This is a genomic window from Psychrobacter muriicola 2pS (assembly GCF_904846535.1).
Classification (GTDB): Bacteria; Pseudomonadota; Gammaproteobacteria; order Pseudomonadales; family Moraxellaceae; genus Psychrobacter; species Psychrobacter aquimaris.
The window spans coordinates 173015-230685 of the sequence record NZ_CAJHBC010000002.1; the positions used below are offsets into that span (position 1 = coordinate 173015).

Annotated in this window: 52 protein-coding genes (2 of these 52 running past the window's edge); 36 read left to right on the forward strand and 16 right to left on the reverse strand. The window is 43.0% G+C overall.

Annotated features, from left to right (window positions below):
* A protein-coding gene (glyS, locus tag JMX93_RS03125; protein ID WP_499203820.1) for a glycine--tRNA ligase subunit beta crosses the window boundary here: on the forward strand, window positions 1–169 show its end. 1925 nt of this gene lie to the left of the window's left edge; the window shows 169 of its 2094 coding nt (coding positions 1926–2094); its start codon lies beyond the left edge, outside the window; the stop codon is at window positions 167–169.
* A 254-nt stretch (window positions 170–423) separates the two neighbouring features.
* A complete protein-coding gene (locus tag JMX93_RS03130; protein WP_227685944.1) occupies window positions 424–720 on the forward strand; it encodes a hypothetical protein in 297 nt (98 codons plus the stop codon).
* Window positions 721–802: 82 nt separating this feature from the next.
* Here the strand turns inward: JMX93_RS03130 and JMX93_RS03135 are convergent, their stop codons facing one another.
* Complete coding sequence (locus JMX93_RS03135) at window positions 803–1234, reverse strand: cell division protein ZapA (RefSeq protein ID WP_499203821.1); 432 nt, start codon at window positions 1232–1234, stop codon at window positions 803–805.
* 101 nt (window positions 1235–1335) lie between these two features.
* A complete protein-coding gene (locus JMX93_RS03140; RefSeq protein WP_198332149.1) occupies window positions 1336–1776 on the reverse strand; it encodes a hypothetical protein in 441 nt (146 codons plus the stop codon).
* Window positions 1777–2008: 232 nt separating this feature from the next.
* Between JMX93_RS03140 and JMX93_RS03145 the strand changes: the two genes are divergently transcribed.
* The 7 genes from JMX93_RS03145 to JMX93_RS03175 all read left to right on the forward strand — a co-directional run bounded on the left by JMX93_RS03145 (window position 2009) and on the right by JMX93_RS03175 (window position 8669).
* Complete coding sequence (locus tag JMX93_RS03145) at window positions 2009–2662, forward strand: UPF0149 family protein (protein WP_499203822.1); 654 nt, start codon at window positions 2009–2011, stop codon at window positions 2660–2662.
* 78 nt (window positions 2663–2740) lie between these two features.
* Window positions 2741–3223, forward strand: a complete 483-nt coding sequence (locus JMX93_RS03150; RefSeq protein ID WP_499203823.1) for a nucleoside deaminase — start codon at window positions 2741–2743, stop codon at window positions 3221–3223.
* Between the two features lie 34 nt (window positions 3224–3257).
* Window positions 3258–4511: an acetylornithine deacetylase gene (gene argE, locus JMX93_RS03155; protein WP_499203824.1), complete on the forward strand. Its 1254-nt coding sequence runs from the start codon at window positions 3258–3260 to the stop codon at window positions 4509–4511.
* Between the two features lie 136 nt (window positions 4512–4647).
* Entirely contained in the window at window positions 4648–5376 is a 729-nt protein-coding gene (locus JMX93_RS03160; RefSeq protein WP_499203825.1) for a LysE family translocator, read from the forward strand.
* Between the two features lie 773 nt (window positions 5377–6149).
* A complete protein-coding gene (locus tag JMX93_RS03165; RefSeq protein WP_499203826.1) occupies window positions 6150–7364 on the forward strand; it encodes an RtcB family protein in 1215 nt (404 codons plus the stop codon).
* Window positions 7365–7496: 132 nt separating this feature from the next.
* A complete protein-coding gene (locus tag JMX93_RS03170) occupies window positions 7497–7742 on the forward strand; it encodes a hypothetical protein (protein ID WP_443558107.1) in 246 nt (81 codons plus the stop codon).
* 87 nt (window positions 7743–7829) lie between these two features.
* On the forward strand, window positions 7830–8669 hold the full coding sequence (locus tag JMX93_RS03175) for an SDR family oxidoreductase (protein ID WP_499203827.1): 840 nt from the start codon (window positions 7830–7832) through the stop codon (window positions 8667–8669).
* A gap of 184 nt (window positions 8670–8853) precedes the next feature.
* On the opposite strand, the gene miaB is transcribed toward JMX93_RS03175, so the two are convergent.
* On the reverse strand, window positions 8854–10344 hold the full coding sequence (miaB, locus tag JMX93_RS03180) for a tRNA (N6-isopentenyl adenosine(37)-C2)-methylthiotransferase MiaB (RefSeq protein ID WP_499203828.1): 1491 nt from the start codon (window positions 10342–10344) through the stop codon (window positions 8854–8856).
* Between the two features lie 387 nt (window positions 10345–10731).
* Here miaB and JMX93_RS03185 point away from each other — a divergent pair, with 387 nt between their 5' ends.
* The 4 genes from JMX93_RS03185 (at window position 10732) to JMX93_RS03200 (ending at window position 15931) form a co-directional block, all read left to right on the forward strand.
* A complete protein-coding gene (locus JMX93_RS03185; protein ID WP_499203829.1) occupies window positions 10732–12888 on the forward strand; it encodes a lytic transglycosylase domain-containing protein in 2157 nt (718 codons plus the stop codon).
* A gap of 576 nt (window positions 12889–13464) precedes the next feature.
* Complete coding sequence (locus JMX93_RS03190; protein WP_499203830.1) at window positions 13465–14097, forward strand: ribonuclease T2; 633 nt, start codon at window positions 13465–13467, stop codon at window positions 14095–14097.
* A gap of 385 nt (window positions 14098–14482) precedes the next feature.
* Window positions 14483–15472: a malate dehydrogenase gene (locus JMX93_RS03195; protein WP_173936711.1), complete on the forward strand. Its 990-nt coding sequence runs from the start codon at window positions 14483–14485 to the stop codon at window positions 15470–15472.
* Window positions 15473–15691: 219 nt separating this feature from the next.
* Entirely contained in the window at window positions 15692–15931 is a 240-nt protein-coding gene (locus tag JMX93_RS03200) for a DUF2789 domain-containing protein (protein WP_499203831.1), read from the forward strand.
* A 99-nt stretch (window positions 15932–16030) separates the two neighbouring features.
* On the opposite strand, the gene ribF is transcribed toward JMX93_RS03200, so the two are convergent.
* Window positions 16031–17071, reverse strand: a complete 1041-nt coding sequence (ribF, locus tag JMX93_RS03205; RefSeq protein WP_499203832.1) for a riboflavin biosynthesis protein RibF — start codon at window positions 17069–17071, stop codon at window positions 16031–16033.
* 263 nt (window positions 17072–17334) lie between these two features.
* On the opposite strand from ribF, the gene JMX93_RS03210 reads away from it, so the two are divergent.
* Window positions 17335–17940, forward strand: a complete 606-nt coding sequence (locus JMX93_RS03210) for a GNAT family N-acetyltransferase (RefSeq protein WP_193012493.1) — start codon at window positions 17335–17337, stop codon at window positions 17938–17940.
* A gap of 20 nt (window positions 17941–17960) precedes the next feature.
* Here the strand turns inward: JMX93_RS03210 and JMX93_RS03215 are convergent, their stop codons facing one another.
* The 3 genes from JMX93_RS03215 to ampD form a co-directional block, all read right to left on the reverse strand.
* Window positions 17961–18572: a hypothetical protein gene (locus JMX93_RS03215; protein WP_499203833.1), complete on the reverse strand. Its 612-nt coding sequence runs from the start codon at window positions 18570–18572 to the stop codon at window positions 17961–17963.
* A gap of 109 nt (window positions 18573–18681) precedes the next feature.
* Window positions 18682–20232, reverse strand: coding sequence for a murein biosynthesis integral membrane protein MurJ (gene murJ, locus JMX93_RS03220; RefSeq protein ID WP_496191130.1), 1551 nt, complete (start codon window positions 20230–20232; stop codon window positions 18682–18684).
* Between the two features lie 158 nt (window positions 20233–20390).
* Window positions 20391–20978, reverse strand: coding sequence for a 1,6-anhydro-N-acetylmuramyl-L-alanine amidase AmpD (gene ampD, locus JMX93_RS03225; RefSeq protein ID WP_499203834.1), 588 nt, complete (start codon window positions 20976–20978; stop codon window positions 20391–20393).
* A 246-nt stretch (window positions 20979–21224) separates the two neighbouring features.
* On the opposite strand from ampD, the gene JMX93_RS03230 reads away from it, so the two are divergent.
* The 12 genes from JMX93_RS03230 (at window position 21225) to lpxC (ending at window position 36629) form a co-directional block, all read left to right on the forward strand.
* Window positions 21225–23327: an Lnb N-terminal periplasmic domain-containing protein gene (locus JMX93_RS03230; RefSeq protein WP_499203835.1), complete on the forward strand. Its 2103-nt coding sequence runs from the start codon at window positions 21225–21227 to the stop codon at window positions 23325–23327.
* 83 nt (window positions 23328–23410) lie between these two features.
* On the forward strand, window positions 23411–24262 hold the full coding sequence (locus JMX93_RS03235; RefSeq protein WP_499203836.1) for an SDR family oxidoreductase: 852 nt from the start codon (window positions 23411–23413) through the stop codon (window positions 24260–24262).
* Between the two features lie 50 nt (window positions 24263–24312).
* Entirely contained in the window at window positions 24313–25311 is a 999-nt protein-coding gene (locus JMX93_RS03240) for a hypothetical protein (protein WP_499203837.1), read from the forward strand.
* Between the two features lie 62 nt (window positions 25312–25373).
* Window positions 25374–26084, forward strand: a complete 711-nt coding sequence (gene pyrE / locus JMX93_RS03245; RefSeq protein ID WP_499203838.1) for an orotate phosphoribosyltransferase — start codon at window positions 25374–25376, stop codon at window positions 26082–26084.
* 58 nt (window positions 26085–26142) lie between these two features.
* Window positions 26143–27126 carry a glutathione synthase gene (gene gshB / locus JMX93_RS03250; RefSeq protein ID WP_499203839.1) on the forward strand — a complete coding sequence of 328 codons (984 nt, stop codon included), beginning with the start codon at window positions 26143–26145 and terminating at the stop codon, window positions 27124–27126.
* A gap of 338 nt (window positions 27127–27464) precedes the next feature.
* Window positions 27465–28550 (forward strand): undecaprenyldiphospho-muramoylpentapeptide beta-N-acetylglucosaminyltransferase, encoded by a 1086-nt coding sequence (murG, locus tag JMX93_RS03255; protein ID WP_499203840.1) that lies wholly within the window; start codon window positions 27465–27467, stop codon window positions 28548–28550.
* Window positions 28551–28633: 83 nt separating this feature from the next.
* Entirely contained in the window at window positions 28634–30073 is a 1440-nt protein-coding gene (gene murC / locus JMX93_RS03260; protein ID WP_193012503.1) for a UDP-N-acetylmuramate--L-alanine ligase, read from the forward strand.
* 26 nt (window positions 30074–30099) lie between these two features.
* Window positions 30100–31116 (forward strand): D-alanine--D-alanine ligase, encoded by a 1017-nt coding sequence (locus tag JMX93_RS03265; RefSeq protein WP_499203841.1) that lies wholly within the window; start codon window positions 30100–30102, stop codon window positions 31114–31116.
* 518 nt (window positions 31117–31634) lie between these two features.
* Entirely contained in the window at window positions 31635–32429 is a 795-nt protein-coding gene (locus tag JMX93_RS03270) for a cell division protein FtsQ/DivIB (RefSeq protein WP_499203842.1), read from the forward strand.
* 179 nt (window positions 32430–32608) lie between these two features.
* Window positions 32609–33901, forward strand: coding sequence for a cell division protein FtsA (gene ftsA, locus JMX93_RS03275; protein ID WP_198329470.1), 1293 nt, complete (start codon window positions 32609–32611; stop codon window positions 33899–33901).
* Between the two features lie 235 nt (window positions 33902–34136).
* Complete coding sequence (ftsZ, locus tag JMX93_RS03280; protein ID WP_198332170.1) at window positions 34137–35342, forward strand: cell division protein FtsZ; 1206 nt, start codon at window positions 34137–34139, stop codon at window positions 35340–35342.
* Between the two features lie 369 nt (window positions 35343–35711).
* Window positions 35712–36629 (forward strand): UDP-3-O-acyl-N-acetylglucosamine deacetylase, encoded by a 918-nt coding sequence (gene lpxC, locus JMX93_RS03285; protein WP_055124715.1) that lies wholly within the window; start codon window positions 35712–35714, stop codon window positions 36627–36629.
* 298 nt (window positions 36630–36927) lie between these two features.
* On the opposite strand, the gene JMX93_RS03290 is transcribed toward lpxC, so the two are convergent.
* Window positions 36928–37443, reverse strand: a complete 516-nt coding sequence (locus tag JMX93_RS03290; protein WP_193012507.1) for a hypothetical protein — start codon at window positions 37441–37443, stop codon at window positions 36928–36930.
* A 263-nt stretch (window positions 37444–37706) separates the two neighbouring features.
* Between JMX93_RS03290 and JMX93_RS03295 the strand changes: the two genes are divergently transcribed.
* Both JMX93_RS03295 and JMX93_RS03300 read left to right on the forward strand, forming a co-directional pair.
* Window positions 37707–38435: a CHAP domain-containing protein gene (locus JMX93_RS03295; RefSeq protein WP_193012508.1), complete on the forward strand. Its 729-nt coding sequence runs from the start codon at window positions 37707–37709 to the stop codon at window positions 38433–38435.
* Between the two features lie 84 nt (window positions 38436–38519).
* The gene (locus JMX93_RS03300; protein WP_499203843.1) at window positions 38520–38669 is read left to right on the forward strand and encodes a hypothetical protein; all 150 of its coding nucleotides are present in this window, start codon (window positions 38520–38522) and stop codon (window positions 38667–38669) included.
* On the opposite strand, the gene JMX93_RS03305 is transcribed toward JMX93_RS03300, so the two are convergent.
* Together JMX93_RS03305 and JMX93_RS03310 are read right to left on the reverse strand one after the other, a co-directional pair.
* On the reverse strand, window positions 38659–39384 hold the full coding sequence (locus tag JMX93_RS03305) for a DOMON domain-containing protein (RefSeq protein ID WP_499203844.1): 726 nt from the start codon (window positions 39382–39384) through the stop codon (window positions 38659–38661). The genes JMX93_RS03300 and JMX93_RS03305 overlap by 11 nt on opposite strands.
* Before the next feature lie 219 nt (window positions 39385–39603).
* On the reverse strand, window positions 39604–39915 hold the full coding sequence (locus JMX93_RS03310; protein WP_193012510.1) for a YhbY family RNA-binding protein: 312 nt from the start codon (window positions 39913–39915) through the stop codon (window positions 39604–39606).
* Between the two features lie 342 nt (window positions 39916–40257).
* Here JMX93_RS03310 and JMX93_RS03315 point away from each other — a divergent pair, with 342 nt between their 5' ends.
* The 7 genes from JMX93_RS03315 (at window position 40258) to JMX93_RS03345 (ending at window position 48000) form a co-directional block, all read left to right on the forward strand.
* On the forward strand, window positions 40258–40890 hold the full coding sequence (locus tag JMX93_RS03315) for an RlmE family RNA methyltransferase (RefSeq protein ID WP_499203845.1): 633 nt from the start codon (window positions 40258–40260) through the stop codon (window positions 40888–40890).
* A 401-nt stretch (window positions 40891–41291) separates the two neighbouring features.
* Complete coding sequence (gene ftsH, locus JMX93_RS03320) at window positions 41292–43187, forward strand: ATP-dependent zinc metalloprotease FtsH (RefSeq protein ID WP_287045559.1); 1896 nt, start codon at window positions 41292–41294, stop codon at window positions 43185–43187.
* 169 nt (window positions 43188–43356) lie between these two features.
* Window positions 43357–44250 (forward strand): dihydropteroate synthase, encoded by an 894-nt coding sequence (gene folP, locus JMX93_RS03325; RefSeq protein ID WP_499203846.1) that lies wholly within the window; start codon window positions 43357–43359, stop codon window positions 44248–44250.
* A gap of 130 nt (window positions 44251–44380) precedes the next feature.
* A complete protein-coding gene (locus JMX93_RS03330; protein ID WP_193012512.1) occupies window positions 44381–44662 on the forward strand; it encodes an FAD assembly factor SdhE in 282 nt (93 codons plus the stop codon).
* Window positions 44663–44754: 92 nt separating this feature from the next.
* Window positions 44755–45198: a hypothetical protein gene (locus JMX93_RS03335; protein WP_499203847.1), complete on the forward strand. Its 444-nt coding sequence runs from the start codon at window positions 44755–44757 to the stop codon at window positions 45196–45198.
* 323 nt (window positions 45199–45521) lie between these two features.
* Window positions 45522–46235 carry a YidB family protein gene (locus tag JMX93_RS03340; RefSeq protein WP_499203848.1) on the forward strand — a complete coding sequence of 238 codons (714 nt, stop codon included), beginning with the start codon at window positions 45522–45524 and terminating at the stop codon, window positions 46233–46235.
* Between the two features lie 307 nt (window positions 46236–46542).
* Window positions 46543–48000: an anion permease gene (locus tag JMX93_RS03345; protein WP_201503295.1), complete on the forward strand. Its 1458-nt coding sequence runs from the start codon at window positions 46543–46545 to the stop codon at window positions 47998–48000.
* Window positions 48001–48064: 64 nt separating this feature from the next.
* Here the strand turns inward: JMX93_RS03345 and JMX93_RS03350 are convergent, their stop codons facing one another.
* The 3 genes from JMX93_RS03350 to trmB all read right to left on the reverse strand — a co-directional run bounded on the left by JMX93_RS03350 (window position 48065) and on the right by trmB (window position 52153).
* The gene (locus JMX93_RS03350) at window positions 48065–49156 is read right to left on the reverse strand and encodes a regulatory protein RecX (RefSeq protein WP_499203849.1); all 1092 of its coding nucleotides are present in this window, start codon (window positions 49154–49156) and stop codon (window positions 48065–48067) included.
* A 57-nt stretch (window positions 49157–49213) separates the two neighbouring features.
* Entirely contained in the window at window positions 49214–50272 is a 1059-nt protein-coding gene (gene recA / locus JMX93_RS03355) for a recombinase RecA (protein WP_193012517.1), read from the reverse strand.
* A 1029-nt stretch (window positions 50273–51301) separates the two neighbouring features.
* The gene (trmB, locus tag JMX93_RS03360) at window positions 51302–52153 is read right to left on the reverse strand and encodes a tRNA (guanosine(46)-N7)-methyltransferase TrmB (RefSeq protein WP_499203850.1); all 852 of its coding nucleotides are present in this window, start codon (window positions 52151–52153) and stop codon (window positions 51302–51304) included.
* A gap of 299 nt (window positions 52154–52452) precedes the next feature.
* Here trmB and JMX93_RS03365 point away from each other — a divergent pair, with 299 nt between their 5' ends.
* Window positions 52453–53382 (forward strand): DUF2628 domain-containing protein, encoded by a 930-nt coding sequence (locus JMX93_RS03365; RefSeq protein WP_499203851.1) that lies wholly within the window; start codon window positions 52453–52455, stop codon window positions 53380–53382.
* Window positions 53383–53395: 13 nt separating this feature from the next.
* Here the strand turns inward: JMX93_RS03365 and JMX93_RS03370 are convergent, their stop codons facing one another.
* The 3 genes from JMX93_RS03370 to JMX93_RS03380 form a co-directional block, all read right to left on the reverse strand.
* On the reverse strand, window positions 53396–55282 hold the full coding sequence (locus tag JMX93_RS03370) for a monovalent cation:proton antiporter-2 (CPA2) family protein (RefSeq protein ID WP_193012520.1): 1887 nt from the start codon (window positions 55280–55282) through the stop codon (window positions 53396–53398).
* A 76-nt stretch (window positions 55283–55358) separates the two neighbouring features.
* Window positions 55359–56063, reverse strand: a complete 705-nt coding sequence (locus JMX93_RS03375; RefSeq protein WP_499203852.1) for a hypothetical protein — start codon at window positions 56061–56063, stop codon at window positions 55359–55361.
* A gap of 632 nt (window positions 56064–56695) precedes the next feature.
* Window positions 56696–57671: the 3' portion of a cation diffusion facilitator family transporter gene (locus JMX93_RS03380; protein WP_499203853.1), read on the reverse strand. The gene runs 209 nt beyond the window's last position; only the last 976 of its 1185 coding nucleotides appear in the window; its start codon lies off the right edge, out of view; its stop codon occupies window positions 56696–56698.

Consider the following 57671-nt stretch of genomic DNA (forward strand, 5'->3'; position numbering starts at 1 on the left):
GCAAGTATTGCAAACACTTGCTAGCTTAGATGAGCCGTTGACGCAATTCTTTGATAATGTGATGGTTAACAGTGAAGACGCCGCCCTCAAAAATAACCGCTTAGCGTTACTTAAGCAAGTACGCGCATTGTTCTTAACTGTGGCTGATATCAGTGAGCTGCAGCTATAGTTTCACTAATATAGATCGCTCACTTTATTGTTTTCTGTTTAATATAAAAACTGGCCCGCTATGGCCAGTTTTTTACGCCGTATCATGGCATTTATTGATAAGTTACCATGAGAATTGGATAGTCAATTAACTCGCTCAAGCATATTACTATCGTCAGTATTGTTGGTTAAGTTATACTGTCCAGACGTATTGAATAATCCGCCAAGCGGCTTTTATCATTCATAGCGCTTACTCATATTCAAAGGAGCACTGCCGTGTTTGCTGTTATCATTATCATCATCGTTATTTGGATCGTAATGTGGGGGTTTTATAAATTTATGTACCCGCGTGCGCCCAAAAGCATGATGCCAAAAAAAGGTGATGTGATCACACCGCGTCAGTGCAACTTTTGTGGCAACAGCTTGGCTGAATACCGCGGCGTCCTTGAAACCAAGCCTAACTTAGCTGCAAGTAGTGATAGTGCTATTGGCGAAAACCAAGCATTATTCTTTTGCAATTATGAACATCAAGCAGACTTTCATGCAGGTAAGGTTTATAACCCTGACGTATAAATAATTAGATTATAGCTTAGGCATAAAAAAGCGCTTGGCTCATCAGAGCAAAGCGCTTATTGTTTCGTCGCCTAATACAGACTTATAAAACAGACTGTGCGTCTTTCATAATTTTATTTAATAGAGCTTCAGATTGTTTGTCTTGTTGTAACCGATCTTCATCGCTTCTTTGATTGGTGTGTATTTTTTCATACAAATTTAAGCAGCACAGTACCAAGATGCTTTCTTGACTGAGGCTTGGCGCGTCCCGTTTGAGATCTAGCGCATGGTTATTGATATAAGAGACGGCTGAGAGTAGCTCTTCTTGTTCATGTACTGGGCAATAAATAGGATAGGTGACACCAGCAATTGCGATATCTACTTTTTTGATTTGTGGTTCAGGGATAGTGGTTTTCACAGTAGTACTCGGTGTGTTTGAGCCAGTTGCAGCGACTGGTTGTGGTTTAGAGCCAATACTCTGCTGCTGGCTATTTTGTGGCTGTTTTTCTATAGAGTTTTTGTGGTCATCGGTCATGATAAATCCTACAATGTCTGGTCAGTGAAATGAGTGATATCAGATTTTACGAGTAGCGTTGGGCAGTTAAATAAGTAATATGTCCTTATTGCCATCACTGATCAGCCTTCTACTTGATCGATGTGGGTTAAGCGTTTTAATACGACTTGTGTACGCTCTGCTGCCAATTGATTCTTTTTCTGCAGCTCACTATTTTGCTGTTTAATATCGCTATATTGCTGCTTCAATTCATTATTTTGTTGCTCTAACTGGCTGTTTTGTTGTTGTAATTGGCTGACCTGTTTTTGCAGTTTGTCTTGCTCTTCACCGATCATATGATGCGCTTCTGCGAGACTTTGATAGCGCTTGTCGAGATCGTTCAATTGTTTTTTGGCACCATCGCGTTCGCTATGGCTAGTGTTGAGCTTGGCTCTTATTGCCGCAAGCTCCTGAGGGTCGCTAACAGGGTGTTGTTTGAGGCTGCTAAGTTCAGCACTGACAAGCTGATACTGTTTTTTTATGTCGAGTACCATTTTTTCTAATATTCTAAGTTGATCATACATAGTCAGTTTTTATCCTTAACAAGTAAGCGTGAATGAATTTTGTTCTCTGCGTTTAATAATGCCATAGGTGACCGCATAATATCTATATCAACAAAGTAATTACCTATATTAGGGGTTGTTTGTTTATTTTTATGAGCCATGGTTTGATTGATAATATCAAGCGATGTCTCACACCTATTTTATCCGTCTATTTTTATTTTTTAAGCAATAATCAATTACTAGGACATCTATTATGAATGACAATATCTCTGGCTGGAATACATGGCTGACTGCGTTTGATGACTGGACTGACGTGTCTATCAGTGAAGTGCATGGCCTGATGACAGGGCTGATGACGGCCTGTAACGCACCTGATGAAGCAACATGGGCAAAGGTGTTTGAAGAGCTCAGTTTTGCGCCTTTACCCGATGAGGCATTGACTCTGTTAACAGAAGAAGCGGAAGACACCGTTTTTCAGCTTAAAGACAAAGACGATGCTTATTCTTACACGCCATTAGTGCCAGATGATGAACATGATTTGTACGAGCGCGTGATGGCATTGAAACAGTGGGCAAATGGTTTTATGACGGGTTTTGGTATTACCGACTGTGGTCTGAGTGGCGATGAAAATGAGATGCTGTCTGATTTGGCTAAAATCGGTGGTATTCGATTAGAAGATGACGAAAACTTTGAAGGTGGCGAAGAGTCTTATCTGCATATTTATGAGTTTGCGCGCATGGTGCCAGTGAGCTTTGCTACCCGCAAGCGTAAACCTGTTAAAGATATTGCCCTGATTGCTGGACTGGCTATCGATGCCAAAACCAGAAAAGAGCTACAGGCAGAAGGTAAGTTACCAAAGCCAATGCCGCCAGTCGTCGATGCGATGAATCAAAACCGTCCTTCATAATAAAGACGCCATCGTAAATGCTTTGATATGGGTTAATATTCAACACGTCCTAGAATGAATTGATAAAAGGAGATGGGGATGATCACTGACAATGATATGATATATTTGCGCCGCTGCGTAGAGCTTGCTACTGAAGCGCTAGCGGCGGGCGATGAGCCATTTGGTAGTGTATTGGTTGATGGCGATGGTCAGGTGCTACATGAAGATCGTAATCGTGCCAATACTGTCGATGCAACTTACCATCCTGAAATTGCTGTTGCAAAGTGGGCCGCAGAGAATATGACTACGGACGCGCGTACAAAAGCGGTGGTTTATACCTCAGGTGAGCACTGTGCTATGTGCTCAGCTGCGCATGCGTGGGCAGGTCTGGGTCGTATCATCTACGTTAGCTCATCAAAACAGCTTGGCGAGTGGATGGAGGAGATGGGCGTGACGTCAACATCGCCAATCAACTCATTAAGTATTCAAGAAGTAGCGCCAAACATACCAATAAAAGGTCCGATTGCAGGATTGGATGAAGAGATCAAGGCATTGCAGCGGCGCTCATTTAAAAAACAGTAACCTTTTTTATCATATATCGTGATAAGGATATTTTATGATCCAAGATACTAATGATACAGCTAGTAGTGATAACGTTAGCAATGACAAGCAGTTCAACAATACTGAGCATCCCAAACACAGCCTCGATTGGCTAACGCGCCTTATTGCCTTTGATACGGTCAGTCGACACTCCAATCTAGTTTTGATTAACGATGTAAAAGCGTACTGTGAGCAATTGGGTTTAACGGTAGATCTGACCTTTAACGAGGCTAAAACCAAGGCCAACTTGTTTGTGACGGTACCCGCTGGCGAAGATGCCGACCAAATTAATAACGGTTTGGTACTCTCAGGGCATACAGATGTGGTGCCAGTCGATGGTCAAGACTGGACGTCAGAGCCATTTACGGCGACGATACGTGGCGATAAGCTATATGGACGCGGTGCGTGCGATATGAAAGGTTTTATCGCGTGTGCGCTAACGATGTTGCCACAAGCAGTACAGTTGTCGAACAGCGGTCAGCTGCGTCGCCCATTGCACTTGGCTTTGTCGTTCGATGAAGAGGTAGGTTGTTTGGGTGCGCCATTAATTTTGGCAGACTTGAAAGCGCGTGGTATCACGCCTGATTATTGCATCGTGGGTGAGCCAACTAATATGGCGATGGTGGTCGCGCACAAAGGCATTGCCGTTTATCGTTGCCGCGTCCATGGTAAGTCTGCGCATTCGTCATTGACTGCCCAAGGCGTTAATGCCATCAGCTACGCGAGCAAATTGGTTGGCTATGTCGATACGCTTGCCGAAGAGCTCAGTGCGAGAAACGATAACGATGCATTGTTTACGGTACCTTATTCTACCTTATCAGTAGGTACTATACACGGCGGCACAGCCACCAATATCGTGCCTAACCTGTGCGAGTTCACCTTTGACTACCGCAACCTGCCGCACATGACGCAAGACGATATACTAGCGCCCATTCAAGCGAAAGTCGCTGAGCTAAATGCACAAATGCAAGCACGCGCTCCCGAGACTGGCATTGAGCTGATGCAAGAAGAAATCGTGCCTGCAATGACCGACGATGATAGCGCCGAGTTGCAATCATTGATAGCTGCATTGACAGGCGATGACGAGCGTCATAAAGTGGCTTATGCAACTGAAGGTGGTCAGTTTACCAATGCAGGCATCCCAACCATCATTTGTGGCCCTGGTAGTATTGAACAGGCACACAAAGCCGATGAGTATGTTGAATTGATTGAAATTGAACGTTGTGATGCGTTTTTGCAGAAATTGCTAACCAGCTGCACCATTAAATAGTCTATAAAAATGCCGAACATATGTATATAATGTGAGTAAGTAAAAGAAATACCGTCTTAATGGCGGTATTTCTTTTTTTGGCGATATGGCTATTAGTATAAGAACCATTCATATATAACAAAGTAGGGGTTAGCTGATGTCTTGGCATCTGTTTGCAGTATTTTTCGCAAGTACGTTTTTGATTTCCGCGACCCCAGGTCCCAATATGCTACTGGCGTTCCAATACGGCATGAACTATGGCGTGAAGCGGACATTATGGACGCTGGCAGGTCTAAGCCTTGGACTGTTTGTTTTGTTACTATCAACGCTGCTTGGACTGGATGTGATCAGTCGGCAGTCGCCTTGGCTCCTCACGATCATCAAAGCCGTGGGTGCGGCATACTTGATTTATTTGGGTATCAGCTCATGGCGTGATGCTGGCGATGGCAGCTTGATGAGCGATGCTAAAGAGTTAAGTGCAGAGGTGGAATCTGACTATACTGCCTCTGAGCGCGCACCTACTACACCGCAGCCACGTTCGCTCTCTAGCGCTGCCGTGCAAGTAGGTCCCAGTAATCTTACTTTATTTCGTACCGGTGTTTGGGTCTCTCTATCCAACCCAAAAGCTATTTTGTTTTTCGCGGCTTTTTTTCCCAAGTTTATTAATTTTAGTGCGCCACTATGGCCGCAATATATCTTACTGACCATTGGGCTATTCATGAGCGAGACCATTTGGCAGATCGTATATACGCTAGGTGGTAAAAAGCTAGCAAGCTGGCTTGATGTAGGAAATCGCTTAGCATGGCTCAATCGTGGTTGCGGTGTTATCTTTATCATAATTGCAGCAGCTTTGCTTGCTGAAGTAGTTAATAGTTTTATGGTATAAAAAGCTATTAGTTATTATCTAAAATAATTACTCTATTAAATAAATGGTCTTGATCATTACGTTTTTTAATTAATTTAAAAACTAATAGTTGACAATATTTTTTAAATCGTTATTATTATCTCACTGATTTATAGTCTTGCTATAAATTTCTAATAAATCTGCTACTGTCGCCCTGACATTAGCCACAACCTATGGAGGAATCATCGTGTCCTATATAACTGTTAAGACATTTTTAAAGACTGAATGTATGAAAAGCATGACAACAATGAAGACTTCGAAAAGGTTTGGCTAAATTTATATATAGCTATTGAGTGATGTTCTATCTATTCATATCAATGAATAGCCTCCTATATGTACTCGCTCCATCCTTCTTCTAAATCTACTTTGTTAAAATAGCGATGCGATAGTGCTAAGTAGTTTCGCGCTTGCCGTTATTTGTTTATCCAACATTCTGCTGTATCTTTATTACCAAAAAATTATTCACGCTAATATTTAGCGACTGTCTATCTGTGCGCATAATGTTTACGCCCTCATTTTTGGTATGAAAGATTCTTCTTTAAAACATCCATAATAAATCAGCCATGAATTTTTATTGATTTTTAATTAATAAAAATACGGTTTTTTATTGCTTATTATTTTTTAATTGATAATTTTATTTCTTATTAAACTTTGCGTTTAATTGGGATAGATAAGTAATGTCTAAAAAATTTAATAGGTAAATATAAAAATTATTTGTATGGAATTAAAAATAAAAAAATTGGAAAAAATAAGTAATGAGCATTCAATTAGTATTAAATAAAAATAGTAAATATGGCGTGCCTGTCAAGATTTATACCTCTGATATCGAGCAAGGCGCGATGCAGCAATTACGTAACTTGGCTCAGCTAGAGTTTGTACACTCACATATTGCGGTCATGCCCGATGTGCATGTTGGCAAAGGCGCAACCGTTGGCAGCGTGATTCCGACCAAGTCTGCCCTCATTCCTGCGGCGGTCGGTGTGGATATCGGCTGCGGTATGAACGCCGTGCGCTTATCCCTCACCGCAAGTGATTTGCCTGATAGCTTGAGGTCATTACGTTCAGTAGTAGAGCAACAAGTGCCTGTGGGTTTCAACATGCACAAGCAAATCCAAGCGAAAAACTCAACGCTTGACCCGTTAGGCAAACGCTTAAAGCCAATTACCGATAAGCATCCAGGCTTGCTCAAAATGCTTAAAGGTTTTGAGCGTACGTGGGCGAAGCAGCTGGGCACGCTTGGCGGTGGCAATCATTTCATCGAGCTGTGCCTAGATGAAAACAAAGATGTCTGGGTCATGCTGCATTCTGGCAGCCGCGGCATTGGTAATTGTATCGGTCGCTACTTTATTAATCTGGCCAAAAAAGAGCGCCAATCACGCTTCGGTCATGTGCCCGATCGTGACTTGTCGTATTTTGCCGAAGGGTCTGACAGCTTTGCTGATTATGTTGAGGCAGTCGGCTGGGCGCAGGATTACGCGCTAGAGAATCGCCGCGAGATGATGCGCTTAGTGATTAAATCGCTGCAGTCGCCACAAGCGGGATTGCCACGATTTCAGTTAACCAAAGAAGCCATCAATTGCCATCACAACTACGTCAATGAAGAGGTACATTTTGGCGAGCAGGTTTACGTGACGCGTAAAGGCGCAATCAGTGCCTATGCCGGTGAGCTTGGCATTATCCCCGGTTCCATGGGCGCAAAATCCTTTATCGTCCGTGGTCTTGGCACGGCAGAGTCGTTTTGCTCCTGCTCACATGGGGCAGGGCGACAAATGAGCCGTGGTAAAGCGATGCGCGCGTTCACCATTGATGAGCTAAAAGCGCAAACTGATGGTGTCGAATGTCGTAAAGATAAAGGTGTGATCGATGAGATACCTGGCGCGTATAAAAACATTGATGAAGTGATGGCCAATCAAGCGGATTTGGTCGAAGTGGTGCACACGCTTAAGCAAGTCATGTGCATTAAAGGCTAATACCAAGCCTGCAAATCATCTTAGCGTCGTCAAACTCGCTTAATGTACTGGATGTACAATTTGCATTCGTTTTTCTTGCTAATATGGTTTTCGGCATTGGTATCTAAGAAGAATTACAGAATAGGTAACAATATGAGCTTAAAAGAAACCTTAAAAAAGGCCAAGAAAATTGAACAAGCATTAGAGCGCCAAAATGATTCTGACAATAGTTTGAGTCAACAAACACTAGGCGTAGTGAAGCCTCGTAATTACTTGGCGCTTGATCCACTATTAAGAAAGGGCGGTATTCATGAAAAAGAGGATATCGATATCGTCCGCAAAAAACGCCGCCGTGAAACCAAGCAGCAGTTACGGCAGACAGACTGGTTCTCAGAGTAGCGATCATTCATTCTTAATTCATATGACTGGGTTTTTAAGTAAGATATTATCTACGATCAAGATTTAACAGACATAAAGGAGCGTTCTATGAGATTGCTTAATAAAGTTGCATTAGTTACGGGTTCAGCACAAGGCATTGGTAAGGCGATTGCTGAGCTTTTTGTAAAAGAAGGGGCAACGGTCATATTCAGTGATATCCATGATGATAAAGGGAGGCAAGCTTGCGATGATATTAATATCAAGCGTCAACAATGGCGCGAGTCAAAACCAGCAGAATATATGCATTTAGATGTCTCAAACGAGAGCGATTGGCAAAAGGCCGAGCAGTATATTCAACAACATTATCAAGGGTTAGATATTGTCGTAAACAATGCCGGCATTACTGGATTCTTGGAGACAACAGGCTCTCATGACCCTGAACACTTAGATATGGCAAGCTGGCACAAGGTTCATCAAGTAAACTTAGATGGCGTGGCGTTAGGTTGTAAGACGGCCATCGCGTTGATGAAAAATCGTCCAACGGATAAAAACAGCACATCGAGTATCATCAATATATCCTCTCGCTCAGGTATGGTCGGTATTCCTTTAGCGGCAGCTTATGCCTCAAGTAAAGCTGGCGTTAGAAATCATAGTAAATCAGTCGCCTTATACTGTGCGCAAAAGGGCTATGATATTCGCTGCAACTCCATTCATCCTGCCGCTATCTATACGCCTATGTGGGATGCGATGTTGGGAGAAGGCGATGCGCGTGAAGACGCTATTAAAGCCATTAGCAAGGACATTCCGCTCGGTTATATGGGTGATGTCATGGATGTGGCTTATGCGGCACTCTATTTGGCCAGTGATGAGTCAAAATACGTGACTGGCACTGAGCTGACGATTGATGGTGGCATTCTGGCAGGGAGCACGGCTGCCCCTAATGGCTAAAATTAATGAAACGCTAAAAATGATTCTGTACTACTGGAAGATTATGATAGAGACTACCTCAGAAGTAACCAGCAAATAATGAGCAGTCTTCTCAGACCGATCATTATTAGACGCTCACAAAAAAGCCGTTCGCTATCAGTAGCAAACGGCTTTTCTATTCTTACTCAAATTTATAACTTAACAGCTACGCTAATACTTCGATTAGCTCACCTTTAACCATATGCGGACTAACAAAATCAGTAATGCGCACGCTGACGATTTTACCAAGTAATTCATCCATCTTATCTTCGTCATAAGGGAACATGACCGTACGGGTATTATCCGCTGTACCGATTAGGCAATCAGGGTGACGATTGGCAATTTGTTCAACCAAGACGCGAGTCGTGGTGCCAACCATCTCATGCGTTTTGGCAAGCGTCGAGTCAATGATGACTTTTTGGAACTCAGCCAAACGCGCTTTTTTGGTCGTAAAACTCACATCATCCGGCAGCTCTGCCGCTGGCGTGCCCGGACGCTTAGAGTAGATAAAGCTATACGAGTGATCGAAGTTTAATTCTTTTGCCAAGTTTAAGGTATCTTGGAAGTCTTGTTCCGTCTCACCCGGAAAACCAATGATAAAGTCGCTAGATAAGTGAATATCTGGACGAATAGTTTTTAACTTATTGATCTGATTGACATAAACATCAATGGTATGGTTGCGCTTCATCGCTGCCAAGATAGCATTTGAGCCACTTTGTACTGGTAGGTGCAAGTGTGATACCAATTCTGGTAATTGTGCATAAGCATCAATGATATCATCGGTGAACTCAAGTGGATGACTGGTCGTATAACGAATACGCTCGACACCATCGACGTGCGAGACATAATGCAACAGCTCAGCGAAACGGCAAATACTGCCGTCGTCTTTTTCACCGCGATAGCCGTTGACGTTTTGACCGAGTAGGTTTATTTCACGCACTCCTTGCTCGGCTAAACTGTCAATTTCAGCCAACACATCATCAAGCGGGCGTGACAATTCTTCACCGCGGGTATAAGGAACCACACAAAATGAACAATATTTTGAACAGCCTTCCATAATAGAGACGAAGGCCTTATAGCCTTCTACTCTTGGCTCTGGTAAAAAGTCAAACTTTTCAATACTAGGGAATGACACATCAATCGTACCGATACGATTTTTAGGCGCGATTTCACGTTGCTCGTTTGATTGGTCATATAGTTCTGGAAGACGATGCAACGTTTGCGGACCAAATACCATATCAACGTAAGGTGCACGCTTTTGAATATTATCGCCTTCTTGTGAGGCCACGCAGCCGCCAACGCCAATGACAAGGTCAGGACGTTTCTCTTTTAGCTTGCGCCAGCGACCCAACTCTGAAAAGACTTTCTCTTGTGCTTTTTCGCGGATAGAGCAGGTATTCATCAGCAGCACATCGGCTTCATCGATATCGTGTGTGACTTCCATACCGTGTGAATCACCGAGCACATCCAGCATTTTGCCAGAATCATAAACGTTCATCTGACAGCCCTGCGTGGTGACAAAGACTTTCTTCGTCGCTGTTTTGACAGGTGCTTGGGCTGAACTTGATTCTTTGAGTGCAGTGACAGCAGGTGCAGTAGCGGTTGTTTCAGCGACAGCAGTGTCATCGATGCGGGGATTAAATACAGTAACACTCATAAGGATAAGTCCATGATTGACTAGAAATATAGCGTGATAGGTGATTAACAGGTGGCGTATTTTATCACAACCCTGTGACAATGTGAAAAATTAGCACAGACGATGAGTCAGTAATATAGTAAATAATTCGTAACAGTATCAATTGTTTACTGCTAATAGCAACGCATTTGGCAAAAATTATGGCTTGCTATCACTTCTATGTTACACCGTGCTATCGTATTTATTAACAAAAGGTAAAGGTGATGGTTGAAAGTGCAACGAGTATAGTATGATGAATGCAACCATATTAGCGCGATTGATTACATCGCGATTTACGCCGTTTTGGCATTGTTATTCTAAATATATTATTTAGCCAAATCATTTGGACACATTACAAAGAGAGTCAGTATGACAAAGCCGCAGGTTGCTCATAGCATCAAGGATAGAGAGTTTATTAAGCAAAATGAAGATGCAAAACGATTGAAAGCAAGGACGCTACGAGTAAGTGCGTTGAGTTTGGCGACGGCAGTAAGTGCGCTAGGATTGTCGCAAGTGGCTTGTGCAGAGCTGACGTGGGGTGAAGAGGACAGTTATCAGCAAGAAGATAGCTATCAACAAAACAGTGGTTATCAACAAAACAGTAGTTATCAGCCAGACAACGGTGTGAGCTCATTTACAGCAGCGGCAATTGCGGCAGATCGCGGTGATGTCAGTGCCCTATACAATTATGAGCAAGCAATGAGTGGCGGTTTGTTTGCCATGTATCCAACTTATTGGCGGATGAATTTAGATCTTAATTCGCAAAGTTCGGCGGCTGTATCACAGTTTGTGCGTCAATATCCAAATACCGTGATGGCAGAAAAACTAGTGGCTGATTTTGCTGAGACCAAAGCAGGCTCCAATGATTACGCCTCAGTACGCCAAGTCGCGAATTTGATTACCAATGCGGATGCCAGTGAGCGCTGTGCGGTTGCGCTTGGGTTTAATAATGGTGGTGACACCATGCGGGCTATGGCAGCCAAGTCTGAGGTTTGGTTGACGACCAAAAAGCAGCCCGCCTTGTGTGACCAGCTCGCGATGGAGATGAATAATAACGCGCTAATTAGCAATCAGGATCGCGCGGCTCGGCTCAAACGTATGCTACGTAAAGGTAAAACGGGCGACATTATGGCATTGTCATCACGTTTAGGAACGCCCATTGCTTATTCAGCATTGAGTGAAATTCAACTGAATTCGTCTGCCTTTTTTAGCCGTTTTAGTCAAGAACCTGCTAGTCAAAACAATCAATACCTATATCTATATGCCATGGGGCGCGTTGCTGACAAGTCTTACCGTGAGGCTGCATTACAGTTGGATTTTGATATTAAGCAAGACAATCAGCGTTCAGTTAAGCTGTTGAATGCTGAGACCCGTCGATATGCGTATCGTATCCTTGGCGTGCAACGTATGAATCATAATACTGATGATGGCTTTAATGCTGAGGCGGTCGACTGGTTCCGCAATAGCTTAGACGAAGACTTTAATTTTGAAGAAGCTGAAGACTATGCCATGGCAGCGATTCGCTTTAGCCGCTGGGATGATGTGGTCGAAGCCATCGCAAAAATGGATGTTGAAACCCAAAAGAGTGACCAGTGGCAATATTGGTTGGCTCGCGCTTATGAGCAATCAAGCGATGCTAACAAGCGTAATACTGCTAAAAAAATGTATCAAAACTTGGCAAAGAATAATGACTATTATGGCTTAATGGCAAAGGATAAAGTGGGTCAGCGCTTCGATGCCAGTCGTTTGGGTGGTAGTAATTTACCAAATGTCAGTACCGCAGATCGCGCACGTGTTATGCAAGATGCCAACTTTGCGCGTGCTTTTGCTCTATATAATGCCGACGCCAGCCGTGCCTATGCCAATCGTGAATGGAACTGGGCGGTAAAGCAGGCGCGTGACAAGCGTGATGACAACTTGATTATTGCCGCCGCTCGTCAAGCCTATGATATGGGCTGGCTCGATCGAGCAATTTATGCCGTTGATAACACCGATAGAGTAGACAGCTTGGCGTTATCACATCCGATGCCGCATCAAGATGCAGTCGTACGTTATAGTCAGTCTGCAGGTATCGATCCTGCTTGGGCTTATGGCATCATGCGTCAAGAAAGTCGTTTTGTTACATCAGCACGCTCAAATGTTGGTGCCAGTGGTCTGATGCAGGTGATGCCTGATACGGCGAAATATATTGCTCGTAACTTAGGTGAGACTTATAGTGCCAGCCGTGCCAATAGTGGCGATACAAATATCCGCTATGGTACATGGTATATGGGCGATATTTTTGGCAAGCTAAACAGTCAGCCTGTGTTGGCAACGGCTGGCTATAATGCCGGTCCGAACAATGCCAAGCGTTGGCAACCAGTATATGGTTCGCTCGCAGCCGACCAGTACGTCGAGTCGATCGCCTTTCCTGAAACCCGTAATTACGTCAAGCACGTGATGGAAAATGCCACCATTTATAGCAGTCTATTAGGTCGTAGTCAGCCTATTAGTCAGCGTATGGGAACGATACCTGCCTCGTTCTAAAATGCTAATGTATAAACCAAAAAAACCATTAATGAGCAATCATTAATGGTTTTTTATATGTTGCTTTTTACAGTGTAATCAAAGCTGGCTTTGCCTTAACGCGACGTTCAATTCAATGATAATGGCATGCTAACGCTGCGATATTTTCGTATTGTTGATGCCATCATTAGCTTATGTTTACGTTTCTGCTATAGATTAAAAAAAACGTTTTGCTACCATTGCATCAATTAGTGTCTTTAATACGTGCTGATAATAAGTGCTTATCAATCAATGCACACATCTTTGTTAGCTCTATTCTTAGTTTCATCAGTGTTTATACGTCGAACGCTATGATCTAAGCGATAGCCCATGTTTTTATCATTGCTAGATGCCTTCAGCCCTATGATCAAAAAATATTTCAATCTGTCCATATTATCCAAAGTTAGGCATCAGTCATCTATTCAGCAGATGCAGGTGCGCTCGCTATCTAATCTGACATCAGATTTAAATCAATCGAAAAAACACTCAGTGACTAAAACTGTCAAGTGTTTGGGTCAATACTATGCAAGCTCGATAACTAATAAACCTATGGGCAAAATGAATACGACGCTAAGTATCGGTGCATTCGTGATGTTGCAAGGCATGATGCTGATGCCCGTACATGCCGCGAGCGCTGTCAAAAGCGGACAGCGTGTGTTGATGATTGAGATGACACCAGCATTGTGTAGCATACAGCCGACACGTGCTCGCATGCGTCAATGCTTGGAGGGTTACTCCTTGACAGTATCAGGTCTAGATATGGGATATGGTGAGCGCTGCGGACGCGGTAGTGAGCCACGTCTGACACCGCTTCAATTAAAAGTCGTCAACCGTGTCATGCCTGATACGACAGTGCGTAGTCAAGCTTGGCAGCGTCATGGGGCTTGTAGTCCACTCAGTGCCAGTAGTTATTTTCGCCAGATTACCAATTACGCTAGCGCATTAAAGCTACCAAATGAGCTTAATACGGGTAACAGTTATACGGTGTCTAAATCTCGATTTATCAGTCAAATGACCCAGCTTAATAGTGGTATGTCCTCAGACAGTATTGATTTGATTTGCCAAGCGGGCAGTCGTCGTCAATCAACATTGACTGAGATTCATATTTGTTATGAAGGTAGCGAATTTGGCACATGTCATAATGTTGTGGATAATTGTGGCAGTAAATTCATCATTTCAGGTGGAAAGTAGTTTTTTACCACCTTTTCAAACGTCTTTTATCAGTATTCGCTGACCTTCTTTAGGATATTTATAAGCAGCGATTTCTAGCAATATTTGCTTATCTTAAGTGTCATATTATTGTATATAACGCTTCTAAATGTTGTTATCAGCTGCCTTTTATTACTTTCTAACACTATATCCGTATAGCTTTATAGTGGGTATAAAACTCCTTCCGTATAAAATGTAACAATATAATCAGTGGTCGGCGTCTTATTGTCTCTAGACGATTTGCTGAACGAAGTGCTACACTAGCTCTCGGTTTATGACTGCTATATTCAGTAGGCAAGTCGCTATCTACAACGATAGTCATCAATTAGAATCATGAATTATCTAATCTATAATTAGGGAGTATTCAATGTCAATGAAACAGCCTTTACGTGTTGCCGTCACTGGTGCCGCTGGTAATATCAGCTATGCTATGTTATTTCGTATTGCATCTGGCGAGATGCTAGGTAAAGATCAGCCAGTTATTTTGCAATTGCTTGAAATCGCTCCAGCACTTGACGCCCTAAAGGGTGTGGTCATGGAATTAGAAGACTGTGCATTCCCTTTATTAGCGGGTATCGTTCAAACTGATGATGCGACCGTTGCATTCAAAGATGTTGACTATGCTCTGTTAGTAGGTTCACGTCCGCGTGGTCCAGGTATGGAACGTAAAGATTTGCTAGAAGCCAACGCTGCGATTTTCTCAGCGCAAGGTAAAGCATTGAATGACGTTGCAAGCCGTGACGTAAAAGTATTGGTTGTTGGTAACCCTGCCAACACCAACGCTCTAATCGCTCAGCGTAATGCACCAGATCTGGATCCACGCAACTTTACTGCGATGACTCGTTTAGACCACAACCGTGCCATGGCGCAGTTGGCTGGCAAAACTGACAGCACAGTAAATGACGTGAAAAAAATGATCATCTGGGGTAACCATTCATCAACTCAGTATCCAGACCTGACTGCTGCTACTGTCAACGGTAAGCCTGCGTTAGATTTGGTTGATCGCGAATGGTACGAAGCGACTTATATCCCAGAAGTACAACAGCGTGGCGCAGCAATCATTAAAGCACGTGGTGCATCATCTGCCGCTTCTGCTGCCAATGCTGCTATTGCACACGTACGTACATGGGCATTGGGTACTGATGAGAACGATTGGGTATCAATGGGCGTTTATTCAAACGGCGAATACGGTATTGCAAAAGGCTTGATCTACTCATTCCCATGCACATGCACTAACGGCGATTGGTCTATCGTAGACGGCGTTGATGTGTCATCAGATTTCTCTAAAGAGAAAATGGCAGCGACTGAGCAAGAGCTTAGCGAAGAACGTGATGCGGTAGCTCATTTACTACCATAAGCAGCCAATGTAATAATGTCATAAAGCTGTTATATAGAAATTGTTCTAAAAAAGCCCTCTAATGTAGAGGGCTTTTTTGTGTGTCTTGCATGACTATTAATACAATTGATAACGTTAGATACACGTTGATTAACAGCTATTAAAATAAAGCTTGCTACAATAAATATGTCAATTTGGATAATAAACACAATGACACTCGTATCATTTAAGGAGAAAAGTATGTTGGGTGAACCAGAATACAATATGAATGAATTATTTGCACAGTTGGGACTTGATAGCTCAGATGCAGCGATTGATAGTTTTATTGAAAATAATCAGTTGGGAAAAGAAGAGAAGTTAATAAAAGCGAGCATTTGGACAGACAATCAACGTGCTTTTCTACAAGAAGAATGGGAAAAAGATGCGGAATGGGTAGAAGTCATCGATGACTTAAACGTACGTATGCATCCAAATGCTTAGAAAAGCTACCATTAATTAAAAACCCACTAACGTTATAAACGCTGTGGGTTTTTTTATAAATTATAGATATCGAGGCTCGCATTTAAGCTTAATAGCAACCTAACTGGGCTGCTGCTCTCTCCACTCAATCAATGTTTTCACATCATTATGGATGCCTGTTTTTAATGCTTCTAAGCCATCGTAATGTCGTTCACCATGTAAATAATGCAAAAAACGAACCTGTAAAGTTAATCCATATAAATCAGCACTTAATTCTGGGAAGTGCACTTCCAGCCGCCAATCGTGTTGTTTGTTGACAGAGGGTCTAGTGCCGATATTGGCTGTCCCAAATAGGCTGTTTGAACGTAATCCTGAGATACCTGATTTGCCATCTATAGCAAGTGCCGTTAAGCCATCAGCAATCACTTGCCCATCATCGTCAAGGCTGACGACATCAACAGCAAATATACCATGCAGGGCAGGTTTTAAACGCTGTAGGTCAATATTCGCAGTAGGGAAATCCATGGTGCGACCAATTTTATCGCCACCAACGACCAACCCTGTAATCGCGTAATCGCGACCAAGTAGCGCATTAGCTGCGTGAATATTACCAGCCAATAGTAAGTCACGAATGCGAGTAGAGCTGATACGTGCCGCTTTACCGCTATCATCGATGACGGTATGTAGATTGGTCACATCTAAGCCATAATTCCGCAAAAACTGACTGTCGCCAGTACGATCATGACCAAATTTAAAGTCATCACCCAATACTAAAGCTTTGACATTTAAGCGTAGGGCTAAAAGATCCGCAAATGCTTGGGCTGATAGCGAGCGAAATTCCTCATCAAATCCTGCCACAATCAAGGTCTCAACGCCATACTCTGCTAATAAGGCTTGTTTTTCAGCGAGATTGGTGAGGCGAGCAGGTGCAGTAGCTGGTGCAAAAAACTCACGAGGCTGTGGCTCAAATATCATGACAGCAGAACCAAGATTTTGTGCATGGGCAATATCACGGACTTGTTTAAGCATCGCTTGATGACCAAGATGGACACCATCGAAGTTACCGATAGTGAGCACACAGGGCGGTAAATCTACTGGGCTAGTATTTGCAGTCAAATTACTTGGCGAGGCAATCAGTTGCTCAAGAAAATAGGTGTTCATAAATTTTCAGCTATGATGGATGAAACCAGATAAAAAACACACCCATACCAAAATCAATGTGTTTAAAATCAGCCATTATAAAGTAAAATGACTATACTAACATCCTATAGTCTGCTGACAATAAAAGTATGGTGCTATTAGTTCTGTCATCTTAAAATAACGTGATGCTTGTGTATATGCTTCTATAATGACCCTCTTTATAGATGGATTGTCTTACAAGAATTATCACTAATAGGCTACTATTTAATAACTACGGAGAACTTATGTCCGCTGCTGCCTTAAATGCTGTACCAGCTGTTTTATCGGAACATTATCTTACTGATGAGGTTGTCGTGCAGCGTGCAAGTGAAAAAGACTTGTCAGAGATTTTGGCGATTTATAATCAGACTATTGCAGGTAAACAAGCCACTGCCAATCTCACCCCAGTGACTTGTGAAGAACGTACGGATTGGTTTGATGAGCATATAAAGAGTCCGACGCGTCCTATTTATGTCGTAAAAGTGATAAATAAGGCCACTCAGAGTGCAGCACAAACAGAGACAGCAGCAATCGTCGCATGGGGGAGCTTTAGTGACCTTTATGCACGTCCCGCTTATCATATCAGCACCGAGATTAGTATCTACTTGCATAAAGATTATCATGGTCAAGGACTGGGTAGCTTATTGACATGCTGGATGTTGACACAAGCACCAAACCTAGGCATTCATAATGTGATTGCGCTTATTTTTGCGCACAATCAGCCAAGCTTAGGGTTATTCCGTAAGCTTGGTTTTGAGCAATGGGGATACATGCCAAAAGTGTGTGATATGCAAGGTTTTATCGCTGATGTCGTGATGCTTGGTAAAGCCGTTATATCAGTTGAGGTTTAGTACAAAGCACCTGATGTGTCTTAACCTAAAATTTTCCATTGACCTTCAATTTTTTGTAGCTCATAGGTCAACGGTGCAGGCTCGCTTTGTCCTTTGAGCATCAACTCTCCAGTGATGGTAGCACGGGTTTTATCATCACTGTATTTAGTATCAGTAATAGTGACGCCATCAACGGTTTGCTGAAAGGCATATTGGGTTTTAGCCAGCTCTTCTTCGAAGTTTGCCATATCCACTTTATAATATTTAGCGGCTTCTTTTACGTCGCCATAATACAAGCTATCTAGTGCTTGCTTTACAGTATCGTCTGGGGTGCCAGCTTGGGTTGGATTGGTGATTAGGCTTTTTTGCTTGGTCGCAGAAGTGACTGGGTTGATATTATCACTATCAATCGCCGTTTCAGCTTTACCACTGTCAGCCATCTGTTCGCTTTCCACTGCTGACGTTTGATTAGCAGCATCGTTTTCAGTATCAATACTTTTATCAGAACTGCCTTCAGCGACCGCTGCCGTATTTTCGTTACTGCTAGCCGTCTTATCGTTGTTGCTACAAGCACTTAAAAGCAGTCCAGTGCTAAGGACACCAGCAGTCAGGATGGTTGGTAAGCGTAGCAAGGTTGCTTGTTTGGTTGTCATATTAATCCTCAAATTTCATTTATCCATTAATGGTCAATTATGGCAACTATCCGCGTCATTCACTATCTATTCTCTTACTAAGCTTGTTTTGGTTTCGTAAAGAAGCTGCTTAACCATGCTTTAGCTGACGCGGACGGAAACCAGTGGCTAGTAATACCACGCCATAAACCAGTGCCCCCACGGCACACATAATGAGCAAAGCGGCGATACGTCGCCACTGCGCATCATCGCTAGGGAAGTAAGGCAGCATGACATAAAGCACGCCAATCATAGCGCTGGTCGCAATCGCAAACTGGGTGAATAGTTTTTTCCAATGACTGCCAAAACGAAAAATATCGCGTTTATGTAAGAAGTAATATAATAAGCCTGCGTTCACAAAGGCCGCGCCTGTGGTTGCTAATGCCAAGCCGCCATGCAGCGGAATCTCTAAGAAATAAAATATACCGATGAAAATGACACTAAAAACCATATTAGCAAAGACAGAAATGATACCGATTTTTACTGGTGTTCTGGTGTCTTGACGGGCAAAAAAAGCAGGGGCAAAGATTTTAATAAGCATAAAGCCTAAAATACCACCAGCCATACTACGTAGTGCTAAAGAACTCATCTGCGCATCGCGTAAGGTAAATTCACCGCGCAAAAACAGCGCTTGCATCAGTACATCGGCGAGTATAAATAACGCTGCTGATGCCGGAACACCGACTAAAATGATTAAGCGTGCCGCCCAATCAATGGTCTTTTTAAAGCTAACATCGTCTTTTTTGGCTTCACTTTTCGATAAACTGGGCAAAATTACTGTACCGATTGCCACGCCAATCAAGCCTAATGGTAGCTCACTCATACGCTCTGCGGCATACAGCCAAGAAACCGAGCCGCCAATCATTAATGAGGCAAAAACGGTATTGAGTAGTAGATTAATCTGAGTGACAGAGACGCCAAAGATAGCAGGCAGCATGAGTTTTAAAATACGGCGAACGCCTTCATGCTGAAAATCGATTTTTGGTGCGACCAGCAGCTTTTGTTGCCATAGCTGCGGCAGCTGTAGTAAGAATTGCAACAATCCTGCGATAGCGACGGCATAGCCTAGCGCCATGATAGGAACATCGAACATAGGAGCAAAAATTAGCGCGCCACCAATCATACATAAGTTCAATAACACGGGTGCAAAAGCAGGCGCAGCGAAGCGTCCGTAGCTTTGTAAAATGCCACTGGCAAAGGCGGTCATAGAAATAAATAGCAAATAAGGAAAGGTCAGACGCAGTAATTCAGCAGTGATGGCAAACTTATCGGGTTGGTCGGCAAAACCAGGCGCGAATAAAGTCACGACCCAAGGTGCCATTAAAATAACAACCACGGTAAGCATCGACAAGATTAACAACAGAGCGCCTGAAGTACGACTGACTAAGATTTGTACCTGCTGCAAACTATATTTTTCTTTGTATTCGGATAGCACAGGGACGAAGGCTTGACTAAAAGCACCTTCTGCAAACAGACGCCGCAAAAAGTTTGGGATTTTGAAGGCGACCAAAAAGGCATCCATCAGACCACCAGCGCCAAAGACGCCTAACAATACGACATCGCGTACCAGACCTAAGATACGAGACAGCATGGTCATACTACTGACCACCATGGTTGAACGAAATAACCGACTTTTTGCCATGAGAACCTATTATGCCAAGTTGTTTGCTGATTTGCTGGTGTCGAAAAACTGACGAATTATATCACTTTCATCGCTGAGATAAATGGATTGGATGTGGAATTGATGCGTACGGTTAATAGAGCTTTTGACATGGCTGACAAAATAATTATCCATACGACTTAATCCTCAAGAGTGTTGGCGACCATCTCACGCAATTTTGCCCATTCAAAATAATCACCGGGATCCGTTTTGCGACCAGGTGCAATATCGCTATGACCTGTCAGATGACGACGAGTTTTGGGGTAGGCGGCATAAATTGCATAGACCACCTTTGCAAGTACCTCATATTGTGCGGCAGTGAAGGACACAAAATCAGACCCTTCAAGCTCAATGCCAATGCTATAATCATTACATTCAGGGCGACCCAAGTAGCTAGAGCGTCCAGCATGCCACGCGCGCTCATTAAAATTGACAAACTGAGTAATCGTGCCATCACGCTCGATAAATAAGTGAGCCGAAACCTCTGCGCCTTTAATCGTTTGAAAATAGGGATGTGCCTCCCAGTCTAGCTGATTGGTAAATAATGCTTTAACGTAATGAATGCCGTCAGCATCATGCGCTCCGAACTCGTTTGGCGGTAGGCTGATATTATGAATAACAATAGTATCAATACTCATGTCTGCTGGTCGCAGATTGCAGTTTGGTGACGCAAGGTATGTGGCTGCCGATAATCTGCCATCATTAATCGTTATTGGTGTTATGGACATAATATTCTCTTTTATCATGATATTAATAAGTGTGCATTGATTGTCAGTTGCTAGCCATTTTTTATCAATTAATAGCTATTCTGATAGTAGCAACTATTGATAAATAGTCACTTTGACTAAGGTATTTCAATGGTCTAGCTTGTATATGGTTTTTGAGATTATTTCGGTGGACGATCCAATCGGCATTATCAACCAGCCATCAATCACGCTATCGGCGTATGAATAATAACGTGCGAGGTTTACCCCATGTCTCTAAAGCCTAATTTTTTATCTGTAGATTGTACCCTAACTACTATGAGTCAACGAGCGTGTTTACCACTTGTTATTGCAGGATTGCTGCTCTCTGCACAAGCGCAAGCTTTTTTGCCAACCCCAGCATCATTAGTAACGACAGGGGCATTAGCGCCTACGCCTCAAGCTGCTGCAATCGCTAATAATACGCCAGATAATGACGCTCCAGAAGATACCCAAGGGCTAGAAAAAAGCACCGCTGAGCAATTATTAGCCAAGTGGCGTGAGCAAGCAGCAACACAAAATTTAGCCCAACATACGACATGGCGACGTTTGTTATATTTCTTTGACGATCAAAAGAATCTGATTGGTAAGAAAAAAGACACCAGCATGGTTGATGAGGCTGACTTTTTTTTAAGTGAGAATGGACAGCATGATTCAGCTGCCGAGCTAGATGCATTACTCGTCGCTCTCGCTAATGAGGTAGCGACAACGAATAACCGTACTGTTAAAAAAAATACTGCTAATAATTCGGTATTATGTCGTTTTCCAGCCCGCGTACAATGGCTGACCAATACATTAGGCATTGATAAGACGGCGCTACAAGTTGACTGTCCGGAGTTGAATGAATGGATGCAGAAGATCGCCCCCGAGCAGCTATCTATCATGTTTGCCCAAGAGTATTTAGACAACCCTTTATCGGCCTTTGCTCATACTTTATTACGTATCGACTCAAAAGCGAGCGTGGCTGATCCGAGCCAGATTCATCATGCGGTTGCGTTGAATTATACGGTTGGTGGTAATCCAAAAGACAATTTTGTGGTGTATGCCGTCAAGTCAATGACTGGCCGCTATGATAATTTGATAGAAATCGATCCTTATCCAGAAAAGCTTGCCAAGTATCTGCAAAAAGATGAGCGTGATGCATGGACATATCAATTAGATTTGACTCCAGCGGAAGTGCAGCAGATTATGTTACACGTTTGGGAAACCAAAGATTTAAAATTGCCGTATTACTTCACCACTGATAACTGCGCGTCTGAGATTTTACGCTTAATTGATGTGGTGCGACCGCAGCAGCATTTATTAAGTCGTCTACCTTATGCGGTTATTCCCTCAGATGTCGTGCAATTACTTGATGATGAGGGCTTACTCGCCAGCACCAACTATACTCCTTCTGATAGTACTTTACGCCAATCACAGTTGAATAAGGTCAAAGAGCAGCGTGAGCAATTCGGCTATCACAACAGCGCTAAACAGACGATCAATGAGATTAAATCTGCCCAACTCAATGCTGTTTCGAGCATGTCAGCTGACGGACAAACATTATTGCAGCCTAATATAGCGGTATCAGATAACAATCCAATAGATAGACATCCGCTGCAACTGGCTCATATTGGACTAGGGCAGCGCGGTGATAATAACTATATCGATTTGGGCTTACGAGCGGGCTACCATGATACCCTCGATCGTCCCTCAGGATTCCCACAGTTTTTTGATTTAGAAGGCGCATCTGCGACTTTGCGTTTGTACGATACCGATAATGACAAAGCCAATCAGCCAAACAGTGTGGTTTTGCAAAATTTCACGTTGATTCGTGGGCGGTCGTTTAATCCAGTAAATTCTGCCAAAAAAGGCAAAACGTGGGGCGCCAGTATCGAGGCGACGCGCGTTAATGATGGCTCTCAGCAAGAGGGCACCGATCATTTAGTCGGCAGTTTGGGCTACGAGACGGGCTGGTCATGGGCGTTTGGCACGCCTCGCACAGGTACGGGTGAGATGCCTCCTCAGCTATGCTACACCTTTTTGTCCGGCACAGCGCAAGCAGGGCGTGGTATCAATAAAGGCTTTCGCGTTGGTGCAGGCGTGAATGCAGGTTGTCGCTATCAGATTAACAATCAGTTACGCGCGCAAGCTGAATTGCAACTGCCATATTGGTATCATGGCAGCAGCGATGAGTCTAATGTCCGTGGTCATTATTGGCAGCCGATCTCAAGCTTAGGCTTGCAATATGATATCGATAAAAAACAAGCGTTACGCATTAATGCCAATTATGAATGGCAAGATCGTGTTGATGTCAGTGAAGACATACAGCTGTCGTACAGACGCTATTTTTAGTACTTATTATTAAACAGATGCATAGGTTATTAAAAAGATGTATAAGCAGTCATTAGAAGTGGCATTCGAATAAAGGATAAATGATGAGTACGCAAAATCTATTGATTATCGGTCAAGGTGATATTGGTTTGCCAGTCAGCAATCAGCTGGCACAGGACGGCTTAAATGTCACAGGTTTGGCTCGTGGTGAGCGCCATCATTACTCTTTGGATGATAACGCTGAATTTATGCAAGCCGATGCATTAACTCTGACGGCTGAGCAGTTGCAAGATTTTACGGCGATAGCAATTATCGTTACCCCCGATGACTATTCAACCAGTGGCTATCACAACAGCTACTTAGCAATTAGCCAGCATTTGGCAACGCTTGCGGACAAACTCACCAACCTTTCGCGCATTGTTTTTATTTCATCAACGGGTGTTTATGGGCAAGATAATGGTAAATGGATTGATGAAGATACCGCGCCTGTGACGCCAGAACGCGAAGCATCGCAGGTGATATTGCAGGCAGAACAAGTCTTGCAACAAGGCTTTGGTGATAAAGCCATTATCATTCGTCCAAGCGGTATTTATGGACGCGCGCGTCTCATGCGCTTACGCAAAGCCCGCGAGCCACACAAAGAGGCAGTGGCAGCAGCGCACTGGAGCAATCGAATTATGGATCGCGATTTGGTCACTATCATTACTAACGTACTGACTATCCATGCGCCCAAGCCCCTTTATATTGCTACTGATTATACGCCAGTCACGACTTTTGAGTTAGGCGTTTGGTTAAGTCAGCAGATAAATGAAACGCCTCCTGCGCTTGACGATAAAAAAGTAGCGGTTACGGGAAAACGCTTGCACAGTAATATTCCATTAGCTTGGTTGGCATATCCTGATTGGCAAGTCGGTTACCGTGATATTTTACGCCATCAAGAACAACATCAAGAGTAATATGCCAGTTTGATTTGATTGTTTCATCTTTTATAGCTTATGGAGATTTCATGACCCAGCCTTCTACTTCTGACAACCATTTGCCCAGTGCTAACCTTACAGCAGTAGGCGGTACAATTTCAGAAGGCAATGCTGAGCAGTCGTCTATCTTGCCAGATAGTACCCAACCTGCGATTGTGCATCCTAATTTTGACCCGAGTCGTTTGCCACTTGATCCTGCCAGACCCTTGAGTGATATTCCAGAGCCTGCCAGGCGCCTAAATGGTCAGTTGCAAAGGCTATATGGCCGCTCTGCGCGTTTTTATCAGCCTAAAGAACACAGTTTGTCAAAATGGGCGCTGATTGCTTCAGAAGTATTGGGCGAGCATCTGTCATTACTGCGGGCGGCAGAGCTTGTCGAGTTTCCAGACAGTTTTTATCACAACCATAGCGCGCAACCATTATTATCATCATTAAATGCTATGACTTTGCTCGATATGGCCGATATCCAGCAGGTGCTTCGTGCTTATCCAAAACTACATCGTTACGGTTTTGCACTGAATGACTCTCCTGCAAGTACTGAGACTAGTGTGAGTAGCGATGCTAAAAACCAACAGGCTTCTTTACGTGCATTGACCAAACGTTATAATCCAGATGAGTTGCTCAACAGTGTTTACGCCGAAGATTGGCAGGTGGTTTTGCAGCCGCAGCAATTTGAGACAGGCGAGGGCAGTTTGGCTACTGACATTATGGCGTGTAGCGTTGCTGTCCATGCATTGAGGCAGTGCGATACGCGCAAAAGTATCAATCATCGCTATAGCGCTGCGCAAATCTGTCAGCACATACGCAGCTATCTGCTGAGTCAGATCATTTGTGAACCATCGCAACGTCATGCCTACCGTCAAATAAGGGTTTTCACAGGACATGTTATTGTTGCCGCGTATCATTTAGGCTGGGAGATACAAGTGAGTGATGACGGTCAGTGTTATTTTAATCTCTCATCGCGCAGTGGACTATTGACCCGTTATCCTAATATGCAGGATTACGACATCAATGGTTGGTCAAGCTGATCAATAATGCGTACAATAACGCCAATTTTTTTGCTCTTCTTCTTGTCAATAGGAACGCTTCCATGCTTAATGCCCCAATGCCTAATGCTCAACACCCTTCTTTCTCCTCACATCAATTTATCCAACTGGCCTTAGACAATCAAGTCCTTAAATTTGGCGAGTTTGTCCTCAAGTCTGGTCGTATCAGTCCGTATTTTTTTAATGCAGGCTTGCTGGCGTCGGGTGAGATGTTGTCGTTGCTAGCATGTGGTTATGCCGATGCCTTGGCTGAGCAAATGGTGGCTAGTCATAACGGTACAGATGAGCAGGAGTTGGTGATCTTTGGTGCAGCGTATAAGGGTATTCCTTTTGTGGCAGCAACCGCGCAAGCCTTATGGATTCATCATGGTATCAATGCTAAGTGGGGCTATAACCGCAAAGAAGCCAAAACTCATGGCGAAGGTGGTAACTTAGTAGGCGCTGACGTTAGTGGTAAAGCAGTGTGGGTGCTCGATGATGTCATTACTGCTGGTACGGCGATGCGCGAAGTGGTTGAGATTTTAGAGCAAGCGGGCGCTAGCGTTGCCGGCATTATCGTCGCCCTTGACCGTAAAGAAAAAGGTCAGGCTGAGCATTCTGCTATTCAAGAGCTGGCATCGACATTAGAAGTACCGGTGCGCGCACTCGTCGATATTGATGATTTAATCAGTTACTTGGCAGATGACAGCAGCCAGTATAAAGATGCGACCCAACTTGCCAAGATGCAACATTATCGCGCGCAGTACGGCGTATAGTTGTGTACTGAGTTTGAAGCTGTTCTATATTAATAATATAACGTAAGTGAGTCTTGTTATGAGTCTGGAAAATCAAAAAAAATTGTTAAACATACTCGTCATTATGGATCCTATCGAGCAGGTTAATTATAAAAAAGACACGACCCTTGCGATGATGTGGTCGGCGCAAGACCGTGGGCACAGCCTTGGTTACTGTCAAATTCATGATTTGTGGTTAGATCGTGGACAGTTGATGGTTGATACGCAGTCAGTGACCGTCAAGCGTGACCCTGAGGATTTTTATTCATTAGGGGATAAATCGACAGCGCCAATCAGCGATTATGACGTGGTTTTGATGCGTAAAGATCCGCCGTTTGATATGCGTTTTATTTATGCCACTTATATGCTTGATCATGCCAAAGCCGCAGGCGTGCTAGTGGTCAATGACCCACAAGCGATACGTGATTGTAATGAAAAGCTATTTGCGACGTGGTTTAGCGATTATATGAGCCCAACGATTGTGACCAGTAAACAGGCGCATATTCGTAAGTTTATCGCTGAGCAGCAAGACGTCATTGTTAAGCCATTAGATGGTATGGGCGGTACGGGGATTTTCCGTTTGACCGCAGATAGTCCAAATATCGGCGTCACGCTTGAAATTTTAACTGAGCTTGAAACCTTGCCGATTATGGCGCAGCGCTATTTGCCAGAGATTAAGGAAGGTGATAAGCGCGTGTTGATCGTCGATGGAGAAGTGGTCGATTATAGCTTGGCGCGTATTCCTACCAAAGGCGAAACGCGCGGTAATTTAGCGGCAGGTGGTAGCGGTGTTGCGATGCCGCTCACCGATATCGAACGTCAAGTGGCAGAAGTAGTCGCACCGATTGTCAAAGAAAAAGGTCTAATGTTTGTCGGACTAGATTTAATCGGTGGTCGTATTACTGAGATTAATGTCACCAGCCCAACGTGTGTTCGTGAGATTGACGACCAATGTGGTACGGACATCGCGACAGACTTTATCATCGCCATTGAAAATAAACTAGCAGTTTGCGCAACGCTGTAAGGATAGAGTGATTTATCACTAAGCTATGCGCACAATACTTAAAAAACAGTGTGCTAAGATAGATTGATACACAGCATCTTTTAATAGCCCATAAAAATGCGATAAAACGTCATTAACAAACGATGCTTTTATGGTTTCTCGATAGTATTTATAACAGCCAAGTCGCGATTACTCACGGCTTGGATTTTTGTTATTGACAGTGCATAAAGTGCTATATATCAGACAACGATTTACACTATACTATGCGAGATTTTATAGGGTCATTATTTGCTGATGACTGAGATGATTATAGGATAATAAGTCCTTCATATAAATAAAGAAAAGATAGGCAGGCGTTCATGAAAGCACCGCATATATTGATGATGGCCGCGGGTACGGGCGGGCATGTGTTCCCAGCGCTGGCAGTTGCTGAGGAATTGACCCAGCGTGGTGCGGTTATTCATTGGCTAGGAACGCCAAATGGTATGGAAAATGGCTTGGTTGCACCGACTGGTTATCGCTTTCATGCTATCGATATGCAAGGACTACGTGGTAAAGGAATCGGGCGTTTATTGAAGTTGCCGGTGACCTTATTGTCAGCGACGATGGCCGCTATAAAAGTGATTCGTAGCAATCAAATTGATATAGTCGTCGGTTTTGGTGGTTATGTGACAGCGCCTGGCGGTATCGCCGCACGGCTGACCAATACACCTCTGATTATCCATGAACAAAATGCCATCGCAGGGATGAGTAATCGCTACCTATCCAAGATTGCAACCAAGGTGTTGCAAGCATTTGAGCATACCTTTGCCAATAGTGCACAGGATCCTAAGCTTGAAACGGTTGGTAACCCAGTACGCAATGCCATCACTGGTGTCTCTGAACCGACGGTGCGTTATGATGTTAATGATAATGCACCGCTTAAACTTTTGGTGGTGGGCGGCTCACTTGGTGCGCAAGCCTTAAATGACACTGTGCCAAAAGCGCTGGCATTGCTAAACCAGCCTTTTGAAGTCCGTCATCAATGCGGGCGCAATAATGAGGCTGCCACGCAAGCGGCTTACGATGAGCAAGATTTGAGTATGCACACGTTTGTGGTACAGCCTTTTATCGACGATATGGCCGCCGCTTATAATTGGGCAGATATTATTGTTTGCCGAGCAGGCGCATTGACGGTTACGGAAATTCAAAACGTTGGTATTGCCGCAATTTTTGTACCGCTGCCGCATGCAGTAGATGATCATCAGACTGCTAATGCCCGCACTTTAACCTCACACGATGCGGCGATTCTGTTACCGCAGTCTGAGCTGACAGCCCAGCGTTTGAGCAATGAGCTTGCGACACTTAATCGAGAGAAGTGCCTAGCGATGGCAAAAAAAGGTCATGCCCTTGCCAATCGAAGTGCGAGCAAGCAAGTTGCTGATATTATCTGGCAAACGCTGTAGCCTACATTCTTATAGCTGACTGTTTTTATCACCAATTATTTTGATACATTAAATTTTATTAGCCTTTAATAAAGAGAAGCCTTATGTCTAATCCTGCGAAAGCTCTACCTAAGCGTTTGATTGAAATACCAGAAATGCGTCGTATTCAGCATTTGCATTTTGTCGGTATTGGTGGCTCGGGGATGTGTGGTATCGCGGAGGTGATGAACAATCAAGGCTATCAAGTAAGTGGTTCTGATATTGCTGAAAGTTTGGTTACTCGGCGTCTACAGCAAATTGGCATTAAAATATCAATCGGCCATGATTCCAAAAATATTGCCAATGCCGATGTCATCGTTGTATCGTCAGCGATTGATCGTAGCAATCCTGAAGTTAAAGCGGCGTTAGAAGCGCGTTTGCCGGTGGTACGCCGTGCTGATATGCTGGGTGAGTTGATGCGCTATCGTCATGGTATTGCAGTTGCTGGTGCTCATGGTAAAACGACAACGACCAGTTTGCTGACTACAATGATGGCAGAAGGGCAGCTTGACCCAACGTATGTGATTGGCGGTAAATTAAACGCTTCTGGTAAAAATGCGGCGCTGGGTAGTAGCCGTTTTTTGGTGGCAGAAGCCGATGAATCTGATGCGTCTTTCTTATCATTGCGTCCGATGGCAGCGATTGTGACCAACATTGATCAAGACCATATGGAAACGTATGAAAATAGCTTTGATAAATTAAAAGCCGCTTATATTCAATTTTTACAAAACATGCCGTTTTACGGTTTGGCGGTGGTCTGTGGTGACGACCCAGAGCTGTATGCAATGATTGATGATATCGGTCGTCCCGTACTGACCTTTGGACTTGAGCCTTTTAACGACGTACAAGGCGTTGATTTGGTGACGGAAGGAACCAAAACTCACTTTACAGTACTGCGCCGTGACCGTGAACCTTTACGTTTGACTCTCAATATTCCTGGTACTCATAACGTTTACAATGCGCTTGCCGCTATTACCATGGCGACCGATGAGGGAGTCGATGACGAAGCCATCAAACGCGCTCTGCAAAAATTTGAAGGGGTTGGTCGCCGTTTTGAGCAGCATGCCTCTGTCAGTATTGATGATGGTGATGTTTTGTTGATTGACGATTATGGTCATCACCCAAAAGAAGTCGATGCCACTATCAAAGCGGCGCGTCAAAGCTTCCCTGAACGTCGTTTGGTAATGATGTTCCAGCCGCACCGTTATAGTCGTACCCGCGATTGCTTTGATGATTTTGTCGAAGTACTCTCCAGCGTTGATGAGCTATTATTATTAGACGTATATTCAGCAGGTGAAAGCCCGATTACCGGAGCTGATACCAAGTCATTGGCACGTAGTATTCGGTTGCGCGGTGAAGTTGAACCGACGATTATTGACAAGGACAATTTAGCTCCTGTCATGCAGCGTTTATTAAAAGCCAATGACATGCTCATTACTCAAGGTGCAGGTAATGTGGGGCAGATCGCTGTCGACTTGGCTGCCAATAACCTTTACATTAAGTAAGTTAAAAAATTCTAGGAATGATCCTCATGACGACTGATAATAAAGAAAATACCAGCACTCAAAATTTAGATAATTTAGATAGTAATGGCGCAACCCTAAACACGACGACCAGTGATGCAAAAGATGCCAGACAGTTTGGTAAAGTGGCGGTTGTCTACGGCGGCAGTAGCAATGAACGCAGCGTGTCATTAGACAGTGGTGCTGCCGTATTGCAGGCGCTACAAAACCAAAACGTTGACGCCACTCATTTCGATCCTAAGTATCAAGACATCACGGAGTTACGCGAGTATGACCGTGTGTTCAACGTGTTGCATGGTCGCGGCGGCGAAGATGGTTTGTTACAAGGTGTGCTGCAATGGTTTGATATTCCGCAGACGGGTTCAGGCATTTTGGCATCAGCGCTGGGCATGGACAAGGTTCGTACCAAGCAATTGTGGCAAGGTTGTGGATTAGCAACTGCGCCATTTTCATTGCTGACAGCTGATACCGACTGGCAGCAAGTGGTCAACATGCTAGGTCTGCCACTTATTATCAAGCCTGTTCATGAAGGCTCTAGTATTGGCATGACCAAGGTCAACAATCTTGACGAGTTGCCCGCGGCTTATGCAACGGCGGTACAGTGCGGTGATGCTGTAATGGCTGAGCGCTGGATTACCGGTCGTGAGTTCACGATTGTCATTATCGACGATGAAGCTTATCCAGTCATTCGTCTTGAGCCTGCTGATATTACCAACTTCTATGATTTTGAAGCCAAGTACAATCGCAATGATACCAGTTACTATATTCCCTGTGGTTTGAGCGCTGCTGATGAAAAGCATTTACAAGATCTGAGCCTTGCGGCATTTCGTGCCGTTGATGCAAAAGGATGGGGACGTATCGATGCTATGCAAGATGAAGCAGGTAACTTTTGGTTGCTTGAAATCAATACGGTTCCTGGTATGACCAGCCATAGCTTGGTTCCGATGGCAGCCAAGGCTCGAGGCATGGACTTTGATGCATTGTGCTGGCATATTTTAGCGCAGACATTAGAGGGACTTGTTTAGCAGTCATTGCTTAAATGATTATTTAGTGATTCTACTTTTTTACACTGCTCATAATGCCATTCATATTCATTAAGACAGTTATCATTGATAGGCTGTCTTAATAAAGCAGTGATAAAACTTATGAATTATTAGATTTGAATTTTGCTTATAGTCGGTGAATACTAATAGACGAAAACGGGCTAATGTATCACTAGAGCTGCTATACCACAGCGTCATGTAAACTTGTGTAAATTCGTTGTCACTAGTAGGGGTTAAGCTATTGTTTAACCATAAAATACGTTAATATTGTAATTATAGGTCTGTTTTAGTGATATTTCCGTTTTCTACGAACATAGCCCATAAGTTATTCATAAATTAAGAAAAATGTTACGTTTAAATGAGCATAATGTCATCCTATAAATCGTTTTAGTAAAATATTTTGATAACATGTTAACTCAATAGGCTTCTGCAAAAATATGCAGATTTACATTTATAAATAGCATGATCAGTTTTATGCAAATATAGGGACAAAGGTCGTTATGGCTCAAACTGTCAACGAGGTAACTGACTTGATGAGTGATAAAACCCGTCGCCCAAACTCTAAATTCCAAGTACCGACTTCGGTCAAATATTTTTTTATGGTATTGGTACTAGGGTTGCTCGTACTGATATTGATAATGGGTGGAAAAGCGTTGCGTGATGCGCCGCCAGCTGCGATCCATGTGAATAATCAGGGTTTGACAGTTACCCAATATCGCGCATTGCAACAGGTTATGAATCAACAAAAGGTAAGCAGCTTTTTTACCTCTGATTTGCAAGCGTTAAGAGATATTACGACGGGTCTGGCTTGGGTTGATCAGGTTAGTATTTCTCGTGATTGGCAACGGGGCATAGTCGTTACCGCATTACCTAAGCAAGCGGTTGCTAATTTTGGTACAGAGCGGTTGGTAGATGCAAAGGGGGCGGTTTTTGTCCCTGCTGATAGTAGAGATCTGACGCAGGAACGCTTCGCCACCTTACAAGGTGAGATAACGCAAGCCCCAGTTATCATGCAGCAGATGCAGCAAGTTAATGATTGGTACGCGCCACTGGGTATGCAGGTCGAAGATATTATCCTGTCACCAAGAATGACTTGGCTGATTCGTTTTGACAATGGGCTACGTGTGATTGTCGATAATGAGAATACCGCTCAAAAGCTGCTGAGTCTAAGTCAGCTGCTGGGTAATCAGTTAAGTAAGCGCCGAGGCGAAATACAGTCTGTAGATTTGCGTTATAAAAATGGCTTTACCATCGCTTGGGATATGACACAGCCAAAAGTTGATGAAGCAAAATAACTATAGATAGATAGATAGATAGCATAAGCAGGTAAAAACTGCTTTGTATGTTAGGTTGAGCTGTTTTGATAGTTTGTAGCACAGAATATACAACATCATAGCGTGTTGATAACGCTTTTTTTAATGATCTAATGGAGACGTCATTTGGTCTCCTGTTTAGCGATAATTTGTCTGGTACCATGAAAAATACTGAAAATCTGGTTGTTGTCCATCTAAGTGCCACGGCAGTCTATGTCGTCATTGGCAATGTTGTCTCTGCAAAAGACATTCGTATTCTAGGCGTGGGACAAGTCAAAAACAGCGATTTCTACCAAGGTCAAATAAAACACCGTGAACGTCTACAAGGTGCTATTAAGCAAGCCATTCAAGAAGCAGAAGATACTGCCAATTGCCGTGTGCACAGTGTGTGGTTGACCTTAGCGACCCCCGAACTATCGAGCAAAAATAGTGCAGGCGAGGTACGCGTAGAAGATGAGGCGGTACGTGCCAAAGATATGGTACAGGCGTTGTCTAATGCTAAGTCACGCGATCTATCGTCAGACTATTATTTGATGCATTGCTGTCAGCAAGGTATTTATGTCGATGATCAAGATTTCATGGTGGATGATGCAATCGAAATGATGGCGCATAATATTACTGTGATGTACCACATGATGATGATGCCTGTTGCTAGCCGTCAGAATATCCAAAAATTACTGCAAAGTTGTGATGTTGGTATTGACCATATCGTATTTGATGCAGTGACGAGTGCTGAATATAGTTTGATGAGTGACGAGCGCCAGCAAGGGGTTTGTTTGGTAGATATTGGTGCTAGTACAACCAGTATTTGCGTATACAAAGAAAACAAGCTGATATTTACCCATTGTATCGCGACGGGCAGCCACGAAGTAACGATGGATATCTCAGCTGATTTTGGTATCTCCATGATTGAAGCTGAAAAGCTGAAAAAAACCCATGGTACTGTCGATGTCAATAGTGTCGATCCTAGCTCATTCTTTATCTTTAAACCACAAGGAACAGGTGACGAGATTAATATTGGTATCTATAATCTAGCCCGCATTATTGAGGCGCGCTATGTGCAGATATTTACGGAAGTTGCTCGTCAATTGCATGAGGCTGATCTCATCGGCTATATCGACAAAGGTATCGTACTTACAGGTGGCGGTACGGCGATTAAAGGTATGATACCCTTTACCAAAAAATTGCTCAAAATGCCCGTAGTATTAACCAATACTCATCCTGCTATTAGTGCTCATAATCATTTTGATAATGATGAGTCATTTAAGCAGCTAAACAGTCAAGTAAATGATCGTGCTTATCAGACGGCATTTGGTACACTATTATATAGTCAAAGCGAGCAGTTTCGCCGTAGTGAAAAAAGCGAGCCTGAAGCGATTCAAAAAAATCGAGTCACTGGTGTTTTTCAAAGTGCAGGGCAACGTTTTGCTAGTGTACTCAAAAAGATATTATAATCTGTTAGCAAAGCATATTTATATTAAGCAATATAAGAGTATGCAGCTAGATTATAGGCAAGAATACGAAAAGTAACACCCTGTACCATACTGGCATATTTTGGCTAACACAATTGTCTAAGCCATTGCCCTGTTTTATTTAAATACAATTATATATAGTAAGTCGATAGCGCGCCATATAAGTGTGTTACCAAGTATCGACCATCACGCTATCTGCAACTGGAGAAACCTTTTTATGTCAAAATACACCATGCCAGATGATAACCAGCTTCAAAATAACGGCCAAGCAAGCTTCACTGTATTCGGTGTTGGTGGTGGTGGCGGTAATGCGGTTGAACATATGGTACAGCAAGGGATTAGAGGTGTAACGTTCGTCTGTGCTAACACGGATAAACAAGCGCTTGATCGTTTAACTGCACCGCACAAATTGCAGCTTGGCGCAAAAACGAATCGTGGATTAGGCGCAGGGGCAAACCCAGAAGTTGGGCGTGAAGCAGCAGAAAGCGAAGAGGAAGCTATCCGCGCATTACTCGAACATGCCGACATGGTGTTCATTACTGCTGGTATGGGCGGTGGTACAGGTACGGGTGCAGCGCCTGTGGTTGCACGTATTGCTAAAGAAATGGAAGTATTGACAGTCGCCGTAGTGACTACGCCATTTAAGTTTGAAGGTGGCAAACGTATCAAGGCTGCCAAAGCAGGTATTGAACAGCTGACCAACTTCGTTGATTCTATCATTACGATTCCGAATGATAAGCTGATGAGTGTCTATGGCAATATCTCTATGCAAGACGCCTTTAAAAAAGCGGACGATGTGTTATTACACGCGGTTCAAGGTATTGCTGAAACTATCGCTAGTGAAGGTATGATCAATATCGATTTTAACGATATTCGCACCGCAATGACGGCTAAAGGTCATGCAATGATGGGTATCGGCCGTGCCAGCGGTGATGATCGTGCGCGTCAAGCAACTGAGAAAGCCATCAGATCACCATTGCTTGATGACTTGCGTTTAGAGAATGCAAAAGGTCTATTGGTTAACGTAATCTCTTCTGAATCACTATCATTGGATGAGATGAGTAAAATTAGTATCATCGTTGAAGAAATTACAGATATCGACGATGCTCATATTTTCTATGGTTCAGTGATTGACGAAAAAATGGGTGATGACTTGCATGTTACCGTTATCGCCACGGGTCTGACTTTAGATGAAAATGCTGGGCAAGAGCCAGAAGTAGTTGAGGCGCCAGTTCCTTCTGTCAATAGCACTCAGCCTGTTGACCCTAACGTGCATACCAGCGCTTTAAACAGTCAAAAGCAATCGCAAGCCCAGATGTATCAAGATACAGCTGGTGCTACCCGTGCAAGCGCGCCTCAAGAGCAGGCAAAAACCAAAACCAATAGCATTCAAGATTATCTAAAACGTCAACAGAACAAATAATATTTTTAGATATTTGGAATCAAAAAAAGCCAGTACTAAGTTGCTGGCTTTTTTGTGCGTATAGATAATGTCCATATATAAGCTGATTCAGCTATCAAAGAGCTTTATTTATAAACAGCGCCTCTTGATATGAAGATAATCATTAATATATAAGCGTATAGAATAATTTATGATTGTAAATATTTACTGATATTTCGCTATTCTAATAAGGAAAATTCAATCAGTAAGACATAAAAACAATCAAGATTTATTGGCGATAAGTGTTATCAATCAAGGAGATAAGAAAATTAGCGAGTTTTAACTATAGCGAACTAGGGGCGGGTAATGATACACTATGGCAATTGTAACAAAATATGTGAGAAGACAGCCATGAACCAAAGAACCATAAAAACTGCGATCGCTGTCACAGGTATTGGTCTTCATAGTGGTCAGCCTGTTGACTTAGAGTTTCATCCGCAACCTATTGATACGGGTATTGTTTTCGAGCGTTCTGATATCGAAGGCAGCCAGCCGATTCCAGCCAGCGCCTTTTTGGTACAAGACACTATGATGTCATCAAATTTAGTGTTTGGTGGAACACGTGTGGGGACGGTCGAGCATTTGCTTAGTGCCATTGCTGGACTAGGTGTGGATAATCTTTTAATCCGTGTGTCAGCCTCAGAAATACCAATTATGGATGGTAGTGCCGCTCCTTTTGTGGCGCTGCTACTTGACGCAGGATTTTGTGAACAAGATGCTTTAAAGAAGTTTATAAAAATCGTCAGACCAGTACGAGTAAAAGTAGACGATAAATGGGCAGAACTGCGCCCTTATGAAGGGTTTGAGCTAAATTTTGAGATTGATTTTGATCATCCTGCTATCGACAAAGATTTTCAGCATGCCCAGTTGCAATTTTCGACGCAAAACTTCATTGAGCAATTGAGTTCAGCACGTACTTTTGGTTTTTTACGAGATATCGAAGCCTTACGTCAGAATAATTTGGCGTTAGGAGGCAGTATGGACAATGCCATTGTTATTGATGAAGCAAATATTCTTAACGAAGAAGGTCTACGTTTTAATGATGAGTTCGTTCGTCATAAAATTTTGGATGCTTTAGGTGATTTATATTTGATTGGCTATCCGATTTTGGGCCGTTTTAATGCTTATAAATCTGGTCACGCGTTAAACAATTTATTGGTACGTGAGATATTATCTGACCATAATAATTTTGAAATTGTAACTTTTGATGACAATGTAACGTGTCCAATCCAGTATTTACCTCTTGAAGGTTTGACTGTTGAAGGATGAATACAGGAATATACACGAAGTATCGAAACATTTACGCAATATTACATAATACGGCTGTAATTACATTCGAATAATATTCATTATTTTGAATGTATTGTTTAGATTATTTTAATAATTCTGCTCCAGAGTAGAGAATATACAAGCTGTGGATAGTTTTTCAATCATCTGCTGGTAACGTTCATAATGTGAACGGAGCGAGCAGGTGATTTTTTTCGTTTGCATCATTACAAAATCCTAGCCTTACCCGCTGATTTTTACGGTTTAGTTTACACAACTTTACATAGTAACATTAAGAATTTCAATGATTTGCCAGACGCAAAAGCGCTTTTTTGAGATTTTCATCAGTGGTGACATGCTCTGCAGCCTGTGATATAGTCCGCTTTGTGTTTTGGCTAAGAGCCTGATTTGCATTGGCTTTACTAGATTTTGACAAGGTTGCTGATGCTGCTGGTAGTTGTTTAGATGAGTGATTATCAGCTGAGCTTTTAGCTACGACGACGCGAATTTGCTTGAGTTGTTTAAATGTAATTGACTGCTCTGTTAGGACTTGCAAATAAGCGCTCTGTAAATAGCGAATATGATTAGCGGCAGTCATTGAGCCCACACTGAGTATTAATTGCTCGGATGTGAGGCCTACGACCCAACAGGTATTAAGGATTTCTTCAGGTAGACAATCTACCAATAACTCTTTTACCTCATGGGTCGCTTCTATATATAGCCGCATATTGTCAGCAAGCGTTCGGGGTAGTGCGCTACCAGCAAAAGCTTGATGGTCGATAAGTTGGGCAAGCCGATTTGGCTGTTTTTTTGACATCGTAATGACTCATCTAATAGGTGACAAAATCGATATTCATAACTGACAGGCGAAAAGTAATTTATATTGAACAATTTGCGAGATAGTTGACTAAGCAGAATATGGTATTAATAGATAATATCGGCATTAGTCACTACAGAAGAAATAGCGGGCTGTTGTAATAAGGATTTTATCATGTTTTTTTAATGATTATCTCCTCTAAACTAATTGATGCTTTGTCATGGATGACGAGCGGTCTTGTATTAACAATAGGTAGTAAATTTATGAAACAAGCTTTATTAATTTTGTCAGTATTGGGAATGGGTATAGCACAGACAAGTGGTGCTGTCGAAACAACCTTTCAACCAAATAATACCTTGAGTCATACCATCACAAATATTTCTGCTTCTTCGAACTATGGTTCTAGTCGCAATATCTATAGCACTAACAGTGGTGCTCATGTATATAGCAACGACGAGATCAGTCAAGCTATTGATAATTTAAGTGCGCATGCCAAGCAAAAAGAATACCAGCTTGCTTCGCTTACCAGCCGTTTGTCTTACGAGCAGCGTCAGCAGCAATCAAGCCGTGCTCCTGATCGCAATTCTGCTCCTGCTATCGCAGCGGCAAACGCCTCTCGAGTAGCCCTATCTAGAAGCTCTGGCTATTGTGCTCGCTATGTGCGTAAAGCGCTACAATCAGCAGGTTACGAATTTACGCCTAATCCTTCAGCATATCAGTATGCCTCTCGTGGCACACTTGCCCAAGCAGGTTTTACTAAGATCAGTAATGATATGCAGCCACAAGTGGGTGACGTTGTTGTCTATAATCGCACTTCAAACCGCCCACATGGTCATATCCAGATCTTTGATGGCAACGATTGGGTATCTGATTTCCGTCAAAACAGTATTAGCCCATACAGCGGTACTTACAGCTATACGACATGGCGTGATTCACAATATGTCGATGATGCATCAGACCGAGGCATCTACCTTGCGATGGCTGACAAATAAATATTAGTTAGATATAACCTAAGTTAAAAGTTTTCTCCAAACCCAGTAATGCTTTTTATAGCGTTGCTGGGCTTTTTTTACGCTTTGAGTTGTGATGCCCAACTCAAAACTAAAACTAAAACTAAAACTAAAGCTAAAACTAAAGCTAAAGCTAAAGCTAAAGCTAAAGCTAAAGCTAAAGCTAAAGCTAAAGCTAAAGCTAAAGCTAAAGCTAAAGCTAAAGCTAAAGCTTAAATCTCGACCAGTGGTTGCAATTGTGAAAGTCAGGCGGAGAGGCATGGCTTGAGGCAAAATATAAAGCAGTCTCACCAAACCATAGAATAACGCAAGGATGTATCTGCTCAATCACAGTATTTGCGGTGACGTATTGCTGATTGGGTAGTCGGGTCACGGGCACCTCAAAGCTCCGCTCATAATGATGAGGTTTATTTGCTACTGATGAACCATTAGATAAAGGGTTTTCTACGTAGCTCAATGCTGGCTTTACATTATCTGTCCAATCAATAGATGCGTGCTGTCCATCAGCTGTGTGTAAGGGTATTGGCGGTAAGGTGGTAGGATTACGATAGCTCTGAAATTGATACAGTGCGTAACGACCGTCTGGATTGGCATTAATCTCAATATAAGGCGCTGTTTTGTGATCATTCGTTAGATCTTTACCATTTATCAGACGACCAGCGATAAAACACTCAAGGCAAGTCTCCTCCCATAAGTAATCATCGAATCTTACTTGCGCTTGCTGCCAAGTCGGCCAAGTTAGTTGATCTGCTAACACTTGACTGGGTAAGGTAACTTGATAGGTCAGCTGTAAGTGCAATAATGGCTGTCGAATAATCTGCGCACTCACATCTATACAGATACGCTGTAACTCATCTACAGTCACACCCAGTTGCTGCGCATCGTTTGCTATCGTTTCAGCGGCTATACATAGAGTGAATGATTGGTTCATAATTTAAGATCCGACAATAAAAATATATAAGTAACCATAAAAAAGTTGTACCGATTAAGAGAGCTAATACTACACGCTAAGTAAATTCAATACGATTAGGCAATAAATATAAAAGCCGCGAGCAAGATGCATCGCGGCTTTTATATTTATTGCCATCATTTAGCTATGACTTGAGTTGATGCGGCATACAATCACTCAAACCAAGCTGGTCATGACATATTATTGCGCATGACGTGCTAGGTTAGATAGTTTTGGGTTGGCATTTGGATTTTTACGTAGCAATAGTGCCATACGACCAATAGAATGAACCAAAGACGCGTTAGCCGCTTTGGCAAGTTCAGCACCGATGACATCGCGTTCTTCTTTTGTGCCAGCAGGCAATTTTACTTTGATGAGCTCATGATCTGATAGCGCGCGATCAATCTCTTCAGTAATGGTTGGGGTAATACCTTTGTTACCAATCATGACGATAGGTTTGAGGTCGTGACCAATGCCTCTTAGGCGTTTAATGGTAGCGTTATCGAGTTGCATAGAATTCCTAGGTGTTGGTAAAAATAAAAGACAGTGCTATTAAGAGCAGTTGACGACCATTATAGATAATCTGTGGTCATCTTGCATGAGATCAGCAGGATTTTGCACGATTTTACGTGATGAAAATGTTAAACTGAATGTTTGGGCACATTATAAACGCTACTGTCTGATAAATCAGTGTTTTAACCAATAGAATTTCGCCAGTCTAAGACTGTAAATGTATAAAAAGCTTGATTGATAGCATACTCGAATGAATTTAACCCATATCGAAGTGCTTCATAAATTTTTTAGCTACTTCAGTAATATGTATTAATGTTTTGCAAAGCAATAGGAGCAGGTATTTTGGCCACGCGTATCGAAAATAAAAAACTGTCAAAGAGTAGTAGCGCTTGGATGAAAGAGCATATTGACGATCATTATGTGCAAAAAGCGCAAAAAGATGGCTATCGTGCCCGTGCCGCCTATAAATTATTAGAAATTAATGAAAAGACCAGTATTATTAAAAAAGGCATGACGGTCGTAGATTTGGGCAGTGCTCCAGGCAGTTGGTCTCAAGTGGCAGGTCAGCTGGTAGGCGAAAAAGGTATTTTGATTGCCTCTGATATTCTGCCGATGGATACATTGCCTGATGTGACCTTTATTCAAGGCGACTTTCGCGAAGCAGAAGTGTTTGATGCGATCATGGCAGAGGTTGGTGATAGGCAGGTTGATGTAGTGCTGTCCGATATGGCACCAAATACGGCAGGTAACAGCGCAATCGATCAGCCACGCATGATGTATTTATGCGAGCTGGCAGTGGACTTTGCGCTTGCAACCTTACCAGAAGGTGGCGCACTTATTATGAAAGTGTTTCAAGGCGAAGGCACACAAGAATTACGCAAGCAGATGCAGCAGGATTTTAGTAAGATTCGTAGTATCAAACCAGGTGCGTCAAGACCACGGTCAAAAGAGATGTTTTGGATAGCGATTAAATAATCATAAAGTCGTTACGTCACAGCCATTGTAAGCGAGATAATGTGTCACCATAACAGAGTCTTATGAGTGCATTGAACCCGCTACAATCGTTAACTGAATAATAGCGAAACCTGCTTGAATTATGCAGGTTAGCACCACATATCATGGTATATTAACTTTGTTTCAAGCATATGTTTTAGGCAAAGTCGTCTGACAATAAGCGCCTGATGTGCTCATCTATGATAGATATATAGGTCATTGATATTTATAACTTGTGAAAACAGTTCTAATGCAGCGTTTGGGTTGTGTCAGTCTGAATCACAAATTCTGGCTATGAATATATCTACTAAAAAATGAGCAGTACGTTTATAGACGTCACGTGTTTAATAAACACACCAATAAGTAAGGGATGGGAATAACTAGTGAGCGACATGGTAAAAAATACCTTATTGTGGCTGGTGGTAATCGGCGTTTTGGTGCTGGTGTTTAGCGGCTTTGATCAATCATCCGAGCCGGATAGCCTTAACTACTCTGAGTTTGTGACCGCTGTGTCAGAAAACCAAGTAGCCAGCGTTGAAATCGATGGCGAGCAAATCACCGGCGAAAAGAAAAATGGTTCATCTTTTGAGACCATTAGACCAGCTGTGTCAGATGACGAGCTGATGCCATTGCTGCGTGAGAACCAGGTCGAAGTCCAAGGGACTGCACCAAAACGCCAAAGCGTCTTGATGCAATTACTGATAGCCAGTTTCCCCATTCTATTGATTATTGGTCTGTTTTTATTCTTCATGCGTAACATGCAAGGCGGCGCTGGCGGTAAAGGCGGCGGCCCTATGAGCTTTGGTAAATCCAAAGCCAAAATGCTGACTGAAGACCAAATCAAGGTGAACTTTGAAGATGTGGCTGGTTGTGAAGAGGCCAAAGAAGAAGTGGTCGAAGTGGTCGAGTTTTTACGCGACCCTGATAAATTTACCAAGCTGGGTGCAACAATTCCACGTGGTATCTTAATGGTAGGCCCTCCAGGTACGGGTAAAACCTTATTAGCCAGAGCCATTGCAGGTGAAGCTAAAGTGCCGTTCTTCTCAATCTCAGGTTCTGATTTTGTTGAAATGTTTGTCGGTGTCGGTGCCTCACGTGTACGCGATATGTTCGAACAAGCGAAAAAGAGCGCGCCTTGCATCATCTTTATTGATGAAATTGATGCGGTCGGTCGTCATCGTGGCTCGGGTATGGGCGGCGGTAATGATGAGCGTGAGCAGACACTGAACCAATTATTGGTCGAAATGGATGGTTTTGAAGGCAACGAAGGCGTAATCGTCATTGCCGCGACTAACCGTGCAGATGTGCTTGATAAAGCGCTGCTGCGTCCAGGTCGTTTTGACCGTCAGGTACAAGTGGGCTTGCCAGATATTAAAGGTCGTGAACAAATTCTAAAAGTGCATTTGAGAAAACTGCCGAATACTATCGGTGTTGATGCCAATGCACTGGCTCGCGGCACACCTGGATTTAGTGGTGCGCAGCTGGCCAACCTTGTCAACGAAGCGGCACTGTTTGCGGCACGTCGTAATAAGACCAGCGTTGATATGAATGACTTTGAGGATGCAAAAGACAAGCTATATATGGGTCCTGAGCGTAAATCAATGGTCATCCGTGAAGAGGAGCGCCGTGCGACTGCTTATCATGAAGCAGGTCACGCCTTAGTGGCTGAGCTACTACCAGGTACTGATCCTGTGCATAAAGTCACTATTATGCCGCGTGGTTTTGCGCTTGGGGTTACTTGGCAGTTGCCAGAGCATGACCAAACCAGTATGTATAAATCAAAAATGCTGAGTGATATTGCTATTTTATTCGGTGGTCGTATCGCTGAAGAGGTCTTTATCAATCAAATGTCGACGGGTGCTTCTAACGACTTTGAACGTGCAACCAAGATGGCTCGCGCCATGGTAACAAAATACGGTATGTCTGATGCCCTTGGTATCATGGTTTACGAAGACGAGGACAGCTCGCAAGGCTATTTTGGCTCTAGTAGCCGTACGATTTCAGAAGCCACGCAGCAAAAGGTCGACGAAGAAGTTCGCCGTATGCTAGAAGAGCAGTATGACATCGCGCGTGAATTGATTGAAGGCAATCAAGAGAAAATGCATGCGATGGTCGATGCTCTCATGAAATGGGAAACCATTGACCGTGATCAATTGCAAGACATCCTAGCAGGTGAAGACCCACGTCCACCAAGAGTCTATCAGCATAACGAAGTCAACTTGTCAAAGAATGATATCAAGACAACTGGCTCAACACCGCCACCATTACCAGCGATGTAGTTGCTAGCTCATTAATACTCAATAGAAAAGCCCTTTTTAATAAAGGGCTTTTTGTTGTCCATATTTTATGAAGGGCTTAGTACAGGATAAGGTTTACTGGTATCATAAGCACAGTGTATAACAGACAATGCGCAATAATTAGAATATTTTGATGAGAGATGGTTTGGTTATGTCCTTATTTCAGCCTTTACCCAGCTATAAGATATCAAGTCGTGATAAAACACTAGATTTATCGCAGCCTCATATCATGGGCATTCTTAATGTCACACCCGATTCGTTTTCAGACGGTGGACAGTTCACTGTGGTAGATAAAGCAGTTGTTCATTGCCAGCAGATGATAAACGAAGGTGCGACTATTATCGACATTGGCGGTGAGTCTACTCGCCCCAATGCGGATATTGTGTCCACTGCTGAAGAGATGCAGCGTGTTGTGCCAGTAGTTCGAGCCATCCGTCAGCATTGCGGGGAGGATATTTGGTTATCCATTGATACCAGTAATCCAGAAGTGATGAACGCGGCTTTTGACGTTGGTGCCGATATTTGGAATGATGTACGCGCACTCAAACGCGAGGGAGCAGCAGCACTAGCGGCTGAGCTTGATATACCCATCATGCTGATGCACATGCGCGGTGAGCCAACCACGATGAACAACCTAGCTCAATACGATGATGTGGTTGATGAAGTGATGACAGAGTTGACGACGCGTATTGAAGAAGTAACGAGCCTTGGTGTTAAACGTGAAAATATAATCATTGATCCAGGCTTTGGTTTTGCTAAGGACTATGAACATCACTGTGTATTATTGAGTCAGCTCAGAAGCTTACAAGCACTCGGATTGCCAATGATGTTTGGTATTTCGCGTAAGCGTTTTTTAGCAGAAGTATTGAGCAAGAGTGGTGTTGAAGTAGTTGCTACTACCAAAGCGGTGGATCGCGATGTCGTAGGAACTGCTGCTGGTTTGTTCGCGCTGCAGCAAGGCGCGAGTATCATTCGTACCCATAATGTGGCGATGATGCAGCAAGCAGTAGCATTATGGAGCCAGTTATCAGCGTATCATCACTAGTATTACATAAGTGCAAACGCTCTATAAGGTTTTCACCGTTATAAATATTTATGTGCAATACCTAAAATCTGCTCCTTAACTATTATTGAGTATGAAGTCAAAAATTATCTAAATGAATGAGAGTGCTTTTATGACCATCCCGATTCAGCCAGAACCAACCAATGAACAGCGCCGCATTATTTATCAAGCACGCCGTGGCTTAAAAGAGTTAGACTTTTATATTGACCTTTATGTCAAAGAGCTTTACTTAACCGCAGAGCCTGCTGAACAAGAAACATTTGCAGAAATGCTGACGCATGAAGACCCTGATTTGTTAGATTATTTTACCAATCAAAATCGTCCAGAAAATGAGGAAATATGGGCGTTGGTGAATAAAATTAAGACATGGCGTCATACTAAAAATTTAACTTGACTATGGCTTTAGGTATAAAGGATGGTTGTCCAGAGTTGGTATAGGTAGGTCTGAGCAACATAGTGGTTTGACGTTTTCTTTGGTAATAAAATATGACCTTGGCAAATTCGTTACGTATTGATACGGCTATTCAGCCTGCCAGCTATTTGCGCTTGCTGCTTTATAGTGGTTTGACCGCCGTCATGGTTGTGTTGGCATGGCTCGCTTCTTTATTGTTATGGCAATATGTGCTTATTTTAATCGTGACCGCCGCAGTGACTATTTATTTAACATTATCACGACCCATACTGCTGCACCTTAGCCAACCACCACTTAGCCAGCGTATTGACCAACATTGGCAGATACTGCTGCGTACTGGTCGCGGTGATGAGCTCTGGCTGGCACAATTAATCGCTGTCTCTAGATATCGATGGGCGATAAGCTTTGAGTTCAATGTCATAGAGCCTCGTCTGCGCTCTTTATCAGTGACCATCTTTCGAGATCAAGTGAGCCCTGAGCAATGGCGAGAGTTAAATATTTTGACTAGGGTGTATTGAATATTGACAAATAACCCTTGTCAGTGCCACGGTCGAATATCCAACAGATCTAATATAAGTGCCGAAAATATGCGTTAAGGCAAAGGTATCATTTTTTAATAGCGCCCAATGGTAGCTCTTTTTCATAAACTTACGAACGCCTACATGTCCTAACAAAACACCTATCTGGATAGCGAAATAGATTTGTTATATTGCAAGATAATTATGAATCATATAAAGCGCATGGTGCTGTTAGCTAGCTAAGATATTAGATTAGCAGCGAAGTTTTTAGCGCCGAATAGTGGCTTATAGATAATAAATAATATGACAAAAAGGAATAGAAAATGAGCTTATTAGGGAATTTGGTTAGTCAGGTGGCCCGTCGTGCGATGGATCCTGAAGATACACAGCGTAATCCTGTGAACCAACGCATTGACCCACGTCGTACAGGTGGTCTTGGGGATATATTAGGTAGTGTGCTAGGCAGCGGTAGTCAAACTGGTGGCTACAATCCACAACAGTATGAGCGTCAGCCTGATAATGGTTTTGGCTTAGATGATATCATTGGTGGTATGACTGGTGGCAATCAACGTGGCGGCATCAATTCGGGTGCTGGTGGTCTGGGCGATGTGTTGGGCAGCGTATTGGGTGGTCAGCGTAATAAAGACGGATACGGTGGTCAGGGCATGCTAATCGCTGCGCTTATACCAATGGTACTAAGCTGGATCAAACGCAATGGTGGCTTGAGTGGTGCATTATCAAAAATCACAAGCATGGGTTATGAAAACCAAGCGCGTTCTTGGATGAGTAACCAACAAGACAATGACAACCTTGATCCAAATGATATCAGTCAGTTATTCGATGAAAATGAGATTCAGCAAGTTGCAGCACACACGGGTGCTAATGACATAGAAGTCCGTCAAGGTCTTGCTGAATTGCTGCCAGAGGTCATGAATCAGCTAACACCAAATGGCAACTTGGATAATGAACCTGAAGCCAATGAAGAGATCGACCAAATCATCGACCAGCTATCTAACCGACTAGGCGCGTTAAAATAAATTTAATTTTTTAAGAAAGTCGCAACCGTTAATGTCATAAAGTTAATGCCATAAAAAAGAGTACGTTATCCCACGTGCTCTTTTTTATGGTTGTTAGTTTAACCCTGCCATTGTTACTTTCTTACTAGGTATTTACGCTTTGTTCTAAATATATATGTTAAAAATGGTGAATAATAGAAAAATGATTCTATAAATCTTATAAGATAGTCATATGATTTATTTAGTTTTCTGTCGCAGTGGCTACTTTGATGTTCTTTTAGATAGCATGACTGCGTGATTGCATAAGCATTTATAAGGATACTTAATCATGCCATTTAAGCCTATTCAAGCAGCGGTCGCCATCTTAGTTGGCTTGATCATTTGGTTCGTGATACCAGTGCCTACTGGCGTCACGCCTGAAGCATGGCATATGCTGGCTTTGTTCATCGCCACTATTGTCGCCATCATCGGTAAAGTATTGCCCATTGGTGCCATTGCTATCATTGCCGTCACCCTAGTCGCACTCACAGGTGTGACTAGTGATAGCCCAGCACAAGCCATTAGCGACGCACTATCAAGCTACTCAAGCCCGTTGATTTGGCTAATTGGTATTGCAGTCATGATATCGCGTGGCTTGATAAAAACGGGTTTGGGTCGACGTATTGCCTATTATTTTATTTCTATTTTTGGCAAAAAAACTATCGGCGTGGCTTATTCTTTGACTGCGGCTGAATTGATGATAGCACCCATTACGCCCTCTAATACGGCGCGTGGCGGCGGTATTATTCATCCTATTATGAGGTCTATCGCGCAAAGCTTTCACTCGACACCCGAGGAAGGCACGCAAAATAAGATTGGTCGCTATTTGGCGATGGTGAACTATCATGCCAATCCCATTACTTCTGGGATGTTTATTACGGCTACTGCGCCCAATCCTTTGGTTGTAGATTTGGTGAATAAAGCCACAGGCGGTGATATACAGCTGTCATGGACCACGTGGGCAGTGGCGATGTTTATACCCGGAATGCTTTGTCTAATCGTCATGCCATTGGTTATTTACATAATTTATCCACCTGACGTTAAAGTCACGCCCGATGCAAAAGGTTTTGCCAAGGACAATTTGGCAGAAATGGGGAAAATAAGCAGCCAAGAAAAAATCATGCTCGGAGTATTTGCTCTGATGCTGTTATTGTGGGCAAATATTCCTGCATTGATGTTAGGTGAGCAATATAGCGTTGATGCTACCACCACGGCATTTATTGGTTTGACGACCTTAATATTGACTGGGGTATTGACTTGGGACGATATTTTAAAAGAGAAGTCAGCATGGGATACCATCATTTGGTTCGGCGCTCTTATTATGATGGCAGCTTATCTTAATAAGCTTGGACTGATAAGCTGGTTTTCTGGCAATATTGAATCGATGATTGGCACGACTGGGCTTGGCTGGATAGGGGCTGTGACTATTTTGACCCTAGTATACTTATATATTCATTACTTCTTTGCTAGTACCACGGCTCACATTACTGCACTATTTGCTGCATTTTATGCAGTAGGTTTAAGCTTGGGTGCACCGCCGATGTTATATGCGCTTATCTTGGCTGCAGCGAGTAACATCATGATGACGCTTACTCATTATGCAACAGGTACCGCGCCAGTAATTTTTAACTCTGGCTATGTGACGTTAAGAGAGTGGTGGAGTATTGGCGCGATAATGAGTGTGGTCAATTTAGTCATTTGGATAGGTGCTGGTTTAATTTGGTGGAAAGTGCTCGGCTATTATTAATAGAGCGATCCAGTCATATTGTCTTATGTAAAGATGAGTATTCTTATGAAAAGGTGAGTGTGGGTTAAAAGCGCTCATCTAACGTTTCGAGCGTATAATTGAGCGCTGTAAAACAAATATCGCCCTGAAAGCCTCGATATTGCAAAAACCGTAGCTGCTTTGCTTTGTCTTTTTGTTCAGTGGGTATGTCATCACCGTATTTTTTGGTACGCGCTGTGACCGCCAGTTTGAGCCAATCGACACCATCTACTAGATTATCTGCACTATCATCTACAAACTCACTAAACTCTTCTGACTCCGCATTTGCCATATCGATTAACTCATCGATATTACTGGGCATGGCTATTTTTTTACGATAAAACTCCTGCTTGATACGCCCACGTCCCCGACCTTTACGGATATTTTCACGAATGAGCATGAGAGTCGTACGATAATCACTTTGGTAGCCTTTTTCTTCAAACTCATCGAGCAGCGCATCAATTTTATCTGGGGCTTGCTCTTTATCAATGAGCTTTTGCTTGAGCTCAGCCTTGCCATACTCACGGCGAGATAAATAATAAAAAGCTAACCAACGCAAACGACTTTCGGCTTTGACCTCGTCTATTTCTGCTTGTCGTTGTTCAGGCGTGCGCAAATAGGCTTTAAGAGCAGCGGGTAGGTTATCCGTCTGACTGTTGACTGTGCTATGCGTAGAAGTGTTGGTAATGGCGGCATCGGCTATATTCTGTGATTCTTTGTTAAATTCATTATCAGTAGCCGCGCTATCGTCTTGTTCACCATCAATATTCTGTTTAACTTCAGCCAGCATCTCTTTGATACTTTGCGCCTCAGGTGGTCGATAAGCAGGCACATCACTAGGCTCAGGGCTAAAGTTAGCCGCTGGGTGAAAACGTTTTTTACGCTTTTGGGGTTTAGCTGGGTTTTTATTGTTAGAAGGGGGAGCGTCAGTTGATTCTACTGTAAAGCCAGCATCGTCAGATAATGAATAATCTTTACGAGAGTAGGTTGAGCGTTTTAGCGTTTTAGCCGATTGTTTAGACTGGTCTTTATATGAGTGGTTAGACGGTTTAGACGGCTTTTTTGAGTTAGTATTAGTATTACTCGCTGTATCGGCATCCGATTCAGCGAGTATTTCAGCTAAGGTTTTAATGTTCATAACAATTTAATTTTCATAACAAGTCATGATTATTGATAACGGTTGATAATTAAGCCGTTATTGTACAGCTTCAGAAGCTGGTTCTTTATTGACTTTCTCAGCATCTGTGGCTTTGGCCTCTTTTTTTGATCCAAGCTTTTCTTCACGAATTTTAGCTTCGATTTCTTGCGCAATCGCAGGGTTTTCTTTTAAGAACAGCACAGAGTTGGCTTTACCTTGACCGATTTTTTCGTCGCCATAGCTATACCAAGAGCCTGCTTTACCAACCGCGCCAATCTCAACACCCAAGTCAATCACTTCGGCTAAGTGGTTAGTACCTTCACCATAAGTGATCTCAAACTCTGCTTGGCGGAAAGGCGGTGCCATTTTGTTTTTGATGACTTTGACACGGGTTTGGTTACCGATGATTTCATCACCGTTTTTGACCGCACCGATACGGCGGATGTCCATACGCACTGAGGCGTAAAACTTAAGCGCGTTACCACCAGTCGTGGTCTCAGGACTACCAAACATTACACCAATTTTCATACGGATTTGGTTAATAAACACTACCATACAATTAGAGCGTTTGGCATTACCAGTGATTTTGCGTAGTGCTTGGCTCATCAGACGTGCTTGCAAGCCCATGTGAGAGTCGCCCATCTCGCCTTCAATCTCTGCACGTGGCGTTAGCGCGGCGACTGAGTCAATTACAATCATATCAATCGCACCAGAGCGTACCAACATGTCGGTGATTTCAAGTGCTTGCTCACCATTATCAGGCTGAGAAAGTAATAAGTCATCCGTATTCACGCCAAGTTTGCGCGCATAGACAGGGTCAAGCGCATGCTCAGCATCGATAAAGGCGCAGGTCCCGCCCTGTTTTTGACACTCTGCAATCGCTTGTAGAGTCATCGTTGTTTTACCTGAGCTCTCTGGACCATAAATCTCAACGATACGGCCTTTTGGTAGACCACCAATGCCAAGTGCAATGTCCAAACCCAGCGAGCCTGTTGATACTACATCGACATCCATAATAGCTGAATCGTCACCTAAATGCATGATGGTGTTCTTACCAAACTGCTTTTCGATTTGACCGAGTGCTGCTTTAAGGGCTTTGGCTTTATTGTCGTCCATACGGGATTCCTTGTCTTTAGTCATTGGTTAATATTATGAATTTGGTATGATAAATACAATGTTCGTGCTATGAAGGTTAACGGCTCAATAGTGCTGATGGCTATCTAAATAATAGGCAGCTTTTGTCCAGTATCTAGCTAGAGTGAATAGGTTAGAGTATCGATGATATAGACAGTAATATCGAATATATCACTCTACTATACAGTAAAATCGAATAATGATAAAAGTGAAATTAAGTTCGCAATTAATGGCAACAGGTGTAATTTATACGCTACATTATGCTCGTTGAGCATGAACTGTTTTTCTAAAGTACCGTTAATTAGATAAGGTGATTATAACAAAAACCAAGGATCATATAGAGGGTTCGATAATACTAAACGACACTAACTGTCGCATTGTATATATGTGATAACTTGTGTAATCTAGTTGATGAGTACATCCTAATTTTGGATAGGATAATGCTGTCCTTTGTCAATAGTACTAAAAGTTGTCCACAAGAAATAAAGTGTCTAAATTCAGCGTTTGTGAAACATCTGTGAGGATTGTTTTAATTTAAAAATATATTAAAAATATATTACAGTATTATGAAATACATCATAAGATACTGATTTTAAATGATTTTTAAATTGTATAAAAATTGAACGATTTTACCTCATCCTTTGAGCTATCTAGGGAAATTGTTGTCAAGTGCGTACTTATGCACAGGGTTATCCACAGCTTATGGGGAGAACTCATGAATCCCTTATACTATCAATGTTTGAGTGGATAGGTAACCTGTGAGTGTGACGCTGCAATATATTTTTTACTCTTATCTGCAGCGTTATCGATTTGCAGATTCTATGAAAATGGCGATGTTTCACGTATTAAAAAAAATAAATTTTTTTTAATAAAAATAGTTATAGCTTGTCTATTAAGGGTTGTAGCTGAAAAAAATCAAATAATATTGTCATTAGATAATTTGCAAGCACAAAAAAGCGGCTAAATAATTTAGCCGCTATGTAGAAGTCACCAAAGATAAATGAGCCAAATCTAGTCTTTAATATAGATTAAATCCCAAACACCATGTCCACGCTCTAAGCCTCGGCGCTCAAATTTGGTCATTGGACGAAAGTCAGGGCGGTTGGTAAAGTTATCTGCGCCCGCTTGATTGGTTAAGCCAGTAAAACCATCTAAAACTTCAACCATCCAAAAGGCATAATGCTCCCAGTCGGTTGCTGTGTGGAACCAGCCGCCTTGTTTTAGACTACGAGTCACAATCGCCATGCGCTCAGGGCTGACAAAACGGCGTTTGTAATGGCGCTTTTTTTGCCATGGATCAGGGAAGTAAAGCTGGATGCGATCAATATGGTTTTCTGGTAGTTGCTTGAGCAATTGAATGGCATCACCGTTGATGATTTTGACATTGGTTAGCGCTTGCGTACCTGCCATATAGGCGCATTTACCGATACCTGGCTCGTGCACTTCGACACCAACGAAATTGCGGCTAGGTTCGGCTGCTGCCATCTCAATGAATGAATCACCCAGTCCAAAACCAATCTCTAAAGTAAGCGGTGCTTCACTACCGTTAGGGCTATCAGCGAATAGCATTCGTAGATTGTCGATACCATCAAGATCACCATCACCGAAACTGTTATTAACCAGATACTCGGCAAATTCTGGCGCAGTCAGTGCCAGTTCGGCATTTTTATTCATGTGCGTACGTCGTTTCATAAAGGTGTTGACGATACGTAGATGCTTACTTTCCTCAGGCTCAATATCATTACTAGCACTGGCATCAATGTCAGTATGAGTAAGACTTTCGGAGTTGGTGCTGAGGGTTTCTTGCTCATCGGTAGTACTCGTACTATCGATGTTATCATTAATATCAGGATGTTGACTCATAGGATTGACAAGGCTTCATAAAATGGGTGATGTACGCTTATTATAAGTTAAATCTATACAGCTGTGAACGGACAATGCTTTTTTAATATTATTATCGTTCATCCAGCATAAAAAAGTGAAAGTGTTGATCTTGTTTGACGTATCACATATAGATCTGCATTCGGCTGCCTTGACTCTCTTTTACATTGAATCAACGGTATTTATCTGTCGTTTTACTATTCTGCACATCAGTTTTGGCGTTATCATACAACTGCGTAATAGATTTAAATTTTTCTTCATAGTCAATAGGATTCATCACTATGCTATTTATCGAGACGGATTCGCCACCCCCTTTTTACCAAGAACAGCTGACTCCTGCTAAGCGTACACAACTCGATAAATGGTTCATCGGTCATCGTAGCCAGCACTATTATCTGAAACGTTTTGAGCAGTTCGATGCGCAAGGTTATCTGTCGCCAAAATGGCATTGGGCAGCATTTTTCGTAACCTTTCCTTGGCTCCTTTATCGTAAACGCTATATGGATGCGATTGTCTATAGCGTGGCAGGCTGGTCGTTTATCCAGCTCAATGTGGCACTGGTATTGGTTGCTTTTGAATTTTTGGCGATGTCTTTTATCCCTGATGCTTACCAAATGGCGACACGCATAGGTATTGCCGCGCTCATTTGGTTATTTTGGTCATTTATGGTGGCGCGTTGGACGGATGCTTATTATTACCGCATGGCGCGGCGTGAGATTGCGGATGCTATCAATGATTATCCGCGCGATGAAGCAGCGCAAAAGGCGTATCTGCGCCGAGAAGGTGGGGTCAGTTTATTTGGGTTAGGATTGGGGTTTGGTATTTTTGCCTTTGCTTTAATGGTAATTAAGGTACAGTTTTTGCCAATTATTGCTAAGCCAAAAGCCAATGAAGTGCTGTTCGATGCGTATGACACAGCCAAAACAGCACAAAATCGTGTGGCGCTGATTTATCAACAGACAGGGCAATGTCCAATTAATTTGCCTATTGATACAGGCACTCAGCAGATACGAATTGATATCGATAGCAAAGCCGCTGGTGTAGTAAAAACGGATTGTGCAGTGATTGCGACCATCCAAAATATTCAGTTCCCTATCCGCTATCTAAATCAGCAGACACTGGTTTTTTATCATGTGCCAGACAGCGATAATTGGAACTGTATAAGTTCGCTAAATAAAAATCTGGCACCTGCAAGCTGTATGCCTGATTAACATATATAAATACTTAAGTGTTAGAGTCAGTTGTAATGTCATCCTTTTTATCAACAGGTGTTGCTTTACTTTTTAGTGCGTCATAAAAATCCGTTAAGTCCATTTTACGGGCTTTATCAATGTCTTCATCAAATAAGCTTTCTAGCTCCGCCATGGCTGATTGTGCAGATTCAATCATGCTGGCTTCATCATCATAAATCGCTTGCTGACGTTCAATTAAATCATCGTCATAGTCACGGAAAGTTTGCACCGTCTCGCGCGCTTTTTCTGGTGAGATGCCAAGCAGTTGTAGCGACTCACGTGACATATCCAAGGACGATAGGTAGGTCTCACGCCAAATATGACGCACACCGACCTCACGTAATCGATAATAATGCTGACGGTCACGTGCCCGTGCCAAGACAATCAAGTCTGGATAGTTTTTACGTAAGTATTGAGCCGTGGTGATAGAGCGCTCTAAATCATCGATGGCCAAAATGAACACACGGGCTTTTTTGATACCAGCCGCGCGTAATATCTCAGGGTTTTTTGGATCGCCATAATAGACTTGGTTACCAAATTTACGAACGAAATCGACGCGATTCGCTGAGCGTTCGATGGCAGTAAACTCAATATTGTGCATGCGTAGTACACGACCGATAATCTGACCGACGCGCCCAAAGCCAGCAATAATTACTTGATGTTCATGATCGGGAATGGCATCGTATTCTCGGCTGGGTTTGCTTTTGGCAAATAAAGGCTCACCGATTTTCTCAAGTAATAAAAATGCGAGCGGTGTGAGCGCCATGGAGATAGTGACGATAAGGTTCAGGGTATTGGCAAGCTCGGGTCGCAAGACGTTTTGAGCAGTAGCGACACTGAATAAAACAAAAGCAAATTCACCGCCTTGAGCGAGCGTCACACCCAGTCTGATACTGGTTGGCCAGCGATTACCTGATATCTTTGCAATGGCGGTAATGACACCGAATTTGATGGCCATCAATGCCATTGCACAGCCGATGATAAAGATAGGTTTTGCCAAAATGAGTTTGACATCGGTTAGCATACCGACTGACATAAAAAACAAGCCGAGTAGCAATCCTTTAAACGGTTCAATACTGGCTTCTAACTCATGGCGATACTCAGAATCTGCCAGTAATACCCCTGTCAAAAAAGCACCCAATGCCATTGATAGACCAATTTGCCCCATCAAAATAGACACGCCCATGACGATAAATAGCGCAACGGCGGTCAGCAATTCTGATGCACCACTAGATGCTACAAACTTAAAGAAGGGACGAACGACATAACGGCTAGCGAAAATCAGTCCAGCAAAAACCGCGAAAACTTTACCAAAATAAATCAAATCATAACTTTGTTCGCGCACCCCTGACAAGAAAGGAATGACGGCTAATAAAGGAATGACGGCAATATCTTGGAATAATAAAATCGTAAACGCTTCACGACCGTGGGTGCTAGAAAGCTGCTGTTTCTCCGTTAGGATTTGTAGTACAAAAGCTGTGGACGACAGGGCGAGGCCAAAACCGACAATAAAAGCAGTATCCAGTTGTAGAGCAAAAAATTGATGTAACAGCCACATTAATAGTGTGCCAGTCAGACCTACTTGCAAACCACCAAGGACAAATATCGAGCGCCGCAGTGCCCAAAGCCGCGAGGGTTGCAGCTCAAGCCCGATAATGAATAGCAGCATGACCACGCCAAACTCAGAGAAGTGTAACAAGCTCTCAGCGTCGCCTGCGACGTCTAGTCCACTGGGCCCCAATATCAATCCTGTAATGAGATAACCTAAGACCGTCGCAATGCCAAAACGTTTACCAAGGGGTACAAAGAGCAGGGCTGCTCCCAAGAAGATTGTAGCTTGTAACATTAAATTTGGTGAGCCGGTGGCGGCAGCGAACATCTGGAATCCTTAGCAGTCATGATAAAATAAGCAATACAATACGGGTATGGCAGTAAGAAAAAAATCTTAGCATACGTTATTTTTTACGATAAATCTTCCACACACCATTATCGGCAAGTGGGTTATTATAAGCATCGTTACGGCGCTTTCGCGGGGTCTGGCGACTGTCTACGATTTTGAAGTCGGGCAGAGCATGAACGATAAGCCCCGTCCGATAAAAACGTACGCGCTCAGGCTCCAGCATCTCGCCCTTGCTATCACGGCAAAATACATAAGCGCGCAAATCAATGAATTCACGATGCGCCACCAAACGCGCCTCATCATCATTATCAAATACTGCGCTCATACGCGCAATTTCATCAGTACTATAATCGCCACACTTATCCGTAAGCGCGCCGACTGAACCAAAGCTTTTGGATTCTTTTGCTCGGGTCTTGGTCAGATGTAGCCTTTGAACATGATAGATAAATTGCGGTATCTCAAGGCTGGCTGGCAGCGGCAGATGATCGGGCGGCAGGTTTGCTGCAGGATAAAACGCCATGGCGCGTTCAAGCAATGTCTGCCAACGCTGCTGGTATGCTTGGACTTCGGCTAGATTGCCTTCATAAATCGGCATATCACGAATTTGACGCAAAATATCGGGCGGAAACTGCTCATTTCGAAAGCTAGCAATGTCTTCTTGCAGTGTTGATAGCAATGATTTGGCATGCTTTTTACCCTCTGCTGAGATAGGGTCATCAATGTAGCTTGGAGCAACGAAAGGAGCTGAGCGTCTCGACATGGCAAAAGGTCATCAATTGGTTATGAGTAGGGTCTTTAAGTCCTAAGTATACAGAATTTATATTAAAAATATGGCGGCGTGGCTGAATTTTCCATCATTTTTAACAAGCTATTACAATGAAAAAAGCCAGCGTGATATAAATTGATTCAAGACACAGTCTGTTCATTTATCTATAGTTACTTACTTTGAGTGGTTGATATACCTCTCAATAGACAGCGTTGAATGAATTATCGAGACTCACTGCTTAGGAGTGTTTCTGATGAACAATCGTCCGTCGCTACCCGTCATAAATGGCGTGACTGATTGAAAGTATGTGGTGAAATAATATTAAGAATGATCGTGGCAGGAATGGCGCTAGCAGTGGGATTTTGGTTGCTGCATGCGTAAAATATGGCCCCCGCTTATTTGACACCTATCATGACTGATGCATGAGATTTTTGAATTCGAATGACGTTCTTAGAATTGGGGTTAGGTATCCGGTTAATAACAGCGCTTTGACTAATTTAGTGCATACAGCGTTATTATTGCCGTCACTTGATAAAACGTCGCCAATCATAGGCGACGTTTAAATGGATATTTAAATGAAGGATAGTATTTTCAATGTTTAATGTCTGATTTTCAATGTCTCATGCTTAATGATTGTGACCAATGTGACTGTTATTATCTGTTTGTTGTTCTGAGATATCGCAGACCAGCGCATCGCTATGTGCCTCAGTCTGAGGGTGCGATGCGCTTTCTACCTGTATGGTCGCATGATGAATACCAAGCGTGAGCAAGCTTTGTTCTAAATTGGCAATCAATATGCTTGATTCATGAATATTCATCTCGCCATCGACAACAACGTGACAAGATAAGGCATTTAGACCACTGGTAATACTCCAAATATGCAAATCATGGACTTTTTGCACTTGCGGATGGGCAAGTAGTTTTTCTTCGATATCCACCAAGGATATGCCTTCTGGCGTGCCTTCCATCAAAATATGTACGGAATCACGCACAACGCGGTAACCACTAAATAAAATCAGTATGGCGACAATCACTGAGGCCACTGCATCTGCCCAAACCCAGCCAAAGCTCATCATCAAAAGTGCGGCAACAATAGCGGCAACTGAACCCATTAAGTCACTTAATACATGCAGGTAAGCACTTTGCATATTAAGGTTGACTGGTTCTTTTCCCTCATTTTTCCCTTGACTATCCTCGTGACTACCACTGTGACTTTGACCATGCGTATCTCCATCGCGACTGCCGCGATGCATCATCCAAGCGACCAAAATATTGACTAGCATACCGATAGTGGCCACGATAAGCATGCCTTGGGTAGCAATTTCAGGCGGTGAATTGAAACGTTTAATCGCCTCATAAAAAATCATTAGCGCAATAATGACCAGCGTCGCACCATTGACTGTCGCGACTAAAATCTCAAAGCGCTTGTAGCCAAACGTCTTTTGGTGAGTAGCTGCTTTTTCACCAATCTTAAATGCCATCAAAGTAGCACCAAGTGCCACGGCATCACTGAGCATGTGACCCGCATCAGATAATAGCGCCAAACTGCCAGTCAGCCAGCCACCGATAGCTTCAATAAACATATAGCCAGTGATAATGATA

Bases quoted from the DNA above. Each gene is read 5' to 3' on its own strand.
- JMX93_RS03210 (WP_193012493.1), top strand. From the start codon at position 17,335: ATGTCCGCTGCTGCCTTAAATGCTGTACCAGCTGTTTTATCGGAACAT.
- JMX93_RS03235 (WP_499203836.1), top strand. From the start codon at position 23,411: ATGAGTACGCAAAATCTATTGATTATCGGTCAAGGTGATATTGGTTTG.
- JMX93_RS03150 (WP_499203823.1), top strand. From the start codon at position 2,741: ATGATCACTGACAATGATATGATATATTTGCGCCGCTGCGTAGAGCTT.
- JMX93_RS03370 (WP_193012520.1), bottom strand. From the start codon at position 55,282: ATGTTCGCTGCCGCCACCGGCTCACCAAATTTAATGTTACAAGCTACA.
- JMX93_RS03375 (WP_499203852.1), bottom strand. From the start codon at position 56,063: ATGTCGAGACGCTCAGCTCCTTTCGTTGCTCCAAGCTACATTGATGAC.
- JMX93_RS03345 (WP_201503295.1), top strand. From the start codon at position 46,543: ATGCCATTTAAGCCTATTCAAGCAGCGGTCGCCATCTTAGTTGGCTTG.
- folP (WP_499203846.1), top strand. From the start codon at position 43,357: ATGTCCTTATTTCAGCCTTTACCCAGCTATAAGATATCAAGTCGTGAT.
- ribF (WP_499203832.1), bottom strand. From the start codon at position 17,071: ATGAACACCTATTTTCTTGAGCAACTGATTGCCTCGCCAAGTAATTTG.
- recA (WP_193012517.1), bottom strand. From the start codon at position 50,272: ATGGACGACAATAAAGCCAAAGCCCTTAAAGCAGCACTCGGTCAAATC.
- JMX93_RS03140 (WP_198332149.1), bottom strand. From the start codon at position 1,776: ATGTATGATCAACTTAGAATATTAGAAAAAATGGTACTCGACATAAAA.
- JMX93_RS03305 (WP_499203844.1), bottom strand. From the start codon at position 39,384: ATGAACCAATCATTCACTCTATGTATAGCCGCTGAAACGATAGCAAAC.
- trmB (WP_499203850.1), bottom strand. From the start codon at position 52,153: ATGAGTCAACATCCTGATATTAATGATAACATCGATAGTACGAGTACT.
- ampD (WP_499203834.1), bottom strand. From the start codon at position 20,978: ATGTCCATAACACCAATAACGATTAATGATGGCAGATTATCGGCAGCC.
- JMX93_RS03340 (WP_499203848.1), top strand. From the start codon at position 45,522: ATGAGCTTATTAGGGAATTTGGTTAGTCAGGTGGCCCGTCGTGCGATG.
- JMX93_RS03330 (WP_193012512.1), top strand. From the start codon at position 44,381: ATGACCATCCCGATTCAGCCAGAACCAACCAATGAACAGCGCCGCATT.
- JMX93_RS03290 (WP_193012507.1), bottom strand. From the start codon at position 37,443: ATGTCAAAAAAACAGCCAAATCGGCTTGCCCAACTTATCGACCATCAA.
- gshB (WP_499203839.1), top strand. From the start codon at position 26,143: ATGAGTCTGGAAAATCAAAAAAAATTGTTAAACATACTCGTCATTATG.
- argE (WP_499203824.1), top strand. From the start codon at position 3,258: ATGATCCAAGATACTAATGATACAGCTAGTAGTGATAACGTTAGCAAT.
- JMX93_RS03350 (WP_499203849.1), bottom strand. From the start codon at position 49,156: ATGAACATTAAAACCTTAGCTGAAATACTCGCTGAATCGGATGCCGAT.
- JMX93_RS03175 (WP_499203827.1), top strand. From the start codon at position 7,830: ATGAGATTGCTTAATAAAGTTGCATTAGTTACGGGTTCAGCACAAGGC.
- JMX93_RS03160 (WP_499203825.1), top strand. From the start codon at position 4,648: ATGTCTTGGCATCTGTTTGCAGTATTTTTCGCAAGTACGTTTTTGATT.
- JMX93_RS03230 (WP_499203835.1), top strand. From the start codon at position 21,225: ATGTCTCTAAAGCCTAATTTTTTATCTGTAGATTGTACCCTAACTACT.
- murJ (WP_496191130.1), bottom strand. From the start codon at position 20,232: ATGGCAAAAAGTCGGTTATTTCGTTCAACCATGGTGGTCAGTAGTATG.
- JMX93_RS03365 (WP_499203851.1), top strand. From the start codon at position 52,453: ATGCTATTTATCGAGACGGATTCGCCACCCCCTTTTTACCAAGAACAG.
- JMX93_RS03170 (WP_443558107.1), top strand. From the start codon at position 7,497: ATGAGCTTAAAAGAAACCTTAAAAAAGGCCAAGAAAATTGAACAAGCA.
- JMX93_RS03145 (WP_499203822.1), top strand. From the start codon at position 2,009: ATGAATGACAATATCTCTGGCTGGAATACATGGCTGACTGCGTTTGAT.
- pyrE (WP_499203838.1), top strand. From the start codon at position 25,374: ATGCTTAATGCCCCAATGCCTAATGCTCAACACCCTTCTTTCTCCTCA.
- murG (WP_499203840.1), top strand. From the start codon at position 27,465: ATGAAAGCACCGCATATATTGATGATGGCCGCGGGTACGGGCGGGCAT.
- JMX93_RS03135 (WP_499203821.1), bottom strand. From the start codon at position 1,234: ATGACCGATGACCACAAAAACTCTATAGAAAAACAGCCACAAAATAGC.
- JMX93_RS03190 (WP_499203830.1), top strand. From the start codon at position 13,465: ATGAATACGACGCTAAGTATCGGTGCATTCGTGATGTTGCAAGGCATG.
- JMX93_RS03215 (WP_499203833.1), bottom strand. From the start codon at position 18,572: ATGACAACCAAACAAGCAACCTTGCTACGCTTACCAACCATCCTGACT.
- JMX93_RS03265 (WP_499203841.1), top strand. From the start codon at position 30,100: ATGACGACTGATAATAAAGAAAATACCAGCACTCAAAATTTAGATAAT.
- JMX93_RS03335 (WP_499203847.1), top strand. From the start codon at position 44,755: ATGACCTTGGCAAATTCGTTACGTATTGATACGGCTATTCAGCCTGCC.
- JMX93_RS03240 (WP_499203837.1), top strand. From the start codon at position 24,313: ATGACCCAGCCTTCTACTTCTGACAACCATTTGCCCAGTGCTAACCTT.
- JMX93_RS03270 (WP_499203842.1), top strand. From the start codon at position 31,635: ATGGCTCAAACTGTCAACGAGGTAACTGACTTGATGAGTGATAAAACC.
- ftsA (WP_198329470.1), top strand. From the start codon at position 32,609: ATGAAAAATACTGAAAATCTGGTTGTTGTCCATCTAAGTGCCACGGCA.
- murC (WP_193012503.1), top strand. From the start codon at position 28,634: ATGTCTAATCCTGCGAAAGCTCTACCTAAGCGTTTGATTGAAATACCA.
- JMX93_RS03195 (WP_173936711.1), top strand. From the start codon at position 14,483: ATGTCAATGAAACAGCCTTTACGTGTTGCCGTCACTGGTGCCGCTGGT.
- lpxC (WP_055124715.1), top strand. From the start codon at position 35,712: ATGAACCAAAGAACCATAAAAACTGCGATCGCTGTCACAGGTATTGGT.
- miaB (WP_499203828.1), bottom strand. From the start codon at position 10,344: ATGAGTGTTACTGTATTTAATCCCCGCATCGATGACACTGCTGTCGCT.
- JMX93_RS03295 (WP_193012508.1), top strand. From the start codon at position 37,707: ATGAAACAAGCTTTATTAATTTTGTCAGTATTGGGAATGGGTATAGCA.
- JMX93_RS03310 (WP_193012510.1), bottom strand. From the start codon at position 39,915: ATGCAACTCGATAACGCTACCATTAAACGCCTAAGAGGCATTGGTCAC.
- JMX93_RS03200 (WP_499203831.1), top strand. From the start codon at position 15,692: ATGTTGGGTGAACCAGAATACAATATGAATGAATTATTTGCACAGTTG.
- JMX93_RS03185 (WP_499203829.1), top strand. From the start codon at position 10,732: ATGACAAAGCCGCAGGTTGCTCATAGCATCAAGGATAGAGAGTTTATT.
- ftsZ (WP_198332170.1), top strand. From the start codon at position 34,137: ATGTCAAAATACACCATGCCAGATGATAACCAGCTTCAAAATAACGGC.
- JMX93_RS03165 (WP_499203826.1), top strand. From the start codon at position 6,150: ATGAGCATTCAATTAGTATTAAATAAAAATAGTAAATATGGCGTGCCT.